The organism is Paenibacillus sp. Leaf72 (assembly GCF_001422685.1).
GTDB lineage: Bacteria > Bacillota > Bacilli > Paenibacillales > Paenibacillaceae > Pristimantibacillus.
The window spans coordinates 1-57,671 of record NZ_LMLV01000011.1 but is presented as its reverse complement, the minus strand read 5'-3'; the positions used below and the strand labels follow the sequence as shown (position 1 = coordinate 57,671).

Here is a 57,671-nt window from a genome sequence, read left to right as displayed (position 1 = left end):
ATGCCTGCGCAAAGCGGAGATTGGAGCGATCCCGCCGAATGGGGCAATCCGCCAGTTCCAGAGGAGTGGTATGAGACGATTTATCGGGAGCTTCCGGCTTTCGATCCGGCTTTGTCGCCAACGCGGGGAATGGGGCGTATTGCCGAGTTGTTTCGCACGTTTCCGGCTACGGTGCGTTCAGCGCATCCGCAGGTTTCTTTTTGCGCCAATGGCAAGTATGCGGAGCTTATTACATCCGAGCATATGCTAAGTCCGCAATTTGGCATGGCGTCACCACTTGGGAAGCTGTACGGCTTGGGCGCCAAGGTGCTGATGCTGGGGACGGGGTATGAATCCTGCACAAGCTTTCATCTGGCTGAAGCGATGAGTGAGCGTCTTCCGACGAAACAGCTGGGAACCGCTATTTATGAAGGGGACGAGCGAGTGTGGAAATGGTTTACGGATTTCGCCTATGATTCGGCAGATTTTGCACAGATTGGGCAGTGCTACGACTATGAAGGCTCCGTGCAAAAAGGCGCGGTAGGCAGCGCCGAGTGCCGGCTTTTTGATCTGAAAGAGGCAGTTGATTTTGCCAAGCAGTGGCTGATGATCCATCGTTCGATGGAGTGAAAAAAGGTTATGCCGATACAGGTGCGAATCGGAAGCTCCCATAAAAACCCTAGGGGATTCGCACCTCAAAATTTGTCGAATCATGACGGAAATGAAGGGCTTTGGGAAAAGTCAATACTTTGTTTAGACTTTGTTCGTATGGATGATCTTGAAAATATATACAATTGATGCCATGATGGAATCAATTGTTTGTATTTTCGCTGTCGCACTCCGTATGGAGTGCGTGGATTGAAACCAGCCTGAGAGCTATTCGATGCGGTCGCTAGTCAAGTCGCACTCCGTATGGAGTGCGTGGATTGAAACTGCCCATAGCGCTAGACCGATAATGATAGAACCGTCGCACTCCGTATGGAGTGCGTGGATTGAAACTGGAGAGCAATAAGGATGTCCGTAAGTTGTTGATGTCGCACTCCGTATGGAGTGCGTGGATTGAAACCAGCAAGGTATACATAGACGTTGCAATCTTGCCACGTCGCACTCCGTATGGAGTGCGTGGATTGAAACATGACATATGGATACATTGAGTTTACGTCAACATGTCGCACTCCGTATGGAGTGCGTGGATTGAAACTATCGAGAGGTAGCCGACCGCCCTTAAGCCTAATCGTCGCACTCCGTATGGAGTGCGTGGATTGAAACTTATAGCCGTCTTTGCTGCGGACGCTGTACATGTTGTCGCACTCCGTATGGAGTGCGTGGATTGAAACGCCTTGTCTGCATTTGTAGACGTGATGCCAAGATCAAGTCGCACTCCGTATGGAGTGCGTGGATTGAAACGACAAAATAAAGCCAAAAATAAATGCGCTACGCGTCGCACTACGTACGGAGTGCGTGGATTGAAACTGGGAGTGGCAGTAATGCTGGCAATAATCGCAGCCGTCGCACTCCGTATGGAGTGCGTGGATTGAAACCTGCGGGTGGATGGGATCGAGACGGACGCTCAGGTCGCACTCCGTATGGAGTGCGTGGATTGAAACTTTCTTGGCGGCGGTCAGACTGCTAAAGAGGTTAGTCGCACTCCGTATGGAGTGCGTGGATTGAAACCGGCAGGCGGCGGCCCTGACATCGTCGAGGAGCATGTCGCTCTCCGTATGGAGTGCGTGGATTGAAACGTCTTGCGACTCAGGTCAAGCTCTTGCCAAAGAACGGTCGGACTCCGTACGGAGTCCGTGGATTGAAACTTCTTTGCCAAACCCCTATACCTGTTAACGACAGTCGCACTCCGTACGGAGTGCGTGGATTGAAACTGAATCGATGCTGCGGACTTGGGCAGATAGTTCGCGTCGCACTCCGTACGGAGTGCGTGGATTGAAACAGTCTGCCAGTAACGGAAAATCCGTTATCGCGGCGGTCGCACTCCGTATGGAGTGTGTGGATTGAAACGTGCTATATCCCGGATCGCCTTCGTACAATGGCGCGTCGCACTCTGTACGGAGCGCGTGGATTGAAACGACACAGCCCAGCCAAGCACCGGGTCGTTTTCGTGTTGCACTCCGTACGGAGTGCGTGGATAGAAACTCTGTAGGAGCTATAGGGGTTATCCCTACAGCCCGTCGCAATCCTTACAGAGTGCGCAATTTTAAACCATAACAATCACAAGTAACCAAGGAGGACCCCTATGAAATTTTGCACAAGAGAATGGTATGAACTCATGCAGATTGCTTCATTTCTTATTTTTCCGGAAACGGAGGAGCAGTGGGAGGAGGAGCTGGCCTACTATCGTTCAGAAGGTGTAGACTACTTGGGGATGCAGCGAGACTCGTTGGAGGAGAAAAAAGAACATCTATTAAAATACCTTCCTGAACCGTTCCATCCTTACATTCACGACGGAACGTTGAATACGATTTACCCGCCTCCTGAATTGAAGGAAATGGCGAAGGAGTGGAAGCAGGAGTATGATGATCGCATGCGTAAATTGGCCGAGACCTATAACAGCTATTATAAATCGATTAAAAACGAGCTTCCGCCCAATGCGGTCAAGCTATTCGAAAATACGCTTCACGATGCCAAAGTCATCACCTACGATCGGCCCGATGAAACAACGTTCATTCTAAACTTGGACTGTCGCGGCTGTTATCATTATTTTACGGATATTAAAATCACATTTCACGGCGTCAAGCAGCTGGAGCTTCCTGATCTCCCTGAAAATACATGGTGGCTCTATGATGAAATGTATACGATTGACGGGGGTTTCGAGCTTAGAGTCCTATTTGATTCATTGGATGCGCTTATTATTTCCGCCGCCGATGTGGAGATTGAAATATTAGGAGAGCGGCAAAGCTGATTTGCAAGAAGATGTATGTATTCCGGCACTCTACAAGGATAGTGAGCATATAAGTTCCTTGAGAATGCCGGAATAGCCGGGTAAAGGGTTATTTTATGGAGTGCTTCATCGATAAAGGGTTTGCTGCAGAATTGTGGTCACAAATTCGGTTTTTCCGTCACAGTAGCTGTCAATGTCATGGCGATGCTGATCAGCCAGCTTATCCTTTAACGATCCATATTCCCTCCGGGCTGCTTCATTGGAGCGGAGATAGTCACGAAAAGCAATATGTTCCAGATAACCTTTGCCGTCTTTGGGACATACATAAAGATGGTATTTCATAAAATTGTCCGGAAACGTCCGTTTGAAAGCTTCCCGCCCTTTAATTCCTAAATTGCCTTGATGCTCGAAGCCCTCTTTGGCCAGACGCTCCACAATGGCTTGCAGCACGCTGTAATCTTCCACCACCACATCAAGATCAATGATCGGTTTCGCCGGCAGTCCTTCCACAGAGGTGCTTCCTACATGCTCAATGCCTAAAATTAGATCGCCAATATATCCTTCAATCATGTTCTTGATTTGCTGGAACTGCTCCTTCCACATTGGGTCGTAAGGAACAACTTCAACCACTTTTGTTCTTTCCGCCATTAGGAACGGACACCCCTTTACAACATAATATTTGCCTTCCAACATTATACACTATCATGTTTAGCGTGCTTTGATCATTTTAGGAACCGTATAAACATAAAGGAGTAACGCATATGAAAACGATATATCTAGTCCGTCATTGCCAAGCAGAAGGCCAAGAGCCTGACGCTCCATTAACAGCAGTTGGAATAGAGCAAGCGCAGCAATTGGCTGCTTTCTTAGCAAACAAGCAGATAGAAGGAATCATTTCGAGCCCTTTTGAGCGGGCTTACCGCACCATTTCTCCATTAGCTGATGCCGCTGCCCTGCCTATAAAGCTGGATGAGCGGTTAACCGAGCGAGTTTTATTAGGTCAAAATCATCCAGACTGGCGCGAAATGCTTCGTCAAACCTATGAGGACATGGATTTATGCTACGAGGGTGGGGAATCCAGCCGTACCGCTACAAATCGGGCCGTTCAAGTCGTTACCGAGGTGCTGAATAGCAGCTGGAAAAATGCCGTAATCGTCTCACACGGCAACCTCATTTCGCTGCTTCTCAAGCATCTGGATCAGGCAGTCGGATTTGAGGAATGGGAAGCCTTATCCAATCCCGACGTGTACGAGCTTTCCTTCACCGATGCGGCTTCCAGCTTCAAGCGAATTTGGATGCCTTGACAACGCATAGCTTTAAAAGCCAAAAATCCCCTGAGCACATACAAGCGCCCAAGGGATTTTCTTGTTAAAGCGGATGACAGGAGCTTTGCTAAGTGCAGCGTGCAGCTGCCCTTATTTATTCGTGTAAAAGCTTACGGTTCCCGTGCTCTCATCCGCGCTGACGAACAAGCTGCGTCCTTGTACGCGGTGAATGCCTTCCGGCGATTCTCCAGCCGTTGGCATCAAGCCGAGGTAGACAGGGCTGGCAGCATTAGCGACATCGAAAAATAAAATTGCATCTGCGCGTTCCGACGCTACTGCGGCAAGGGCTGTTCCGTCGACTGTCGCGACGGTCAGATTTTCGACCTCACTGCCTTTGTTCGGGCTGCGGTCATCGGGATACAAGCCGACTTTAGCTGTCGCCTCGTCAATCAGGTTCGCGCTGTCGTATACCCGCTTGCCCTCCAAATCCCATACCGCGATGTTGCGGCCGCCGGCCTTCACGCCGTCTTTAAATTCATTTTTGCCCAAGTCGCCTTCATTGGCGGTCAGCACGTATTTGCCATCTGGCGAAAACGCAATGCCATCCGGCTCATAACGGGCGGTCAAATCCTGCGTAAACCGCACATTCCCATCGTCCTCTAAATCGGCTTTGTGCTGCGTCGTACCGAGCGAGAAAATCCGAAGGAGCTTTTTCGTTTTTAAATCGACAATCGCGATGGCGTTGTTTTCCTGCATCGTAACCGCTGCGGTTGCGCTATCCGAGCTGATTGCCACATATTCCGGCTGCGGATCATGCGGATAAATCGCTCCCTCTACATCGTCCAAAGGAGTAGCAATATCCACAACCTCGCCCTTCAGCGGGTCGCCGCCTGCAAAAGTAACAATCATTATGCTGCCAGGGCGCTTCGCATTTTTAAAATCGATTTCATCCGCAGCTTTATCAATCTCCTCATCCTCAATCGCGATCACGGCATTCAGCCCGTCCGGCGAAAGCGCGATGGAATCAGGGCCGATGCCAAGCTCATATGTTTTTACGGTTTTGTAGGTAGCCAAATCGACTACGGCAAGCAGCCCTTTGTTCGCTTTGTTCACATCATCGCCCGTACGGATGACTGCCAATCCATAGCTGCCGTCCTTGGATACGGTGACGCTGGTCACTTCCGCATCTGCGGAAAGGTCATGGAAGCTGACGGTTTTCAGCACGCTCACTTTGTTAATGTCCGCGATGTCCAGCACAGAAATGCTGCCATTGTCCGCTTCAGTAACGAGCAGGCGCTTGCCGTCTGGCGTAGAAGCGGCGATTTCGGCTTTTTCGCTTGGCATTTGGAAGGAGGAGGCAAGCTCAAAGCCGGTTTTATTTTGCTGCTGAACGAGCTGCGCCTTCAGGCTGTCCAGCGCTTTTTTGGAAACATAGGTTGTGCTTTTCGTTAAAAGAGAAGGGCTTCCAATTTCAGTTGCGGCACCGTTAATCGTTGCGGAAGAAGAGCCGATCGGGAACGATGCTTTTAAACCGCTTACCGTAATTTCAGCGCTGCGGCTAGCGGCGTCCCATGTTACTTCGCCTTGCATATTTTCGATCGCTTGGCGCAGCTTCACATAATCGCCAGCGGGCGCATCAGCAGCGAGAGCGGCAGGGGCGAAAGCGCCCGTCCCGGCAGCGAGCATCGTCGCGACTGACATCATTTGAACAAGTTGCTTAACCGTTTTCATAAGCTTACAAATCCCCTTTATCCTTTTTTTAAGATCGTATGTAGAATCGTTCTAAGTATATAAATAGATTGTTAAAGGCAGATCAAGGGACGGAGCTAGTTTTGTAAAAACAGCGAAAAAGCAGCTTCCAAATAAGGGAAGCAACGATATAATAGAATCAATTAAGGGCGTAAAGCGAGGCGAGCTGCACGATGGTAAAAGGGCTTCTAAATAAGCAAAAAATAAGAGGCTGGAAGCGCAGAGTCCGGCAAATAGAGAAGTGGAAGCAGCGCTATATGCGGCTGGATATGGAGTATCTCGCCCATCATCAAAGGAATTATGTGAAGCTTTGGATCGACCCTTTCTATAGGCTCGTTCGCCGTAATCCGCCTGTCTGGTTTTCACGGCTGCTGCTGGCAGCGCTAATGGATATTTATGAGGCGTGGCATCAGCAATTAAAGCAGCGCAACGAACCCTTTTATTTAAAAATATGGCTGTATGATCCGGGTTTCATATCCTCGCAGGTGGTTACGGCGATTGGCGAGCAGCTGCATTATTATGATCACACATTTGAGCAGAATACGATGATGCAGGCTACAGCAAACGAACGTCTCGCTAAGCTTCCGCTGCTGTACAAAATCAAAGGCGTGCAGCATTTTGCCTGGCAGCTCCATATAGATGCCGAGTTTCATTATGAGTCCGAGCTAGACGATGATCTGGCATCAGGATTTCGAACGGTGCGGGAAGTTAAGCGTATCAAGAGCAGAGCTTATAATGTGGAGAAGCAGCAATGGGGTGGACAACCAGATACGTTATATAAGCTGCAAGCTGGTGACGTATGGGTAGGAGAAAGGCGGGTATGGACAGGCGATGAATCCGAAGGATAATCAAGAGAAACATCAAGAAGACCAACTAGAAGACCATCAAGAGCAACAGGCGAACGAGGCAATTCTATTAGCTGCCGAGCAGTTCGTCAGGCAGACGCTGGAGCGAGAGTACACGGGACACGATTGGCAGCATATTCGCCGTGTGACGCAGACGGCGAAGGCCATTGCCCGCGAGGAGCAGGCGAATTTGTTCATATGCGAGCTGGCGGCGCTGCTGCATGATATCGCGGATGTTAAGCTGAACACTAGCGAAGCCGCAGGCTTGCAGAAGGTGCGGAGCTGGCTGGAGCACCATAACGTCCATCCACAGGACTCCGCACATGTAATGGAAATCATTTCGACGATGTCCTTCAAGGGCGGCGGAGGCAAGGCGATGAGCACGCTGGAGGGCGAGATTGTGCAGGACGCCGACCGGCTCGATGCGATTGGCGCCATTGGCATTGCGCGAACGTTTGCTTATGCGGGCGCGAAGGGCCATCTGCTGCATGATCCGAATGTGCGGCCCCGCACGGAAATGACGGAGGCGGAATACCGGAGTGGCGAAGCGACGGCGGTGCACCATTTTTACGAGAAGCTGCTTAAGCTTAAGGATTTAATGAACACGGCCTACGGGAAAAAGCTTGCCGAAACGCGGCATCAGTTCATGCTAGCCTACTTGGAGCAGTTTTATGCCGAATGGGATAGCCGATGCTAACCATAAGTTGACATTACAAATTCATATATGGTATATAAAAATTAGGATTAGCACTCAGGCGTGAAGAGTGCTAAACTAGACTTAGCCTTACGCAGCCTAATAATGATGATTATTGAAGGGAGATTTATTCGTGGCCAAGAAACAGTTTAAAGCGGAATCGAAGAGATTGCTGGAAATGATGATTAACTCCATCTATACGCAGAAGGAAATCTTTTTGCGCGAGCTGATCTCCAATGCTAGTGATGCAATTGATAAAATCTACTACAAAGCATTATCCGATGATCAATTGGTATTCAATCAGGCGGATTATTATATTAAAGTAACGGCGGATCAAGAGGCGCGCACGCTGACGATTGCCGATACAGGTATCGGAATGACCAAGGAGGACCTGGAGAACAATCTCGGCATTATTGCGAAGAGCGGCTCGCTGGCCTTCAAGAACGAAAATGAAGCAAAGGACGGCCATAACATTATCGGCCAGTTCGGCGTTGGTTTTTATGCGGCGTTTATGGTGGCGGACGTTGTAACGGTAACGAGCCGTGCCCTCGGCAGCGAGGAAGCGTTCAAATGGAAATCTGAAGGTGCAGACGGCTACACGATTGTGCCGGCTACGAAGGATACCGTCGGAACTGAAATCGTGCTGAAAATCAAAGACAATGCGGAAGAAGTCAGCTACGACGAGTTTTTGGAGCAATATCGCCTGCGTGCAATTATTAAGAAATATTCCGATTTCATTCGTTATCCGATCAAGATGGATGTTGTCGGACAACGTCCGAAGGAAGACAGCGAAGGCGAATTCGAAGAGTATTCTGAAGAGCAGACGATTAACAGCATGGTGCCGATCTGGCGCAAAAATAAAAACGAGTTGACGCAGGAAGACTACGACAACTTCTATATGGAGAAGCGTTATGGCTTCGACAAGCCGCTTAAGCATATCCACATCAGTGCAGACGGCGCGGTTGTATACAACGCGATTCTCTACATTCCAGAGCATACGCCGTTCGATTATTACACGAAGGAATTTGAGAAAGGCCTTGAGCTGTACTCCAATGGCGTACTCATTATGGACAAGTGCTCCGATCTGCTGCCGGATTATTTTGGCTTCGTGAAAGGGATGGTTGACTCGGAGGATTTGTCGCTGAACATTTCCCGCGAGCTGCTCCAGCATGACCGCCAGCTGAGCCTCATTGCCAAAAACATCAAAAACAAAATTAAAAGCCAGCTTGTGAGCCTGCTCAAAGACGAGCGCGACAGCTATGAGAAGTTCTACAAAGCTTTCGGCAGACAGCTGAAATTTGGCGTCTACAACGATTACGGCGCCAACAAGGATACGCTGCAGGACTTGCTGCTGTTCAGCTCCTCCAAGGAGAAAAAGCTCGTATCGCTCGATGAGTACGTAGAGCGCATGCCGGAAGATCAGAAGTACATTTATTATGCTTCGGGCGCATCCATTGATCGCATTGAGAAGCTGCCGCAAACGGAAATGGTATTGGACAAAGGGTACGAAATTTTGTACTTCACGGATGATATCGACGAATTTGCGATTAAAGTGATTTTGAAATACAAGGATAAAGAATTTAAATCCGTATCCAGCGGCGATCTTGGCATTGAAGCGGATCCGAGCGAGGAAACGACAGAGGCGGAAGCGACTGACAACAAGGATCTGTTTGAGAAAATGCAAACGATTCTCGAAGGCAAAGTATCCGGTGTTCGCGCTTCGAAGCGCTTGAAATCGCATCCGGTATGTTTGACCTCGGAGGGCGAAGTGTCCATTGAGATGGAGAAAATTCTTCAAGCGATGCCGGACAGCCAAAATGTGAAAGCGGACAAGGTGCTCGAAATCAACGTCAACCACGAGATTTTGCAGTCGCTCAAAACCGCTTTCGCCAGCGATGAAGAGAAGCTCGGCCTGTACACGAACCTGCTGTACAACCAAGCGCTGCTCATTGAAGGTTTGCCAATTCAAGACCCGGTTGAATTTACGAACGCAATGTGCAAAATCATGGTGTAACAGCCATAAGCATGCTTAAGAGGGCTTTCCCTAGAGTAGCGTTAAGCTGCTTTAGAGAAGGCCCTCTTTTTTATAGATGCGTTCTGTATATTTGGTGATGGCTTCATCGTAGTCGGGATATGCATACCCAAAGCTTGCTGCCACGGTTTTAGAGTATTTTCTAAACAGCTCATAGCAGGTGAATAGAGACTGCCGCATGTTGGGGTAGCTATTTTCAGCATAAGTAGAAAGCAGCGCTTCCCAATCCTCTTCTGAAAGGTAACGGTTAATAAATTTAAAGTTTTTCCCCACGCTAAAGGAATAGCCTTGCTCTATGCCAATTTGCCAAGCCATCATTCGCAGTAAATTAGGACGGGCAATTTCGCTTAAATGATCAATCGCGAATAGAATTTCTTCCCTCGCCAGGCCTTTTACAACGTAAGTAGAAACCATCCAAAATTCATTGCAGCAATCGTCAAATTCTTTTGCGGTTGGCGGCTTCGTCCAATATTGACGGTCAGTTGGGAGCACTTCATTTTGCACAAGCGACTGTTTATCAAGCAGCACTTCAACTAAACCGTCGCTGTTCGTAAAATAATCTTCTATCTCGTCGATTGGAATTAGCGTCAGGTCGAGCTTATGCCCATCTTCAAAAATAATGAGATAGGAAAACCAATTGCCTAATTCGGGCGGGAATAGCTCCATATCCTCAGGCTTCTGCATCATAATCCGTTTTCCGAAGCTGTTCAGCCAATCCTCATTTTCCTTGAAAGCCTCCATATCGGTCACAAAATAGGAAACATCAAAATCCTGAAATAGATCAGGGACGATGTTTTTGTTGGTGCGTGAGCCTTCGAGCGTTGCAAGTACAATTCTCGAATCATTGGCAGCAAAATCGATAAGCAGCTTCATCATTTCCTGTTCGCTTCTCAATGGTAGAATACTCCCTTCTAAATTTGTCGTTCCATTTGTTATATAATTTTTATAAAGAAAATTCTATTTTCATTATAGCTTACAGCTGCTTAGGCTACAGCCTGCCAAAAAAGGAATCAGCTGCAATCACAATAGAACCGTTGCCTATTCTCAAGTATTCCGTTATAGTTAAACTAATTTCATACGAAATGCGGGTGCTGGATAAAGTCTGGCTGAGATAGGGAACTTGTTTTCCTGACCGTTAATCTGATCCAGGTAATGCTGGCGTAGAGAACATAACGAAACGTAGCCATTCGTGTATTCTCGAATGGTTTTTTTGTATTTCTCCGCAGAAAAACGCGGTTTTGTCTAGGGCGGTGTTTTGGACGAGCTGCGAGCATTGCTTTCCTTCAGGAAAGGGGAGAAAGTAGATGACAGAAGCGTGGATTGAAGCATTGCAGCAGCAGGTGGATGAGCGCCAGGATGAGCTGTTCGCACTGTTAGCCGAGCTGGTGGCGTATCCAACCGTCAGCCCTCCGGCACGCAATACGCTGGAAGCCCAGCAGTTTTTGGAGAAGCAGCTGCAAGCGAGCGGTTTTGCAACTGAGCTGTGGGAGGTTTACCCGGGCGATCCAAACGTGACAGCGGTAAAACGGGGCACCGATAGCAAGCGTTATCGCAGCCTGCTGCTCAATGGGCATATGGATGTTGCCGAGGTGGGCGACAGCGGCGGCTGGAAGCATGATCCGTTCAAGCTGTTGCTGGAGGATGGACGCGCCTATGGGCGTGGAACCGCCGATATGAAAGGCGGGCTTGCGGCATTGCTGTTTGCAAGCAAGCTGCTGACCGAAGCGGGTGTGGAGCTGAAGGGGGATTTGCTGTTCCAAGCCGTTATTGGCGAGGAAGCGGGTGAGGCAGGTACTCGCGCTTGTATGGAGCGCGGCTGCGAAGCGGATTTCGCCATCGTCGCCGATACGAGCGGGCTGGCGATTCAAGGACAGGGCGGCGTTATAACCGGCTGGGTTACCTTGCAAAGCCCGGAGACGTTCCATGATGGCATGCGTTCGCGCATGATCCATGCCGGAGGCGGCGTTCAAGGAGCCAGCACGATTGAGAAAATGGCAAAGCTGATTGCCGGGCTTCAAGATTTGGAGCGCCACTGGGCCGTGAGCAAATCTTATGAAGGTTTTCCTCCCGGCTCCAATACGATTAATCCTGCGGTCATTGAAGGCGGGCGCCATGCCGCTTTTATCGCGGACCGCTGTTCGCTTTGGATTACGGTTCATTTTTACCCGAATGAAGATTATGAAACGATAGCGTCCGAGATTGAAGAGCATTTGCTTGGCGTGGCGCAGGGCGATCCGTGGATGCGCCACAATCCGCCAACCTTCCGCTGGGGAGGGCGCTCGATGATAGAGGAGCGCGGCGAAATTTTCCCTTCGCAGGAGCTGAACCGGCAGTGGTCGGGGCTCAAGGTGCTGGAGCAAAGCCATCAGCAAGTGCTTGGCGTACTGCCTGCGGTTGGCATGAGTCCAAGCGTAACCGATGCGGGTTGGATCGGCAGGGAAGGCATCCCGACGGTCATTTATGGTCCAGGGCAGCTGGAGCATGCCCATGCGGTAGACGAGAGTATCGACATCAACGAGCTCATTTATTATACAAAAGTAATACTCGGCTTCATCGTCGACTGGTGCAACCGCCCGAAAGCGGAAGCGGAGAGCAGCGTGTAGTGAGTAGAGAGTAGTGAGTAATGAGTAGCGTGCAGTGAGTAGAGAGTAGTGAGTAGTGAGTAGTGAGTAGTGAGCAGCGAGTAGCGTGTAGCGTGTAGTGAGTAGCGTGCAGTATGCAGCATTTAGTGTGTAGTGTTCATTATGTAGGTTGTAGTTGTCGAGCGGACAGAGAAGCCGTTAATTTGTGAAAAACAACGATTTTGCCTTGCTCGCGGACTCAGATGCAGTTATTGGCTGCAAAAAGCCTATATAGTCCCCGTTTTTCATGGAATAGCGGATTTCCTGTCCGCGAACAAGAATAAAGTGGCCAAATCGCTGAAATAGCGGATCTCCTGTCCGCGGAGACGTCAAAATCGGCTAAATCGACCAAATCGCGGATATAGCGGAACGTCAGTCCTCGAACATAAGTCGGATTAATGAGAGTAATGTTAAAGTAGCAGTTTTTATTGTAGTCAATGTATTTGAATAAACGAGATGAGCATATAAGAGAGAGCGAATCACTCTCTGTTAAATAAAAAGCCGGATGAAAAAGGACTTCGCTGCGTGAAAGGTTTGAGCTGGAGAAGCGCAGCGATCGGAGGCCAAGCTTTTACGCAGCGCAGCATCCTTATTCATCCGGCGCCCGGAGGACATGATGAGCAAATTTAGCGATAGATTATATCAGGCAAGCCGCGAAGTATGGCAGAAAAGCCACGAGCATCCGTTTCTCGTGGAAATGCGGGAAGGAACGCTGGATCCGCAGCGCTTCATCTATTATCTCAAGCAGGATTACGTCTATTTAATCGACTATGCAAAGCTGTTCGCCTACGGCAGTATAAAAGCTGGCGATATGGCAACAATGGTCAAATTCGCCGGGCTGTATCATTCCACGCTGCATGTGGAAATGGAGCTGCACCGCCAGTATGCCGACCGTTTTGGCGTGACGCGCGAGCAGCTTGAGGGCACGCAGCCTGCGCCAAGCAATATCGCGTATACAAAATATATGCTTGACGTGGCGGCGAATGGCTCGCTCGCAGAGGTTGTAGCGGCGCTGCTGCCGTGCATGTGGAGCTACCGCGAAATTGGCGTAACCTTCGCCGAATATCCGGGCGCATTGGAGCATCCGCTTTATAAGGAGTGGATTCTCATGTACAGCTCGGAGGAGTTCGGCGAGCTGACGAACTGGTGCATTGGCCTAATGGACCAATTGGCAGCAGGGCTTCCAGAGCGGGAGCTTGCGAAGCTGGAGGAGCATTTTGTTATAACATCGAAGATGGAATATTTATTTTGGGATATGGCATATCGCGGGGAGGAGTGGCCAGTGTGAGCATATTGAAACGTCAGCCGGGAGAGCAGGGGCTTAAAAAGGCGGCGGGGGCAAGCGAGACAGAAGCAGAAGCATTAGAAGCAGCAGTAGCAGACGCAGCAGATGCAGAAGCAGAAGCAGCAACAGCAACAGCAACAGCAACAGCAACAGCAGTGAGAACGACCGCTTCTGCACATAGCGAAAGCAACGAGCCAGCGGGCCTTAGCGTCAGCGGACTGACGTATGCTTTTCCCGGCGGGCCGCCGCTGATTGAAGGGCTTGACCTGCATATTAAGCAGGGCGAGTTCGTCAGCGTGCTTGCGGCGAGCGGAATGGGCAAGACGACGCTGTTTCGGCTGCTGGCCGGACTGCTGGAGCCGCAAGCCGGCACGATTACGATTGGCGGCGTGAATCGCCAGCAGCAGGCGGCGAAGATCGGCTATATGCCGCAGAAGGATTGCCTTATGCCGTGGCGGACGGTGCTGGATAATGCCGCGCTCGGCATGGAGCTGGCGGGGACGCCGAAGAAGGAAGCGCGCCAGCGGGTGCGGGAGCTGCTGCCGGATTTCGGCCTCGCCGGAACCGAGGCGAAGTATCCGCATGAGCTGTCGGGCGGCATGCGCCAGCGGGTATCGTTTCTTCGTTCGCTGCTGGGCGGCGGCGAGCTCTTTTTGCTCGATGAGCCGTTCAGCGCCCTTGATGCGATGACGAGAGTCAGCATGCAGGAATGGCTGCTGCAAATATGGGAGCAGCACCGCAAAACGATTGTTTTTATTACCCATGACATAGATGAAGCGCTCCTTCTGTCGGACCGGGTGCTGGTGGCGGCGAAGGCGCCGGTTGCCGAGCTGGTGGAATATCCGGTGGCACTGCCGCGTCCACGTACCTACGAGACGATGCTGAGCGAGCCATTTGTGGCGTTAAAACGCCAGCTGCTCGGGCATTTCGGGCATGCGCACACAGCGGCCAGCTTAGAGGGGGGAAGCCGATGAAGCGCTTTTTCAAAAAGCATATGCCAGTTGTGCTGTTCATCCTCCTGATTGCCGTTTTGTGGGAAGTCGGAACGCGAATATTCCAAATTCCCCATTATATTATCCCGCGGCTGTCTGATGTGCTCGTCTCCATAGCGGAGAACAGCGGGCTGCTGGCGCGGCATTTCGCCATCACGTTAGGCGAGGCGCTGCTTGGGCTGGCGATTTCAATCGTGCTGGGAACGTTGTCGGCGATCTGGATCGACAGCTCATCTCTGGCACGCAAAACGCTATATCCGCTCGTTGTCGCCTCGCAGACGATTCCGATTATTGCGCTGTCGCCGATTATGGTCATGTGGTTTGGCTATGAAATAGGCAGCAAAATCGCCGTTGTCATGCTGTTCACCTTTTTCCCCATTGCGATGAATACGGTGGACGGCTTCCGCTCAGCGGACCCGGATATCGGGGAACTGCTGCGGACGATGGGAGCAGGCAAGCGCGAGCTGTTTCTCAAGTGGAAAATCCCTTCGGCGCTGCCGGAGTTTTTCACGGGGTTGAAAATGGCAGCGGCGATCAGCGTCGGCGGCGCCACGCTTGGCGAATGGCTGGGCGGCGAAGCGGGGCTGGGCATGTACACGAAGCGGGCGGCGAATATGCTGCGCGGCGAAAGTGTTTTTTCCGGCGTGCTGCTGCTGTCAGCAATGGGCATTATGTTATTTTTAGCCGTATTGGCGCTTGAGCGAATCTGTCTATCCTATCGGAAAGAATCGAAGGTAGGCCGGTAAGGGGGCCCCAAGGCGGAGTGCCGCTCAAGCTTTATGGCCTTTTATATACTATAATAGAACAAGAAAGAGGTAAGTTGTCTATGCGTAAGGAGAATGAAGGGAATCGTATTTTTACGAAAAATAAAGCTTCCAAATGGAAACGCAGCTCATGGGTCGCAGCATGTTTGGCTTTGACGCTAGCCATTATGGCGGGCTGCTCCTCGGATAATAAAAACACGGCAAATGGCGAGGAAGGTGTGCAGGAGCTGACGGTGCTGCTCGACTGGTATCCGAATGCGGTGCACACGTTCTTGTATGCGGCGGAGGAGCAAGGTTATTTCAAGGAAGCCGGCCTTAATGTGAAGCTCCAGGTGCCAGCCGATACGAATGATGCGCTTAAGCTGGTCGCAACAGGCAAGGCGGATCTGGCGATCAGTTATCAAATGCAGGTAGCCGTTGCCCGCGCAGAGGAAATTCCGATTGTATCGGTTGCCTCGCTTGTGCGCCACCCGCTGAACCAGCTGTTCGTGCTGGAATCGTCCGGCGTGAAGACGCCTAAGGATTTGGTCGGCAAAAAAATCGGCTATCCGTCCATACCGCTCGATGAAGCATATGTGAACACGATGGTGAAAACCGACGGCGGAGATCCGTCAGCACTGAACTATATCGATGTAGGCTGGGACCTGATTCCGGCCATGACGACGAAGAAGGTTGACGCGATAATCGGTGGTTATGTGAACCACGAGAAGCTGCTGCTGGAGAAGGAAGGCGAGAAGCTGATCGCGCTGAATCCTGCCGATTATGGCGTGCCGGATTATTACGAGCTTGTGATGACAGCGAGCGAGGATGGCGTTGCCAGCAAAAGCGAAGTGTTCAAGAAGTTTATCGACGCTGCGGCTAAAGGGCAGGAATATACGGCTAGCCATCCGGATGAGGCGCTTCAGGTGCTGCTCGACAAGCAAAGCGCGGATTATCCGCTCGATGCCGAGATCGAGAAGCAGAGCCTGCAGGTATTGCTGCCGCTCATGGATGCGGGCTCCGAAGCTTTCGGCAGCCAGACGGCGGAGTCGTGGAGCAATGTCATTTCATGGCTGCAGGAGCATGGCCAGCTTACGAAAGAGATCAAGGCGGAGGATGCATTCCGCAACCTATAATGGTGGAGGGAATACGGCGTATGGACGAACGCTATTCAAGACAGATGTTGTTTACGCCAATTGGTGAAGCAGGGCAGCGCAAGCTAAGCGAAAGCGCTGTGCTTATTATAGGAATGGGAGCGCTCGGCACCGTTCTGGCCAATCATATGGTCAGAGCGGGGGTCGGGCTCGTCCGTTTCGTTGATCGTGATTATGTGGAACGCAGCAATCTCCAGCGCCAAATGCTTTACGACGAAGAGGATGTTGAGAATGGCTATCCGAAGGCGGTTGCCGCCGAGAAGAAGCTGCGCAAAATCAATTCCGATGTCAAAATCGAAGCGATTGTCGCTGACGTCACCGTTCAAAATATCGACGCGCTGCTGGCGGATATCGACCTTGTGCTTGATGGGACGGATAATTTTCAGACGCGCTTTCTGCTCAACGATGCTTGCTTTCGCAGCGGCATTCCGTTTACCTATGGCGGGGCGGTCAGCTCGCGGGGCATGAGTGCCATTCTCGTGCCGGGCGCTACGCCGTGTCTGCGCTGCTTTATCCAATCAGCGGACGCGGGCGGACAAACCTGCGATATGATCGGCGTTATTTCGCCAGTAGTGGATATTGTCGCTTCCTACCAAGCGGTAGAGGCGCTTAAATATTTGGTCGGAGCTGCGGATAAAAGAAGAAACAGCCTAATGACCTTCGATTTATGGCAAAATCACGCATTCGAGATGAAGCTGGGCGAGCCTGCCAAGCAGTGCCCTTGCTGCCAGCTGAAGCAGTATCCAGCTTTGCAGGTGGCAGAGCAGGATGCGGCAGTCTCGCTATGTGGACGCAGCACCGTGCAAATTTCTGGCGGCGCCCCGCTTCATTTGGAGCAGTGGCGGCAAAGGCTGGAACCGATTGCTGTGGAGCTTACGCATAACGCTTATTTGCTGAAAGCCGAGCTGCCGGAAGGCGAGCGGCTCGTGCTGTTCCCCGATGGGCGTGTGCTTGTGCAGGGAACGGAAGATATGGTCCGTGCCAAAACCTTATATGCCCGTTATATCGGAAACTAAGGAGCTGCGAGGAAATTAGTACCCGCTTTTGTCAATAAATTAGCGGTACTTTATTTCGTCGCAGTCTCCAACAGCGAAGGGAATGTGTGAATATGAAGGATTTTCGTTTATATGCGATTACAGGCGAGGAATTTCATCCGGGCCGCGATTTGATCGAGGTAATGGAGGAAGCGATTTACGGCGGCGTTGATATTATTCAGCTGCGCGACAAGTCGGGCGACAAGCCGGCGATTTTTGAAAAAGCACGGGCGCTCCGCGAGCTGACCCGCAAGCATGGCGTAACCTTTATCGTCAATGACTACATTGATATTGCACTGGAAGTGGATGCGGACGGCATTCATTTGGGCCAGGGCGATGTGCCGCTCGTGGAAGCACGCAAGCTCGTGGGCGATAAAATCATCGGCATTTCGACGCATGCTATTGAAGAGGCGCTGCTTGCCGAGGAGCAAGGCGCCGATTACATCGGTGTGGGCCCTGTGTTTCCGACGAAGACAAAGGTTGACGTTGTAGATCCGGTAACGGTTGATTATGTGCGCGAGGTAGCGGATAAGGTAAAAATACCATTTGTCGCCATCGGCGGCATCAAGCTGCGCAATGTGGATGAGGTTATTGCAGCGGGAGCTACGCGCATTTGTGCGGTTAGCGAAATTGTTGGCAGCAGCGATATTTCCGGCACCTGCCGTTCTTTTCTGGACAAGCTGGATAAATGGGGAGAGTCGTAATGGAACTAGTCATTAACGGTGTGAAGCAGGAGCTGGCAGCGAAGACGATAGAAGAGGTCATTGCCCATTTTGAACTGACGGGCAAGCCGGTTGTCGTTGAAGCGGATGGAGCGGTGCTGACACAGGAGCAATGGGCAGCAACCGAAGTTAGTGAAGGCATGAAAATCGAGCTTGTACATTTTGTAGGGGGAGGCTGAAGCGAATGAAGCCGGATGTATGGCATATTGGCAACCGTGAACTAACGTCCCGATTTTTTATCGGCACCGGGCTTTTTCCAAGCCCTTATGTACAGAGGGAAGCGATTGAGGCATCAGGCGCAGAGGTGCTGACGTTCGCGATTCGCCGGATTAATTTGGAGGCGACCGAGGACGATTCGATTCTTCAGCATTTGCAAGGTCAATCGTATCAATATTTGCCGAATACTTCAGGAGCAAGCACGGCGGAGGAAGCGGTGCGGATCGCGCGTCTTGCACGCGCTTCGGGACTCAGCGACTGGATCAAGGTCGAGATTAGCGCCAATGAGCGCACGCTGCTGCCTGATCCGATTGAAACGCTGAAGGCGACGGAAATTCTCGTAAAAGAGGGCTTCACCGTCCTTCCGTATACATCGGATGATCCGGTCATTTGCAAGCGGCTGGAGGAAGCGGGCGCTGCGGCTGTTATGCCGGGAGCGGCTCCGATTGGGACGGGCCTTGGCATTTTGAACCCTTATAATTTGGGCCTTATTGTAGAGGAAGCGAAGGTTCCAATTATTGTCGATGCCGGGCTTGGCTCAGTCAGTGATGTGACCCAGGCGATGGAGCTTGGCGTGGCGGGCGTGCTGATGAATACACCGGTTGCGAAGGCAAAAGATCCAGCAGGCATGGCGCGGGCGATGAGGCTCGGCATCGAAGCTGGCCGTCTGGCTTATTTGTCAGGCCGCATTTCGAAGAAGCGTTACGCTTCGGCAAGCAGCGGTTATGAGGAGTTTAAGCTGAAATAACAGGATCATTCAACAAGGAAAGCTGGTTAGGACATGGGAGAACGGATTGTAATCATGGGCGGCGGCATTATTGGCTTATCCTGTGCGTTCGAGCTGCGAAGCCGCGGTCATCAGGTGACGGTGCTGGAAATTGGCAGCTGCGGGGGACAGGCGTCCGGAGCGGCTGCGGGGATGCTGGCTCCTTTTTCGGAAAATGTTGAGGGGCCGGATGACTTTTTTCGCTTATGCGCACAGAGCTTGCGGCTTTATCCTTCGTTTACAGATCGCGTGAAGCAGGTTTCCGACCTGCCTTTCGAATATACCGAATCCGGGAGCATGTATATTGCTTACCATGATGCGGATATTTTGGCGCTTGAAGGCAGGCTGCGCTGGCAGCGGGAGCATGGTTCGTCGGGCAGCCTGCTGGAAGGTGGCGACGTGTTTCAGCTGGAGCCGAAGCTGTCAGGCAAGGTGCGGGCGGCGCTGTATACGCCGGAGGAAAGCCATCTGTACGCGCCGCATTATGTCAAAGCGCTGGAGCATGCCTGCCGCTTGATGGATGTTCACATTCATGAGCATTTGGAGCAGGTTGCGATCAAGGATTGGCAGAGCTCGGTTGTGCTGGAGGCAACAGACGGACGTTCTTTTGAAGGGGATCGGCTCGTTGTATGCTCGGGAGCTTGGGCGCAGCAGCTGGAAGCCGCATTTGGCCTTCGCATTCCGGTCTATCCGATTCGCGGACAAATTTGTGCTTATGAGACGGTGGAGAAGCCCGTTCACCATATGGTGTTTTGCAATCAGGGCTATCTCGTGGCGAAGGAAAATAATACGCTCGTATGCGGCGCCTCCGAGGATGTAGCCGGGTTCGAGACGAGCGTGACGGAGAAGGGCATTGAGCGCCTGCGAAAATGGAACAAGCAAGCTTTCCCGTTTCTCGAAACGTGGACGCCGTTCCACAAATGGGCGGGACTTCGCCCTTCCACGCAGGATGGCTTCCCGCTGCTTGGCGCGCTGGCACAATCTGGCCGCGTCGTGATGGCGGTAGGGCATTACCGCAATGGGATTTTGCTCAGCCCCGTTACAGCGCAGCTTGCGGCTGATAGCGTAGAAGGCAAGAAGATGCCGGACTTCATGCAGGCGTTTGCTCCTGAGCGGTTCAGTTAGACAGAGCAAGGCACAGCGAACTGGGGATGGAAGTGGAACTCTGCGAAAACGAGAATCGGTGGGCAAGCGTATGATCTAAAATATAAGCATTTATAAGTTTCATACTTATCATTAGGCTTATATTTCTCGGAGTGAAACGCGCCGCGCCGCCGAAGGGCGGCGTCAGCCGTTTCACCTTGGTTCGGCATTTGATGAAGAAAGGGGCAAAAACACATCATGAGCGTACATGGGAATGGACAGGCGCCACGCAGTGTCCCAACGGCATTGACGATAGCGGGCTCGGACAGCGGCGGCGGCGCAGGCATTCAAGCGGACCTGAAAACGTTTCAAGAGCTAGGCGTATTCGGCATGTCCGCGGTTACCGCGATTACGGCGCAAAATACGCTTGGCGTACAGGGCGTATTTCCGCTTAGCGTGGAGGCTGTCGTGCAGCAAATGCATTCGGTCGGCTCGGATATTGGCGTCGATGCGCTGAAGACGGGCATGCTGTTCAATAGCGAGATTATTACGGCTGTTGCGGCAACGATTGCCGAGCTTGGCTGGAAAAATGTCGTCGTAGACCCGGTCATGATCGCCAAAGGCGGAGCCTCGCTGCTGCAAGAGGAAGCCATCCGGGCGATGACGGACAAGCTGCTGCCCGTAACGACGGTCATTACGCCGAACATACCGGAAGCGGAGAAGCTGACGGGCATTGCGATCGTAACGGCGGACGATAAGCGGGAAGCGGCGAAACGGCTCGCTGGATATGGAGCAGGCTACGTCATTATTAAGGGCGGCCACGATACGGGCGAGGAAGCGATCGATCTGCTGTATGACGGCAGCGGCTTTACCGAGCTGGCAGGCAGACGAGTGGCGACGGCCCGAACGCATGGCACAGGCTGTACCTTTTCGGCGGCACTTGCGGCAGGGCTTGCAGAGGGGCTTGATATGGAAGCCGCAATGCGCCAAGCGAAAGCGTTTATTCAAGCGGCCATCGAGGACGGCATACAAATTGGCGGCGGGCATGGTCCGACCAACCACTGGGCGTACCAGCGCAGCAAGCGAGCATTGCAAGCTCCACTATAGTAGAAAAAGCTATGCGGCTTCCGGTTATGTTCTAACCGAAGGTTGCATAGCTTTTTTTGAAATATTAGATTTCATAAGTTTCACACTTATGGGCTAAGTCCAGCCCCAGAAAAAACCTTCACGGTCCCAGGCTGCTTTGCCGCCATGGCCTTTTTTAAACGCTTTTTTAACTTCCTTGTCGATCGACGTATTTCCCTGCTCGTTCACATAAATGAACTGCTCTCCAAAATGGGCTGTAATATGGGCAACGGCCTTCTCCTGATGAAGAATGCCAGCAAACTTCAGCTCTCCAAGCATCCAATCGGCTACATCCTGTGCGGTATGACTCAACGTATCTCTTCCTCTCTCATTCGCAGCTCTCGCCCACTATTATAATCAACCGCCGCGCATATGCCAAATTTACAGCAGGCTTACTCCAAAAGCGTCCACATAAACGGCAGTGCCCGTCACTTCGATGAGTGGTTCATCCTGCTGTTTAGTGACTGTTACCAGGACACGTCCATCCCGGCCTATTTCATGGCCTTGTTCAATGCATAGCTCAAGCGATTGTAGCGGTTTCTCAGCCAAATGCGCTGCATAATAAGCTCCCATTACGCCAGATGCTGTACCTGTAACGGGATCTTCAATCGTGCCGGAATACGGCGATGAAAAATGACGGGCGTGCATATGAGCGTGTGGATCATAGGTTTCCAGGCAAAAAGGGTGCAGAGAAGCACGCGGCATCTCCTGCAAAATTTCGGGGAACCGCTTATTATTTGGCTTCATACGGCGGAATGCTTCGAGACTTTTGATAGGAATTAACAGTGTCCATGTCCCCGTGCTTCCGTAAACAGTGGGAAGCTCTATCTCAATGTCGGCTTCCTCAATGCCCAAGGCATATGCCAATTGTGCATAGGAACCGTTAAAAGCCCGGAACTGCGGAGCCGCCTGCGTCATTGTGATTTGAAGCTGCCCCTGCTCATTCGTATGCAGCCGAACAGGGAGCACGCCTGCTTTTGTCTCAATCAGAAGCTCCGTTTTATCGCCTAACAGCCCCTTTGTTTGCAGCGCATAGATCGTTGCCATCGTGGCATGGCCGCAAAGATTAATTTCGTGGCCGGGTGTAAAATAACGGATTCGAATATCCGCTACATTCGATGGCAGCGGGAAAGCAGTCTCATTAAAGCCAACTTGCCCGGCGATGGCTAGCATTTCTTTTTCCGTCAGATCATTGCCTGTTAAAACGACACCCGCCGGGTTTCCTTTCCCCGGAATAGGGCTAAAGGCATCGTAATGATAGACGTTAATAGATGGCATATGTTTACTCCTTTATGAAGTCTCTTTCTCATCTATCTTTCGTGTTAGAGGCTGAACCTTCTATTCGACAAAGTTTCCCAATTTCCTTTCTTGTAGGAAGTAAGCGTCTATGAATACGATAGCAAGGCAAGGCATGAAAATCAGATGTCATAGGTTAACGCTTTATCCCATTGATTCCTTGTTTGATGGAGGCCTTCCATCGACATTTGTCGAAATGAGGGCGGAATCCCATCGTCGCGCGACTTTTCCTCAAATTTTACTAAACAAATCACCGTCTATAGCCGATATTTCTATTCATGAATAGCAATTAAATAAATAGGCGGGTGGGTCTCATGTTTTTCAAATTGTTAAGTCCTTTTACAGCTCTCATGTCCAAATTGAAGTATGCACAGAAGTTTGTGGTCGTCAGTGCTCTGTTTATGATCCCGCTGGTCTTGCTGCTTGTTCTATGGGTTAACGAGCAGCAAGGAAACATTGAGTATATTAAAAAAGAACATGACGGCGTCACTTATATTAGAGAAATGATGCCGCTTATGCTTCAGGTGCAGCAGCACCGTGGACTATCCTCGGGCTTGCTGAATGGCAATACGGATGCGAAGGCAGAGGTAGATGCTAAATCGCAGGAAATTGCTGGCTTGATCCAAACGATAGACCCGGAGCTGCAAGCGTCTGGCATGGCGGGGGTGCAGGAGCTGTGGGAAGCATGGAAGCAGCAGTGGACAAAATTAAATGCAAGCAGCGCTGCGATGTCGGCTTCCGACAGTTTTGAAAGCCACTCTACGCTCGTCTCAGATTTAACCAATATTATGATTAAACTTGCAGATGAATCGGGACTTTCGCTTGATACGCAGATGGATTCTTATTATTTGGGTTCTATGTTCGTACAGCAGATTCCTGCGTTAATGGAGCATGCGGCGATTATTCGCGGCAAAGGCAATGGGGTGCTTACGAGCAAAAAAATGACGGATAACGAAGAAATTAAGCTTCGTTTGGAAGCGGAAATGATCAATTATTCTTTGACGAATATGAATAAGTCGCTGAGCAGCGCTTTAGGCTGGAATGAGGCATTGGTGCCATCCCTAGAGAAAAGTGGCGCGACGACCGCAACATCGCTCAAAAGCTTTGTAGCGCTTCTTAATACAGGTGTCCTTAACGGCTCCAACTTGAACATGAATGGATCGGAGTTTTTCAAGTCTGGAACGGCGACGATTGGTGTATTAAACGACTTTTATGTACAGGTGAATACAGAGCTTGAGCAGGTGCTCCAGCAGCGTATTGATGAGCTGACAGCCACTAGAAATATGCTGCTCGGCTTGACGGCTCTGTCCCTGCTGCTCGTTGCTATTTTCTACATGGCTTTCTACCGGAATGTAATGGTAACGGTGGCAGCGCTCCGAAATCGTGCGGATGCGATGGCGAAAGGCGACTTTTCCAAAGAATTGCATTTGGAAACGCGGGATGAGCTGCTTCAGGTCGGCCATTCCTTTAATGACATGATTCGCTCCTTGAATGTGCTGCTGCGGAGAAACCAGATTGTGTCTGAGCAGGCAGCGGCTTCGTCGGAGGAGCTCACAGCCATTTCACATGAATCGACGCTTGCGATGAAGCAAATTGCCGAGTCCATTCAGGGCGTATCCGAAGGAACGGACGTACAGCGCGTATCGGCGGATGAAACGTCGAAAGCGATGAATGAAATGGCGGTTGGCATAACACGGATTGCCGAAGCGGCTTCAGAAGTGGCGGATGCTGCGGTCAAGGTGACGGGCAACGCTCAAGTAGGCGAAGAACAGCTTGGACAAACGGTGCGCCAAATGAACAGCATTCAAGCGTCGGCTGTCCGTTCAGGCGAGGTTGTTACAAAGCTGGATGAGCATTCGGTGCAAATTGGCCAAATCGTGCAAGCCGTTATGGCGATTGCCAAGCAAACACAGCTATTGTCGCTGAATGCGAACATTGAAGCGGCAAGGGCTGGCGAGCACGGACGGGGTTTTAGCGTCGTAGCCTCCGAAGTAGGCAAGCTGGCTGAGCAGACGAGCGAGTCGGTGCAGACGATATCTGAGCTGATCAGAGATATTCGGGCGCTCGTAAGCGAGAATGTGAAGGCGATGAGCGAGATGAAATCGGAGACAGCTTCGGGTCTGGCCTCCATTGAGCAGGCCAATACGACAATTGGCGATATTTTGTTTGAAGTCCGCTCGATGAGCGATCAAATTCAGGAAGTGTCGGCAGCTGCCGAGGAAATCTCCGCAGGCATGGAAGAGGTAACGGCATCGGTTGGCGAGGTAGCGAACATCTCGAATAAAACGTCGGATGAGGCCGAGACGATGGCCGCAGCTACGGAGGAGCAGCTTGCGTCGATGGAGGAAATTCAAGCATCAGCCGAAGCGCTGCGCGATATGGCCCAGCAGCTCCAGGACGATCTCAGTCATTTCGTGCTGAGCAGCGAGGACACGGAGCAAGCGAAGGCTGTATAGCACGGAAATATGGATAATGCTCGGGCTGTGCAAGCAGCCTGTAGATTATCCTTTTTTTGTATTCAGATCGAGTCGGATGGTAGAATGAAAGAAGGGCTGAAAAGAACATAAAGGAGAGCAAGCAATGAGATTTTTGAAAAAAACATTGATTTATATTTTGGTCGCTATCATTCTTATTTTTTTATTGAGAATGCTTGAGGTTAGTACTCCGGTATCGATCATCATTATATTTTTGACGTATGTGGCCTTAACGCTGGGCCCCTTATTTTATACCATTTTAGGGACAAGAAACCTGATGAAGATCGAGAGGTTTCTGCTCGCGAACCGCAAAATACCTAGCTACTATATCAATTATACGGTAGCCAATCGTCTGGATGACGAGTTTGAAGAGAACATAGCGAAGCTGCTCAAGCAGTACAAGCAAAAGAATAAACAGGCATTGTTCAAGACGCTTCAGGCTCACTATAATAAGGATATTCAGAGCGTCTTGCACGAAATCGAATTTATACAGCCAATCGAGTATAGGTATTATTATCAGGCTTATTATTACATCGAGAGAAGAGAGTTTACGGAGGCTCATGACTATATAAATCGCATTTCCAAGGATTGGATGAAGCAATCACTGCTGTCTTACATGGAGTATAAACAGGGCAATCGGCCAAGGGCAATCGAACTGGCGGAGGAAGCGATGCAGGCCGCTCGGGGAATCCAGCTATATGTGATGGTGAAAACATTCGAACGCGAGTACCCGGAGCTAAGGCAGCAGATGGTGAAGTAACTGGTTGGTGAATTAACGTTTGCTGTTGTGGCCTCGCGGGGCACTCTGGTCAGGACGTATAGAGCCATATAGAGCCGTATAGAGTGCGAAGGGAAAAGATGTAGAACGGACCGCCGCTAAAGCAGCAGCGATGTCCGTTCTTTTTCTTTATTTTTGGGAAAAAATGAGGTCGCTGCATTATAGATTTTTATGATCGTCTAATAGATTATTTCTGGGCTGATGCCGATTGACGATTAGCTGGGGGTAACCTATACTTGCCTAAATACAAGTAAACAACTGTGAATAATGAGTATAACGATATTGTATAGCTGATTACAAGGTGAAACGGCTGTCGCATTCCTTTGGCGGCGCGGCGCGTTTCAATCCGAGAAATATAGAGAAGGGATGGAACAATCCTATCCTTTCCTATATTTAAAACAAGGGGGTTTGCGAACAAATGGTACAGGTGAAAGCACCAAATCAATACGTAAACGAGCCGAATGCTTGGGCGGATGGCGGGTCAAAAATTGCAGAAATCGGCAACAAGCTTTTTATTATCGGTGGGGAAAAAGCACTAGAGGCCGCGGCGCCGCTGCTGGCCAGCCTGAATACAGTCGATGTCACCTATCAGGTGCACCGTTTTTCCGGGCAGGTGACGACGGAGCAGATTGCAGCTTACTCGGAGCTGGCGTCGAGCCAGGATATCAACGTGCTGGTAGGAATCGGCGGCGGACGGGTGCTGGATTTGACGAAGGCGGTGGCGGAACGGATTCATGTGCCGAGCGTGACGGTGCCGACGATTGCGGCAACCTGCGCGGCATGGTCAGCGCTGACCGTATTGTACGACGAGGAGGGCCGCTCGGCAGGCTATTTGCCGCTTAAGCGGTCGCCGCAGCTGGTGCTAGCCGACACATCGGTGCTTGCTGCTGCACCTAAACGCTACCTCGCATCGGGCATAGGCGATACGTATGTGAAATGGAACGAGACGGTCGTCAATGTGAAAAAGGTTCCGGCCGACCTTGATGTACGGCTTGGCGTCAAAACGTCGGAGCTGGCGGTCGAGGTGCTCGACCGCTATGCGCAGCAGGCGTATGCGAATGCAGGCGACGGCATAGCGTCGCCCGCATTCCATGAGGTTAGTCACGCCATTGTCTGGCTGGCCGGGCAGGTGAACACCGTATCGGCAGGAGGCGCACGCGGCGCTTTGGCCCATGCCATTCACGACAGCCTGACGCAGTTTGCGCAAACGCATGGCTCGCTGCATGGCGAGAAGGTTGCGTTTGGGCTCGTTGCCCACACGCTGCTGCAAGGGCAAACGGCCGAAGAGACGGAGCGGCTTGCAGCGAAGCTTGCTGCGCTTGGTCTGCCTGTTACGCTGGCGCAGCTGGGATTTGAAGAAAAAGCGGATCAAATCGCGTATGACATTGCCCATAAAGTGCCGCTCGCTGGAGCGAAAGCTGCTGAGCTGCCATTCGCCGTTCATCCAGCGGCAATCGCGGAGGCGATTATCGCAGCGGATCAGCTCGGGCAGCGGATTAGAAGCAAAGCAGCCATTTCTTAACAATAAAGGTACGCGATAAACGATAAGGGGAAACATTCCACACGAGATCTAGAGAGGCGGAAACAACCGTGAAAAACAGAAAGAGACAATGGCTAGGCTTAAGCATCGCAATCATCGTGGCGAGTCTGCTCGCAGCTTGCGGCAATACAGGGGGAACGTCGAATACAGGTGCAGCAGCGAGCCCGGCTGCTTCATCTGAAAGCAGCAGCCCAGCAGCGGAAGCTGGGCCAGATTTGAGCAAAGTCACGCTGAACATCGGCCAAACGGGCTGGGAAAATCTAAAGATCGGCTTCAAGGAAGCCGGACTTGATAACACGCCTTACAAAATTGAATTCAGCGTGTTCCAAGGCGGCAATTTGCAGCTGGAGGCAATGGCAGGCGGACATTTGGATGTCGCTTTGACGAGCGAAATCCCGCCACTGTTCGCAGCACAGGCGGCAAACGGCGGCAATTTCAAAATTATTGCGATTCAAAAAGGAAGCACGCTCCAGCAGGAGCTGCTGATTCCCAAAGGCTCGACGGTGAAATCCGTAGCCGATTTGAAGGGCAAGAAGGTTGCTTACGTCAGCAGCACAACCGCACATTATTTTCTGCTGAAGATGCTTGAAGAAGCAGGGCTTAGCTGGACGGACATTGAGCCTGTAGCATTGTCGACCTCTGATGGTCTCAGCGCATTGATCGGCGGCAGCGTCGATGCATTGGCGAGCTATGGCAACGCGGTCATTTCGGGTCGCCAAAATGGCGCTACGACTCTGGCGTCTGCCCAGAACATTTTATCCGGCAACTTCCCGATTGAAGCGACTCCGGCAGCGATTGAAGATCCGGGCAAGCGTGCAGCGATTGCGGACTTCCTGAATCGGCTTAACCAGTACAATGAGTGGATTCGTGCGAACCAAGAGAAGTGGGCAGGCATCGTAGCTGAAAATACGAAGCAGCCTGTCGAGCAGGCGCTTCAAACGCTGAAGGATGGCGAAGCCCAGCAGCCGACGAAGATTTTGCCGCCATCGGAGGAAGCGATTGCTTCCCAGCAGGACATTGCCGATACGCTGCAAAAGGTCGATTTGCTTAAAAATCCGGTTGATGTGAAGACGATTTGGAGCGACGCTTTTGCCGACGCACTGAAATAATTTTAGCCTGAAAGGAGAGAGCTACATTTTGCGGAAACCATCTTACAGCTTCTGGACTTCCTCCTTCACGCCGTGGCTGCTGCCGATTCTGCTGCTCATCGCTTGGCATGTGCTGACGGTTACGGGTATTATTGCCGCTAACGTTTTGCCGCAGCCGCTGCAAGTGATTGAGGAGCTGATCACTTCCATCAAGAGCGGCCAGCTGGCTGAAAATATTGCGATCAGCGCCCGTCGTGCCATCCTCGGCTTCCTTATTGGCGGGGGCATCGGCTTCCTGCTAGGACTTATTAACGGTTTTTCTTCCAGAGCGGAAATCGTCATGGACTCGTCTATTCAAATGCTGCGCAATGTGCCGCATTTGGCACTCATTCCGCTCGTTATTATTTGGTTCGGCATTGGAGAAGAGGTGAAGCTGCTGTTGGTGGCGCTGGGCGTCTTTTTCCCGATCTACCTCAACACCTTTCACGGCATCCGCTCGATTGACCGCGGGCTGATTGAGATGGCGAAGGTGTATGGGCTGCGGGGCTTCGATTTGTATAAAGAAGTGATTTTGCCAGGAGCGCTGCCTTCTGTGCTGGTCGGCGTCCGGTATTCGCTTGGCATTATGTGGCTGACGCTCATCGTTGCGGAGACGGTAGCGGCAAATTCCGGCATCGGCTACATGGCGATGAATGCTCGTGAATTTATGCAGCTCGATGTGACGGTGCTGAGCATTATCATTTATGCGCTGCTTGGCAAGCTGTCCGACAGCATTGCGAAAATACTCGAGAGGCGGCTGCTCCAGTGGAATCCGAATTACAGCCGTGCGAAAGCATAGGAGGGGATGACATGACCGATAGCCGCAAAGGGGCGCAGCTCCAGCTGAGCCGGGTACGCAAGGAGTTTGCAGGCAAGGAAGTGCTAAGAGGCGTTGATCTGAAAATAGACCGTGGCGAATTTGTCGCCATCGTCGGCCGCAGCGGCTGTGGTAAAAGCACGCTGCTGCGGCTGATCGCCGGGCTGGATTTGCCGACAGAAGGCACGCTGCTGCTCGGCAGCGGCGAACAGCAAAGCGGCGGGACAGATATTCGCGTGCTGTTTCAAGAAGCGCGCCTGCTGCCCTGGAAGAGCGTGCTGGATAATGTGCGGATCGGCACGCCGGGCAAGGATAGGGCGAAGGCAGCGGAGGCGCTGGCGCAGGTCGGGCTTGCGGACCGCGCAGGGGAATGGCCGCATGTGCTATCCGGCGGGCAGAAGCAGCGGGTGGCGCTGGCCCGGGGGCTTGCAAGCAAGCCGCGCCTGCTGCTGCTGGATGAGCCGCTTGGCGCGCTCGATGCGCTGACGCGCATTGAAATGCAGCAGCTGATTGAGCGGCTGTGGCTGGAGCAGGGCTTCACGGTCGTTCTCGTTACGCATGATGTGAGCGAAGCTGTTGCGCTGGCAGACCGGGTTATTTTGATTGAGGAGGGCGTTATCTCGCTCGATAAGCGGATTACGCTTGACCGTCCTCGCAACCGGGACAGCGGATTTATTTATTTTGAAAACCTTATTCTAAACAAGGTGCTGGGCAAAGAGGAAATACCGCTGCAAAAGAAGGTCAGCTATACGATATAAACAGCGGTCAACGGACTGTTGCATTTGAGGACAAAGGCGTAGTTTATGCAAACTAAGCCTTTTTTTTATATTCTTTTCAATAATGGAGCAGCTGATATATGCTGCTTGGGGTCATTTTGCTCGCTTTTTTAGCAGCAGGTACTAAGATAAGATGGTACTATTTTTTCCAGCGAAAACAGGTAAGATAAGGCTATCAAACAAATAACCGCACGGTTATACGGGAGGACGCCTATTATGGAAAATCAGATGCCTGTTCGCAAATCAATGAACTTTTACCGCCGCCGGAATACACCGACTTATACGTTTATGGCTTGGGGAGCTTTTGTGCTCGCATTCGCCTTTGAATTTATCGGCATTTATACGCTGAACCAGCCGCTTTCGGTTCAAGGCTACTACGCCGTAACGGGAATACTGCTTATCATTACCTCGTTTACGCTCCAGAAGCTAGCCCGCGACAATGATGAGGATAAATTTCTGAAGGAGCAAAACCCTTCCTATCGCAACCGCAATACGCCAGCCTTTACGTTCATGGCCTGGATCGGTTTTATCATTGCTGTGCTGTCGCAATATATCGGCTTGTACACTTTAGAGGAACCCTTCTATGTAAAAGGCTACTACGCTATCGCCGGAGCTTTCCTGATTATAGCCTGCCTCGTGCTTCAGAAAACCGTTCGCGATAACGAAGAGGATAAAGTGCATTTGAGCCCGGAAGAGGAGTAAGCAAGGGCGGAGTAGGCGGAGGCGGGGAACAGTTGCATTTCGCCTATCCCATAGTTTAGCGGCTCTCAAAGCGTCTCTCGCTTGGAGAGCCGCTTTTTTTTCACGCGCGCAGCCAGAGAGAGAATGATTATCCTTCATGTTATCCATAAAATGTCCATTTGTATGTATTGGTAAATGGGCATATAATTATATTAATTATAAAAAGATAATTATTATAATTAAATTGAAGGAGATGGCTACCATGAAAATAGGCGAGTTTCATCATCTTGAGCATGTGAAGGAGCAATCAGCTTCCAAGAAGACGCTGTGGATTACGCTGATGCTCACTTTGTTTTTCACAATTGTTGAAGTCGTTGGCGGGCTCGTATCCGGCTCTCTTGCCCTGTTGTCGGACTCGGCTCATATGGTTTCAGACGTCCTTGCATTGGGGCTGAGCATGCTCGCCATCTATATGGCGACGAGACGTCCGACGAAGCAGTATACGTACGGCTTTCTGCGTTTCGAGATCATTGCTTCATTTTTGAACGGATTGGCGCTCATTGTCATCGCGCTTTTCATTCTCGTAGAAGGGATAAAGCGGATCATTCATCCTGAGCCGGTTGATCTTGGCCTTATGCTCGGCATCGCCATCATTGGATTAATCGTAAACATCGTGCTTACGCTGGTGCTGAGCCGAAGTATGAAGACAGAGAACAATCTGAATGTGAAAAGCGCGCTGTGGCATTTCATTGGCGATTTGCTTAGTTCGGTTGGCATTATCGTGTCAGCGATACTCATTCGATTGACGGGGTTGTCGATTTTAGATCCGATTATCAGTATCGTCATTGGCGGCATTATTGCATTTGGCGGATACAAGATCATCCGAGAGGCGTATGTGATTCTAATGGAAGCTGTGCCGGAGCAATTTAATCTAGAGGATATTCGCCGTGATCTTAGAGGGGTGGAAGGCGTTGAGGATGTGCACGAGATGCATCTTTGGGCGGTGTCGACCGACCATTATTCCCTTACAGCACATGTGTTGGCGCGAAGCAACATTCAACCGTATTGTATAACGCTCGCAATGAATGAGCTGTTAAAAAACCGCTATGGCATTGTCCATTCCACGATTCAGGTTGAGCATGCCGCTATTCACGATCATGGGGAGTACGGCAAATTAGTTAGTGGCGGTGCGTTCTAGGGCGGGTATGCATACATAAGCAAGCCAGATCGTGTATGCAAACGTGAGCAGGCTAGATCGTGTATGCAAACGTGAGCAAGCTAGATCGTGTATGCAAACGTAAGCAAGCTAGATCGTGTATGCAAACGTAAGCAAGCTAGATCGTGTATGCAAACGTGAGCAAGCTAGATCGTGTATGCAAACGTAAGCAAGCTAGATCGTGTATGCAAACGTGAGTAAGCTAGATCGTGTATGCAAACGTGAGCAAGCTAGATCGTGTATGCAAACGTAAGCAAGCTAGATCGTGTATGCAATCGTAAGCAAGCTAGATCGTGTATGCAAACGTGAGCAAGCCAGATCGTGTATGCAAACGTGAGCAGGCTAGATCGTGATCAAATTTAGCTTTAAACGTATGTAGGGCCTCTGCTAGTGTATATACTCTGAACAAAGATAGATTTGGCGGACACAGCAGCCGCTATTTCAACAGAATCATGGGCAAGGCACAGGCTGCGGACTCAGGAGCCGCTATTGTGCTGTAAATGACCATTTTGGCAGGATAATGAGGATGATAACGACTTTCCTGTCCGCTTACGGCCTGAAACCGGGCAAAAATCCAGAATAGCGGAACCTCAGTCCGCCAAAAAAAGGGTCAGCGGTCTCAAGCTGTTGTGTGGTCTAAGCAATAGGGGTCTCAGCAACAATCGTATGCTTCGGTTCTCAAGTCTTAGACTGGAGTCGTCAGATGAGATTGGCAGCAGTGCTCCAGCATCGAATAAGCTTTGGGCAAGAAGTGGCAGGCCCACACAGGTTTGAATACACACTCTAGTTCATCGAAAGAAAAATGCACTTCCCAGAGTAAATATTGGAAAATCCCATCTAAGCGGGCACAGATCCTATTGGATAAGTCCATGTTAGCGGGAGCTGATCCAATACAAGGCTGGGAGGTGCACTTTTGTTCTTAACCGTTAATGATTTCTCCGCCGTTGACGTGCATCACTTGCCCGGTGACATAGCTGGAATCATCCGAAGCAAGATAGACGTAGGCTGCTGCAAGCTCGGCAGGCTGGCCGGGGCGTTTCATCGGCGTATCACCGCCGAATGTAGCCACCTTCTGAGCGTCGAAGGTGGAGGGAATAAGCGGCGTCCAGATAGGACCAGGAGCGACGCCATTGACCCGAATGCCTTGGCCCGCCAAATTGGCAGACAGGGCGCGGGTGAACGAGACGATCGCGCCTTTGGTGGCTGAGTAATCGATCAGCGTTTCATTGCCGCGATAGGCAGTAACCGATGTCGTATTAATGATGGATGCGCCTTGCTTCAAATGGGCGAGCGCCGCTTTCGTCAAATAAAACATGGCGAAAACGTTAGTGCGGAACGTCGCGGTAAGCTGCTCCGCCGTAATATCCTCAAGGCGCTGCTGAACATGCTGCTCAGCGGCATTATTGACGATAATATCAAGCTTGCCGAATTCCTTGACCGTTTGCTCTACCGCTTGCTTGCAGAAGGCTTCATCTCCAATATCGCCGGAAATTAGCAGGCAGCGTCTGCCGAGCTGTTCGACCTCCTGCTTCACCACGTTTGCGTCCTTGTCCTCTTCCAAATAGATGATGCTGACATCGCAGCCCTCCATTGCAAAGGCAATCGCTGCGGCGCGGCCGATGCCGCTGTCACCGCCGGTAATAATGGCTGCTTTGCCAAGCAGCTTGCCAGCAGCTTTATAAGTTTCGGATTTATAGACAGGCTGCGGATGCATAACGGATTCCAATCCAGGCTGCTGATCCTGATGCTGGGGCGGCAGCGTCTGCTTAGGCGTTTGTGTTGTAGATGTACTCATCCTAAAACCTCCTTGTAGTGGCGCGGCATGCGCCTGTAACAAAACGTTCTTATTGTGGAATAAATGAGCAGAGGTTATACATGATTTCTTTCATTTCACAGCATGCTGGCGATACCAGTCATTTGCTTCCCGAAGCACCTCTGTTCCGCCCGCCTTCATAAACTCCTGGACGAAACGGTCAAAGTCCTCCAAGGGCTTCTCGCCAGTAATAAAGGCGACATAAGCTTTATTTTTTAACTTGATTAACTCAGCTCCATTGTCGATTAAAGAGGGAGTCGCAACTTCCAAAGCATTGTAGATGCCATCCTGATCGAGTCCTAAGGTGGAGGCCCATTGCTCTCTTCGTTCTTTAGGGATCAAGGGTACCGTCATACCCAAATTGGCGCCGATTGAATTTTGATAGTTGAACATGGTGTCAAAGGGAGGCAGCACAATAACATCTTCCTTCGATTCTCCAGCCCATGTCCAGTGTGTGCCTTTGATCCCGTATTTCATCGAGGTATATTCATCGAGATCGGGATTGGCGCTCACATCGTCCAGAATTTGCAGGATTGTCTCCATCTTCCCCGGCTCTTTGGCCGCGTCAGCCCCGATAGCGGTAAAGCTCATCAGCATATCATAGGCTTTGGAGCCTCGTTTTCCTTCTGGTCCACGAAAGGGTTGTCCGAACACAATTCGTGCCTGCGGATTGCCCGCTGTTAATTCCTTCACGTTAAACGTAGCTTCTACCGGGATCTCTTCGCCATTCGTGCTACCCTGATCCTTCATTACCCAATAATCTCCATTTTGAATCCAATGATAGTAATTCCCCATGGAGGTCATGCCGATTTTTCCATTGATAAAGGCATGGGACAGATGCTTGTAGCCGCCTTTATTTTCCCCGGTAACAAACTCCGGGTCGATTACGCCATCAGCGTACCATTTGCGAAGATAATGGAGAGCTTGCTTCATTTCCGGCTCCAATGCGCCGATAACGAGCTTTTCATTTTTCACCCCGAAGTAGAGCTGGTCTGCGAAAACGATTTGCCCGAATGCGCCGAAAACAACATTCATTCCTTCCCTGGACAAGCCGTACGTATCTTTCATGCCGTTGCCATCGGGATCTTCATTTGCGAAGGCATAGATGACCTTCTCAAAATCGGATAGCGTCTCAGGCACAGGCAGGCCCAGCTTATCCAGCCAATCCTTTCGATATACAACAGGTATACGGTAGATGTTTGTGGGATTGATGACAAGAATACCGTAATAGTTTCCGCCGATTTTTCCAGCATTTTGATAAGCGGGCGCCTTTTCTTTAATAGCTTTCATAATGTTGGGGGCGTATTGCTTTAGCATCTCCTCCGGAATTTCGGCCAGCAAGCCTTGCTGTTGATATTTCAGGAGGTCCTGCGGCTGTCTGATCCGGAACAAATCGGGAATTTCCCCCTGTGCCAGCTTCATATCTAGTAAAGCTTCGTATTTTTTGTTTTCTAAATCCCAGATATCCAGATTAACGTTGAACTTATTTTCCACGAGGCGAACCATCTCGGCATCGTCTGGAACAGGCAAATTCAGATGCATCGTCCAGGAAATGTTGTACTGCGGGGTGTCAGAAGAAATGGAAGGCTGCACTTGTTGTGCGGCAGACAGCTGCACAGAGCTCGTTTCGCATCCGCTAACGATGCTTAGACAGACAACTGCGATAAGGGCGGTGATACGTCGTAATTGCTTCTTATTCATGATGAGCCCTTCCTTGAATCATAGTCCTGGCGTGCAGTGCCATGCAGTGTTAGGCTAAAGCGGCTACGCTTGTTTAACGGTTTGGCGCAAATAATTGCCCGGTGTACACCCGTACTTTTCCTTGAATTTCTTAATAAAATAAGCCGCGGTTCCGTAGCCGACCGTACTCGCGATTTGCTCGATTGACATATTATTGTTCTCGATCAATGCTCGGGCGTTTTCCATTCGCAGGCTGGTGACATAGTCGGTATAGGTGATGCCGTTCTCATCCTTAAAGAGCTTGCTCAAATATTTGGGGCTAATAAACACCTGAGCAGCCACCTTCTCAAGAGACAGATCATCCGACAGATGGCTGCGCACGTATTGCTTGGCAGCCTCGACGCTAGAGATGGCTCTGTCGTTATTCCGTTTCTCTATTTGCACTAGGAATGCGGTTATTGATTCAACCAGCCAATTCCGAAAATAATAAATGTTGTGAATCTCTTGATACTGATGATATACATCCATATTGCCTTGATCAGGGTATTTGTAACGGACGCTCTTCACATAATCGGAGTATACGAATACGGTATTTGCCAAAATAAAGTGGCAGTAATCGGCAGCGTACATGCCTTCCTGCATCGTTTTGACCAGCTGATCGACCGCCGTTACGATTTCATCGGATTGCCTAGCGTGCAATTTTTCTTTGAACCTCATAAGCATAGCTTGCGGAATTTCTTCAACACAGCTCTCCCGATCCAGAAGAGCGCGATCATTCAGAATCGACAGGTCTGGCAGTAAATAACCATATTTCATTAGGGTCTGAGCTTCGCTGTAGCTCTTGTGGACATCCATAATGTCCTGCACCCAGCATCCATGAGATATTTGAGATTCCAGCTGGAACTGCTGCTTGTTTTCCGTTAATAGAAGCTGGCAGAGCTGTTCCAAAAGCGCGTCACATTGTTTTTTAGCGAAAACAACAACTACAATCGTCTTGTCCGGCAGCTCCTCGGCAATGATGTGCCCTTCTGGCAGAGAAGCGCCCTGCAGCTGGGTAATCATCCGGTACGTCGCATATTGTTGATCTCGGGAGCTTAACCCGGCAAAAGCTTGATCTGAATTTACAATCATGCAGCAGTAATGGCTGTATGGCTGATTGATGCCTAAAAAGGGAAGCTCCTCGGCCAATTTCTCTGGGGTATAGCGGTTATGGAGCAGGTTCAGCAAAACATTGTGCCTAATAACCGAGCTATTGGCTTCAAGGGTATCCTCTAGGCTGCTGACCTTGTCGTTCAGCCTGATGAAGGCTGTGTCAATTAGCTTGAATTCATTGGCTGCATGGTCAGGCGTATGCCCAGACAAATCCTTTATTTTTCCCACTAATCGCTTGATCGGGCTGTAATTCGCTCTGGCAAAAATCCCGGATAATACGATTCCTAGCAAAAGGGCCATGACACAGATGCCCAGCACCAGCTTTTGTACAAAAATCAACTTTTGATAGAAGAAGCTGGCAGGCAGGGCGCTATATATTTTCCAACCGGTCGATGGCAGTGTTTGGTAGGAAACGGCATAGGCTTCATCCTGAATCGTATCGTTAAAGCTCCCGGCCTCCGCCTTGGACAGCAAGGTCTCGGTAAAGCTGGAGCTGTAAGCACTGTGCAAATCTGGGCTTCTGCTAGCTGAGCCCGATATCAGGCTTCCAGAACGCTCCAAAATAAACGTGCTTTCATATTGTGTAGGCATCATATTCCGAATAACCTCGCTAATCGCGCTTTCCTTCATGTCAATCGCAATGATAAGGTCGTTATTTTTGCCGGAGGCTTGGAATGGATAGCTGTGTGCGTAAGTAATTAAAGTTGCGCCTTTGCTATCGGGCAGACTGGAGTAAATATCCTGCGGAATCAACCGGGCAGGTGTCCAGAGATGGTTTTGCTTAGTGCCGCGCATCCCGTTCATCCAGTCGGCAAAAAATACGGCGCCGCTGCCTTGATCAGCATTAAACTTAAGCCCATAGTTCGACGAAAGCATTATATTTTGTTTAGGATAATACAGATGAACGGCATACACGATGTCCGAGCTGCCAGCGACTTCTGTCTTGAGCAGCTCCTGCAGGTCAATCGCCTTGCTAAGATTGCTTTTATAGGAAGAGTCGGCAAATAAACGGATATCTACGGTTTTGTCGAGAGATAAATTCAAATAAATTTGCTGAACTCGCTGGAGCACCGTGGCTTCAATCGTTTGGGCTGTATTTTCTAAAATCAGCTGGTTTTTGGTGCGCAGCTCCGCTTCGTAGCTTTTTGAGAAGTAGATATAGAAGACGGAGCAAAGCAGCAAAACGATGACAAGCACGATCGCTATATATGAAATGGCTAGATTCGCAAATACGGAGTTCCATTTTTTCACCGCTTACTCCCCCCCTCACCGCCTAGATTATACACCACAGGGTGGACGGACTTATACCCATTAATCAAATCTTAACATTAGGAGCAAAGGCGGTTGAAAATGGAAAAGCAATAAAAGAAAGGAGGAAGGAAAGTGGAAGGAAATGAGGAAGGAAAGGGCGGATGGCGAGGATAGAATACGATTTTTATACATTTCAGAAATTGTTATATTGAGCAGCGGCAAGGCCCAATGTTACGCTCGAAATCGGTTCGGAAAACAAAAAACGAAACGATAGGAGTAGACTCAACTTGAAAATGAAATCTACAAGAAAGTATCTATCTGCTGCTTTGGGCCTGTTACTGCTTTCCAATTCCGTAGTGGGGAATGCTGCAACCGCAGCATCAAATGGAGCTTCCATTGGAGCTTCCATTGAACTGCCGCCAGCTCCGGCATGGGGACATTTTGTAGACAACTACAAAAACAGCATTTCTGCTAACCAATCGGTATATTCCAATCCAGTCATCCGCGTACTGTCAGGGTTTCAGGATCTCTGGGAGCCAGGAACATCCTGGGACAATGGCACGAAGCTGAACAGCAGCGTGTTGGACTACAACATTCAATATGTAGCAAACATAGCTGCTACGCGTACGGCGGAAGATGAACAATTGGCGTATCTCGTTGACCGGAGAAATCAATCGTATGGAGCGACTGAAGGTCTTGGTGCTCTGGCTGATGTGTATCGCGACAAAACGGGAACATTCACGACGATTACAAGCATTCCAGATGATGCCACATCGGTCAAATACAACGACGGCAACGGCTCCAATAAAGCGGGCGATTCGGGTTCCGAGCTTGGCAAAATGGTAGACTTGATCGGGACGCTGCGAGGCAATTACGCATCCAGCAACCCGGCTAAAAACTTCTACAGCTATATGCGTCCCTACCGCTGGGCTAATGATACTTCTATGATCGTGCCTACGCTGGTTCCTGCAATCAGCACAACGCCGGCTACGGATGGCGGTTTCCCAAGCGGTCATACGAATGCTTCGTATCTTGCATCTTATGCACTGGCCTATGCTGTGCCTGAGCGGTTCCAGGAGCTGCTGACCCGTGCTTCGGAAATGGGGAACAGCCGGATTATAGCGGGCATGCATTCTCCGCTTGATGTCATAGGCGGACGCGTGATGGCAACAGCGCTGGCAGCAGCTACCTTGTCTGACCCGGACAATGCGGCACTTAAGCAGGATGCTTATGATCAGGCGCATGCTCTTCTATTGACCGAAACGGGTACAGCGGAAGATCGTTTCACTGACTATGAGAAAAATAAAGCGCAATTCACCCAGCGTTTGACCTACGGCTTCGATCAGATCCAATCCACAACAGAACCAATGGTTGTGCCTAAAGGAGCTGAAGTGCTGCTGGAAACGCGCCAGCCTTATTTGACGGGCGAGCAGCGCCGTGCTGTTTTGGCGACGACGGGCATTGCTTCCGGCTATCCGGTACTGGATGATCCGGAAGGCTGGGGACGTCTGAATCTCTTCGCCGCAGCAGACGGCTATGGCGCTTTTGACAGCGACGTAACCGTAACGATGGATGCCAGCAAAGGCGGCTTCCATGCAGCGGACAGCTGGAAGAACAACATTGCTGGAACAGGCAAGCTGACGAAGGAAGGCACTGGCGACTTGAAGCTGCTCGGTGCAAATACGTATTCCGGGGGTACCCAGATTAACGCGGGTACGCTGGAAAGCGGCTCGGCAACAGCTCTGGGCAGCGGCGATGTCGTGAATAACGGCGGTACGCTAGTAGAGAAGGCAGCCGGAAAAATGACGATTGGCGGAAGCTTCACGCAAGCTGCGAATGGTACGCTTGAGCTTAACGTCGACAGCGCAAGCGATGTGCTGGAAATCAAGGGTGCGGTAAATGCGAACGGAAAATTGCAGGTGAATTTTCAAAGCAGCTATGTGCCGTCCGTTGGTTCTGTGACTCTTATGAGCTATGGCACTGGTCAACAAAATGGTCAATTTGCCGCCGTTGAGATTAGCGGGGTACCGAGCCAGTACAATACTCAGGTTGTTTATCAGGCCAATCAAGTGGTGCTGGAAATTACGAATAAGTCGAATTCGGGAGGCTCAACAGGCTCGGGTAATTCGAATCCGTCGACTCCTTCGCCGACACCTACTCCAACGCCTACACCATCCTTCCCTGTAGATCCGAACTCCATTGGTGTAACGGTGACAGCAAAGGCTGACGCTAATGGAAATGCAGAGGCTGTCATTGACGACGCACAGATTAAAACCGTGACGGAGCAGGCTCAGGCAATAGAAGCGGGCTCAAGAATTGTGACGCTTACCGTTGAAGCGGCGGACAACGCTAAAGCAGTTGGCATCACGCTATCCAAAGCTGCTGTTACTAATCTGTCTAACGGCAAAGTAGATCAAGTTGTCGTGGTGACGCCATTCGGTACTCTTACCATCCTTTCGACTACGCTGAATGCGATAGAGAAGGCAGCAGGCAGCAATATTCGGTTCGAGGTAGCGAAAAGCGGTGCAGATACGCTTACACCGGAAGCGAAACGGTTAGTTGGAACAAGACCTGTATTGGATGTTTCGATTGAATCCGGCGCCTCCAGCCTGTCTACCTTTGGCGGCGGCAGCATTCAGATCGATATTCCGTATACGCCTGCACAGGGCGAGGATACAAACGCTATTGTTGCTTATTATATCGACAATAATGGGAAGCCGAATGTTCTAAACCATTCAAGCTACAGCAATGGCAAGGTTACTTTCATAACGAACCATCTCAGCCATTATGCTGTAGGCTACAATAAGATCAGCTTTAGCGACAGCAGCAGTCATTGGGGAGCTTCATTTATTTCCTATCTGGCTGCGCGGGATATGATTTCCGGCAGCGGCAGCAACCAGTTCGCGCCGAATAAAAGCATCACGAGAGCGGAATTTGCTAAAATACTGGCTGGTGTTGCAGGCGCACATGTGTCTGGATATACGGTTTCTGCATTTGGGGATGTCAAAGCTGGAGACTGGTACTTGCCTTATGTGTCCTGGGCAGCAGAGCATAAAATAGTTGAAGGTTCAAGCAGCAATGAATTTAAACCAAATGTATCGATTAGCCGCGAGGAAATGGCTGTCATGTTGAAGCGATTTACCGATCAGGCTGACTTCACGCTGCCTAAGACGGCCAGCGCAGTCACCTTTGCTGATCAAAGCAGCATTAGCTCGTGGGCAGCAGATGCCGTTGCTTCGTTGCAGCAAGCAGAAATCATCTCGGGCAAGGGCGCCAATGCTTTTGATCCGAAAGGCGGCGCAACAAGAGCCGAAGCGGCGAAAATGCTAGCCGTGCTTCATCAAAATATAAATAAACAATAATATAGCGGCAAAATGATAGTCAGAGTGCGCAGAGAGCCCGGAAATAGGGTTCTCTGTTTTTTATCTAACAAAATGATTGACGATATCATTTGAGCTTAAGATAGTGAAGGCACAAGGGAATGTCTTCTAATGATAGGGAAAGACGGTTATTTAATGGAAAAACTCTGTTTTTTTCCTAGTGCCTGAAAATAGGAATCTATATACTAAAAAGGGATTTACTGCGCTAAGCAGGTGTCGAGCAAAGGAGGCTAGCTAGTTTAACCTGTGTTTTGTAAGCGTAACCAATTGATCTTCAAATCGAAAGGATGCGATTGATTTATGTTCAGCAACCACTCCAACTGGCTTAAAAAGACGGCCGCCACGTTAACGGGGCTTACGCTGCTTTGCGGCAGCGCCGCAGGCGCAACTGCTGCGGGAACGACGGCTTCGGGACAAGCAGGGACGGCCTTGGGCAAAGTACAGCTGGAATATTTGGATAGAGGACTTGTAGCTGTCGCTTCTTCAGGAAGCGTATTTCTCAGCTGGCGGCTGCTAGGAAATGAAGTAACTGGCTATTCCGCGGGCGGGATGACCGGCGCGAATTTCAACGTCTACCGGGATGGCGCGCTTATTGCGACGGTGACGGACAGCACGAACTATTCGGACCCGCAGGGCAGCACATCATCGCGTTACCAGGTGGCGGCTGTAGTGGATGGGGAAGAGCTGGCACGAAGCAGCGAAGCTAAGCCGTGGGGCGATGGCTATTACGATTTGCCGCTTAATAAACCGGCAGATGGGGTTACGCCTGTGGGCGAAGCTTTCACCTATTCGGCTGGCGATATGAGCGTCGGCGATGTGGATGGAGACGGGCAATACGAATATATCGTGAAATGGGACCCTTCCAATTCCAAGGATGTATCGCAGAAGGGCTACACCGGCGAGGTCATTATTGACGCCTATGAGCTGGATGGAACGCAGCTTTACCGCATAGAGCTGGGGCCGAACATTCGCGCTGGTGCGCATTATACCGAATTTATGGTGTATGATTTTGACGGCGACGGCAAGGCGGAAATGATGTTCAAAACGGCTCCAGGTACCAAAATAACGAAATACGATGGCAGCGGCGGCATCGCTTCTGAAAAATATATTTCGATGCCTCAGGAGGATATTGCAGCAGGGTACAGCCATGATGATGATTACCGCGTGAGCAAGCAGGGCTATTATGAGCATGTCGTAAATATGTTCATGGACTGGGACAAGCATGAGGAAGTCGTAAACGGCAATTGGCCGGCAACGCTGGAAGAAAGCTTCGGTATTGCGCCTAAGTATGCATATCCCCTGTCCCGCGAGGATGCGGAAGAGCTGACGGATTATTTTATGGACGTGTATGCGCCGGCGCGCAGCGGCAACAATAAGCTGCGTGATTTTGAAGGCTTTATTTTGAGCGGGCCGGAATATTTGACCGTGTTTGAGGGTGCGACAGGCAAGGAGCTGGAGACGATCCCCTACAAGCCGGGCCGTCATGACGATGGCCTTATGTGGGGCGACTATGCGATGGCGCGGATTGAGCCGGGCAACCGTGTAGACCGTTTCCTTGCAGGCGTCGCTTATTTGGATGGCACGAAGCCTTATGCGGTGTTTGCCCGCGGCTACTACACGCGCTCGACGCTCGTTTCCTATGAATGGGATGGCAAGCATTTGCGCGAGCACTGGTTTGTCGATAGCGGCTGGGTGCCGATGACGAATCCGTTTAATGACGGGCCGCATGGCAGACCGGGACTGAATCCGGCTTTTGCAACGCTTACGACGCAGGGTGCGCATTCGCTGAGCACGGCGGATGTGGATGGCGACGGCAAGCAGGAAATTATTTATGGCTCCTCGACGATTGACCATGACGGTACGCTGCTATACAGCTCGGGCGATATTTTGCCTCCGGGCAGCGCAAATCCGGGGACGTATGCAGGTCTTGGCCATGGCGATGCGCTGCATGTCGCAGATATTGACCCTGACCGCCCGGGCTTGGAAATTTTCATGGTGCATGAGGGCGGAACGTATGCCCCTTATGGCTACTCGCTGCGCGATGCTAAGACAGGCGAAGTCATTTATGGCGGCTACACCGGCAAGGATACCGGTCGCGGCATGGTTGGCGACATCGATCCGGATCACAGAGGGCTGGAGACATGGGCCGTCGGCACATGGACAGCAAGCGGAACGCAGATTAGCACAACCTCTCCTGGAACGAATATGAACATTAAATGGGCGGGCAATATGACGACGCAAATTGTGAATGGCTCCTTGGAAGTTACACCGACGATTGATGATTGGAAACGCGGCAGATTGCTGACGGCTGCGGGAACCCGCACAAACAATCATACGAAGGGAACGCCTTCGCTCGTAGCCGATATTTTCGGAGACTGGCGGGAAGAAATGCTGGTGCGCACCGTGGACAGCTCGGCTATCCGTATCTATATGAGCACAGAGCTGACAGACCGCAAGCTTTATACGCTGATGCATGATTCGCAGTACCGTACAGGCGTAGCTTGGCAAAACACGACGTATAACCAACCGACTTATACGAGCTTCTATTTTGCCTCGGATACGAATTTTGCGAATGTGCCGATTCCAAATTACTGGACGCCGGTTGTGGATGACCGCAGCTCGGTCGGCGCTTCCTTAATCGGGCCAAACGCAATGGCAAAGGGACAAACGTTCGATGTTGTATATGCGCTGCAAAATGTGCCAAGAGGCATTGCGAAGCAAAACATCCGAATTGAATTCGATCCGACTGTATTGGAGCTTGTAAGAACGCCGGAATCGCTGGATACTGGCAGATTCGTCATTAACGAGCATTTAGAGGCTGCTGGCATTATCAGCTTGAATGGCAGCCATGTTGGAGACGGTCTTAACAATCCGCTCGGCAATCTGTTCAAGCTGACCTTCCGCATTAAAGCGGACGCGCCAGCTGATGTGACCGCGCTTGCGGTGACCAAGCTGATTGGCACGGACGGAGCAGGCGTGAATACACAGCTTGCCGGCGATGTGCTGAATATTAAAGTTCACTAACACAAAAGATAGGCCATTTCTGCGGCCGTTTATTGGAGCAACCTTCAAGGCCGCGAGTTCATGCGGCTTTGGAGGTTTTTTCGGTATTTAAGGGGTGTTTTTTGACCAGTAGATTAGAAAATCGTTTATAGTAGAGAGATAGAGTTGACAACGTGTTCATTGGTTCAGGTTTGCGGGTAATGATCATTAGAGTGTGGGGGCGAATCATATGCGAAAATTAGTATTTTTTCTAGGCGGGGCGGGAGCGGGCAAGACGACGCTGGCCAAGGCGCTGGCACGGCGCAAGGGCGCTGCGATTTTTGATATGGATACGCTGCTGCGTCCGGCGGCCGAGGCGATTATGACGGCGTCGGGACTTGATCCGAAGGACCGTGATTCGGAGCTGTATAAGGTGCGCTGCCGCGATCTCGGCTACCGGATTACGATGGATGCAGCTTTGGAAAATGTAGCGATTGGCACGGACGCGCTCGTCATCGGCCCCTTCACGAAGGAAACTGCTGATCCGCTTTGGATTGAGCAGGAGCTGTCGGCCATCGGTGCAAGCCTGCGTGATGTAGCTGTGCGGGTCGTACTCGTTTCCCTGCGGGATCAGGAGCTGCATCGCAGCCGGATACAGGAACGGGGCCTAGCGCTTGATGAGTGGAAGCTTGGCAATTGGGAAGCGTTCAGCCGCTCGCTGGGACCGCGCAAGCTGAATTGGCCGATTCCAGCCACTTCGGTGCTTGATTTTGATAATTCAGGCGAGCTGAATGAGGAGAAACTGCTGCTGCTGGATCGCTTCGTATATGGTGATGACATCGTAGAAGGGGAGTGAGGCTGCATGTCCTTATATTTCAGAGACAAATTCTTCAGTTCCGGCAGTACAGGCATTATGAATGAGACGGGGCAGTCTGCGGGATGGGTTAATCTGAAAAGTGCGTTTAGCACTTCGCTGGAAGTTTATGATGCCAATGATACGAAAATGTGCGAGGCGAAATTTCGTTTTTTCTCAATGAAATGGGAAGTCAGCGACAGCTACGGCGCTCCGCTAGGTGTGCTGCGCCCAAGGATGAGCTTCATGAATAAGCGGTTCGAGTATGATGCGGGCGAGCGCGGCTTTTATTTAATTGAGTCGCCAGCGTTTTCCAAAGAGTATGTGATTATGAACCGCCGTGAGGAGACGATTGCGAGCTTCGCGCAGACGAGCGGCTGGATGCAATCCGGCGCTTATTGCTTGTGGAACGAAACCCGCCAGCTCGGAGATTATGAGCTGATTGCAGTTATTATGGGCGTGAATGAAATTAGGAAGCGGCAGAGCAGTAGTTAGCATTTACATGAATAGGCCGCGATGCCTTAAGAATAGTTCTAAGCAAGCATGTGTGATTTCGGCACATGCTTCTTTGGCGTTGTCCACGTGTAGTAGGAACGGGCAATATTTTCACTATAAAAGTGCTCGGGAAAAGCATGTTTCGTAATACTTCTGCCATGTTCATAAACGCTTGCTTCAAGGAAAATGAAGGAAGTAGTCAGGGGGGATAACATGTTTTTAACGATAAAAGCACGGGGTGAGCATGCAGATAAGCTTTCTTTCTTACTCTCCAAGCACCCGGATCATTTATATGAACGCAAGGAAAAAGAGGCGCGCGTGTGTCTCGTTTATACGATAAGCTCGCCAGAAGAAACCGAGGTACTGCTGTTTGCCGAGCCTGATCCAATCGATTTGTATAAAGGCAGCCCAGAGCACTATGATATTACGCATTATATTAATGACCGTGAATTTGTGGTCAGCAGCTTGTTCTGTACCTACATGCGATCCGCGTTGGGTACGGCTTTGAACGGCAAGCCGAAGGAGGATTATGCCCAGTGGGTACAGCATGCATTCCAGCTTGAGCTGTCCTTCGGGCCACTCGCCTCGAATTTGCCTGACCGGACAATTGAAGAGCTGTTCGGGGCGCTTGACTATGAGGTCGAAATTGAAAGGGCGGACATCGCTTATCCGTTTCAATTGAAAAGCCGCAGCTCGGCGCGGACTATTCGGCTCTCTGGCAAGCAGACGCTTCAGCTCGCCTTGCGCCAGCTGTTCATTATGCTGCCGATGCTGGACGACTATAAGCATTATTTTATTGGCGAGGAGGAGGCGGATAAGCTGCATCGGTATGGCGAAGGCTGGCTGGCAGCGCATCCGCAGCGCGAGCTTATTATTCGGCGCACGCTGCGTTTCAGCCCGCTGATTATGAAGTTTAATCGCGAGCTTGTACAAAAAACGGAACAGCGGCCGGAGGCTCAGCAGATACGGCTCAGCGCGTCTTCCCTAGCGGAAAAAGAAGAGGAGCCGCCGCGCAAAACAAGGCTGAACGAACTCCGTTATGAAGCGATAGCCAAGGTGGTGGAGTCGCTGCCTCAGCATGGGTCTATCGTAGATATGGGCTCTGGGGAAGGGAAACTTGCAGCAAGACTTGGAGGAGTGAAAGGCGTGAAGTCAATTGTGGCGGTAGAGCCTTCGGGCAAATCGCAAATTCGCGCCTTAGAACGTTTTGCAAAGCTTGAGGGCAAGCAGGGGACGATCGTTCCGCAGGCTGTTATTGGCTCGCTTTTTTATTATGATGAATGGTTGTGTGGCAAAGATGTGTTTGTATTATGCGAGGTTATTGAGCATATTGATGCCTTTCGGATTGATCAGGCTATCGAAATGATTGCATCGCGCTACAAGCCGCAGAGCTGGATCGTTACGACGCCGAATAAGGAATATAACACGCTGTATGAGCTGGACGATTATGAAATGAGGCATAACGATCATCGCTTCGAATGGACGCGGGAGCAATTCCGTGTGTGGTGTGAAAAATGGGGCGAGCCATTCGGCTATTCGGTCCATATATGCGGAGTCGGCGATGCGGATAGACAGTACGGACAGCCCACACAGATGGCTGTATTTACGAAGGTAGAGGGGGCTCAGCGGTCATGAGCGAACAGGGTAAAAGGGTGATTCGGCTCCCTCATGCCGGTATTGTATTGCTGGTTGGCCCATCGAACAGCGGCAAGACGACGCTGCTTCAGACGCTGATTGCAGCGGGTAAGGTCAAGCAGACGGAGGTTGTGTCTTCAGATCAGTTCCGAATGCTTGTTGGCGATGTGGAGTTTATGGATTGGACCAGCCGCAGCAAGCTGGAATCCGATATTATTTACAAGCAGTATCAGCATATTTCGGCAAAAGCGTTCGAAGCGATGGAGGGTATCATTGCGATGCGCTGCCGCTTGGATAAATTAACGCTGATCGATGCCACGCATTTATATGAGGAAGACCGCAAACGTTATGTGGAGCTTGCGCGGAAGCAGCACGTTCCAGTCGTTGCGCTTGTGCTGGATACCCCAGAGGAGGAACTGCTGCGCAGGGATAGCGAGCGCGAGTTTCCTAGGGGCAAGCAGCGGGTGAAGAAGCAAGCGCATTTGTTCAAGCGGTCGCTGCGCAGCTTGAAGCTGGAAGGGTTTGATGCCAGTTATGTCATAAAAGCAGCACAGCTTATAAATATTGCATTCGAGCGCAAGGCTAACCCGCTCGTTCATGAGGTCGGACAAGGAATTGATATTATCGGCGACGTTCATGGCTGTTTTCAGGAGCAGCTAGAGCTGCTGGGCAAGCTTGGTTATGCACCTGACGAGGCCGGGCTTTTCCGTCATCCGGAAGGCAGGATACCTGTATCGGTCGGCGATGTGATGAGCCGTGGGCCGGAATCATTAGCAGCGATGGAATGGTGGCGCAAGCATGTTGAAGCGGGACTTGCCTATATGACGGACAGCAATCATGGCTGGAAGCTGGCTAGATTTTTGGATGGCAGGCAGGTCGAGCTTAGCCATGGTGATGAGAAAACCGCAGCGGAGCTTGTGGAATATGAGCGGGAGCATGGTGAAGAAGCGGCGAATATGCTCAAGGAGCGGCTTCGAGTATTTTTGCTGCAAGCGCCCCCTCAGCTCGTCTTTTGCTGCGATGGCGTGAGACAGCTCGTTGTGGTGCATGCGGGCATTCGTGACAGCTATATTGGCAAACAGTCCGCTAAAATTCAGGACTACTGCCGATATGGGGAGTCCGATGGTACCGATGCCCAGGGCAAACCGCTGCGCAAGGAATGGTACAACGAACATGAATCCGGCGAGCTCATCGTCTGGGGACATGATCCGCGAGTCGAGCCGACGATAACGAACCAAACGATTAATATTGATCAAGGCGTCGTATTTGGCGGACATTTGACCGCATATCGTTACCCGGAGAAGCAGTTCGTACAAGTAAAGGCGCGTGAAAATTATGCCGGGGAAGCTCGCAATCCTTTGCTAGAGGGTCAATTGAATCGGTTCAAGCAGCCGAATTTGCGAAAATATATTGAGGGCTACTCGGTGCTGACATCCTCTTATGGAGATGTAGCGGTTCGGGGCGAATTCGTTAAAGCTGCGATTGATACGGTATCGCACTTTACGGTGCCGCTGGAGGAATTGGTGTATATTCCGCCAACGATGAGCCCGCCGCCAATGACGGCTGAGGATGAGCGGTTTTTGGAGCATCCGGTCGAAGCTTTCGCCTACTATCGTTCACAAGGCGTAGAGAAAATGATCATGGAGAAAAAACATATGGGCAGCAGAGCCATCGTGCTGCTGTTTCGAAATGAAGCCGCAGCAGTACCGTATGTCGGCCGTGAGACGCTGGGCGTCATTTATACGAGAACGGGCAGAGCATTTTTCCAGTCTATGCTTCAGGAACAAGTACTGCGGCAGCTGAATGGCGATTTGACGAAGGCGGAGTATTTTGACCGTTACGGTACGGATTTAGTGCTGCTGGATACAGAAATTGTACCGTGGAATTTAAAGGCGCGGGAACTGATTGCTTCGCAATATGCCCATGTGGCGGAAGCTTCGCTGATGGACAGACGAGCCAAGCTCGCCAAGCTGCGGGAGGCGAAAGATGCAGGCAAAGCCGTGCAGCACTGGATCGATGAGCTGGAAATCAAGCTGGACAACGCCGAGACGTTCGACCAGGCGTTCCAGCAGTATTGCTGGGATACGAACGGGCTGGAAGGCATCCGAATTGCGCCTTTCCATACGCTGGCGCACAGTACAGCAAGCTTCCAAAGCGAACAGCACAGCTGGCATATGGAGCATGCACGAGAGCTCGCCGCTTGCTCGGAGCTGTTCATGGAAACAGAATACAAGGTTGTGACCGATGAAACCAGCGAGCTTGCGGCGATTCGGTGGTGGGAGGAAATGACGGAGCAAGGGCATGAAGGAGCTGTTATTAAGCCGGAGTATTTTGTCGCCAGACATAAGGGAAGGCTGATCCAGCCGGCCATTAAAGTAAGAGGCAGAAAGTATTTGCATATTATTTATGGGATGGATTATTTGCTGCCCGAAAACTTGCAAAGGCTGAAGCAGCGCAAAACAAGCAAAAAGGAGCGTTATGCGCTCAAGGAATTTGCGCTGGGGCTGGAGTCGGTTGAACGGTTTATTCGCAAGGAATCGGTGGATCGAATTCATGAATGTGTGCTTGCCGCTTTATCCATGGAGTCGGATTCGGTAGATCCGCGGCTTTAAGGGAAGAAGCGAGGATGGTTAAAAAAGCGGGAGCTGCTCTTGAAAAGAAGCAGCTCCCGCTTTTTTGCGCTCTATTCTTTTAGCAGACCGTAACCGTCTTCCAATAATACTCGTCCAAAAATGCCGTCAAGCTTGTAGGAGCTTGACCAGTCAGCTCTTGAACCGTTGTTGACGTCTGATCATACTCCCCTCTGGCCGAGGCGGTATCGAAGGAAGCTAATGCTCGCGCTACAGCATTCGGAACGCCAAACGATTCATACATGCCAACGAGCTGTGCGGTCTCGATTGGAATATAGACAATGTCTTTCTTAGCGATGTCACTCAATATTTGAGCGATATCATAACCGGATAGCGCTTCTGGCCCAGTTACATTCCGTGTGTGCTTGTCCGTGTTTGAGGAAGCGAGTGCAGCTGCGGCTGTATGTGCACAATCCTTGCGTGTCACATAAGCGATTTTGCCTTCGCCGATAGCAGCAGCTTATTGGCCTGTAGCGACCGTATGCGTCAAGGATTGAAGCAGATTCTCGGCGTACAGATTGCTGCGAAGAATCGTATAAGACAGGCCGCTGTTCTTAATAGCCTCTTCCGTGCTGTAGTGGTCTCCCGCCGTTAAATTTGCTGTACCGGGCTCAGGGTTGAAAAACGATGTATAGACAATATGTTTTACTCCTGCATTAACCGCAGCTTGTATGGCATTTGAATGCTGCGTGATTCGCTGACCTAGCACTTCAAGCGCATCCGTACTTACCAAAAGCAGACGCTGCACCCCGGCAAAAGCATCGGCCAGCGTCTCAGGCTGGTCGAAGTCCGCATGCCGTACGCTAACACCGTGGTCGGCAAGACCCGAAAGTTTTTCTGGGGTGCGGGTAGCTGCTATAATCGGCCCATCATAGTTTTCGAGCAGCCATTGAATGGCCAATCTCCCTAAATTTCCGCCTGCGCCTGTAACCAATATCGTTTCTTTTGTTGCGTTCATTTTGGTTTCCTCCTTTTCAATACGGCAACCTCATGCCTTTCTATACTATACAAAAACGTTACTGACACTAGACTGTCAGTAACGTTTCAACATTTTTTCGATTTCTTTTTTCATACGGAGTTTGAAAGCTTCGGGCTCAAGGATTTTAACATCTGCGCCCCAGCCAAGGAGCCAGGACAGCAGATCTTCCGGTTGTCGAACGCGAAAGGTGACGTAGTATCCATCGGCGTTCAATCGGGCATTCTCCATATAATAGTTGTTTGCTATTTTCACTTTATCCGCGATGCTCGCATTAAAAAGCACATGGACGCTGACGTTGCGGTCATCCTTCGGCTGATAGTCGTGCAGGTGAAAGCTGTTAGGGAGCTGGAACGTATCATCCATAGTGGCAAGCTCTTTTATTCGCGATACCCGAAAATGGCGAATGTCATTCCGCAAGTCGCAATGGGCAACTAACAGCCAGCCATTTTGTTCATCAAGGACGAGCCCGTAAGGGGCAACCGTTCGCAGCATTTCATATTTTTCATTCGCTTGTGCCGCTCGTTTGTGGTATTCAAAGCGGATTTTCTTGCCTTCAAGCATGGCGGTACGGATGGCTGCCACGTAAGCCTTCTCCCGTTCGCCTATTTCTGGTTCATTTTCTTTGTGAAGAAGAAGGATATTATCGCGTACCCGATCCGCTTCGTCGCGGATGGGCTCCGTTAATACAGCTTCGATTTTCCCGCGTGAAGAACGGGCGCTCCTGCTGTAGACAGGATCAAAACGCTGTTCTACAAATTCGGCTCCAATCAAAAGCGCTGCTGCTTCTTCTACAGTAAAACTCACTGGCGGCAAAAAATAGCCATTCATTAAGGAATAACCTAATCCAGTCGCACCGATGATGGGCACACCGGATTCACTTAACACTTGAACATCCCGATAAATCGTTCTAGGACTAACTTCCAGCATCTCTGCCAGTTCCTCAGCCTTCAGCACCTTGTTTCGCTGCAGCTCTAGAACGATCGATAACAAGCGTTCTGTTTTATTCAATTTGCAGCGGCTCCCTTTATTTAATTTTTTTGAGCAGCCGCACTAGTTCATCATATCTGTTGTGGTTTCGAAATACCGGATAAGGCTCACTTCGGTAGCTGTAATTTTGAAGTTTCCCTGCCAGATTTCAACTCCCCCTCTTATAGAAGATTCAACGGATTCTCTAATATAGCTGCTGTATTTGCCGTTCTTAGAGCCTCTGAATCCTGGACTATTATAGATAAAACAAGTGAACAGTATAGCTCTATCATTTTCTTCTAAGCTGGCTTCAAGCTGGCCAATATGCTTAAGGAAGCGTTCGAAGGAATTGAATTCACTTCCTTTTGCGGTCGTGATATGTTCTTTTTTCTCAACCTGTAAAGTTGTAAGCGGGGTCTTGACCTCGATGTAAGTATTCCCTACAAGAAAATCAAGCTTGGAATTGCCAAGCTTTTGTTCCCGTTTCACGCTATCACTGCTGACCATAGCAGAGAGCTGGCCATTTTTCAGAAAATGTTCCACATAGCGGTTTGCCGCATTTTGATTAATCCCGATCCAAGATTTATTTGGCTCAGACAGCAAATCGAGTGAAATGGCCTCTACGGTGTAGAGGGTTTTTCTGGTCAAGTCTTTGCTCTTGGAAAGCAGGCAGGGAATATCGCGGAATACGATGCTGCCTATGCGTCCTGTAGTAGGACAGTGGCAATCATAAATGACGCCGTCGATCGCCACTTCCATAATAAATCGATTTCTTCTTCGAAGAATCAAGCCTTCAATAAGCGGTGTTTCAAAAATAAAAGCGTCGTTGTTCATGTCCATTTTGAAAGTGTGAGCCTCCCTTTCGTAACTATACGTTGAATATACAAGAACGCTACTGACAACAGATTGTCAGTAGCGTTCTTGTATAAACATATGGGAAGGAATAGCCTAAAAATCATTCAAAGGGTTGACAAATGATTTAATAATGTCATAATGATAATATCAATTAGAAAATTAAATCGTAACAGGAAGTGAAGCACTTGATCGAAAATGAATCCAATTATTCGCCGGATCATTACCGAACGCCGGACGGAGCGCCGACGGACATCGTGATCTTTACGATTGTTTCAACCCAGCGCAGCAAGGTTAAGAAAGCTTTGCCGCATCATGAGCTGCAGGTGCTGCTCATCAAGCGTAACATTTGGCCTTTCGAAGGGCAATGGGCGCTGCCGGGCGGTTTTACACTGGAAACGGAAACGGTGCAGGAATGTGCCAGACGTGAGCTTTTGGAAGAGACTCAGGTTAGCGAGGTTCATCTCGAATATTTTAACGTATATAGTGCGCCTGGACGTGATCCGCGGGGCTGGATGATTTCACATGCATTTCTTGCACTCGTGGGTGAGCAGCAGCTTGCGAATCGGCAGGCGGCGGTCGATGCCTCGGAGGTGCAGCTGTTTCCGGTAGAGGAGGCGCTGAAGCTGCCGCTTGCCTTTGACCACCGCATCTTAATTCAAGATGCGCTGATTCAAATTCAACGGAAGATGCTGACGACGACGATAGCGAAAGCTTTTTTACCGGATGAATTCACGATTGCCGAGCTGTATCAGGTCATACAAGCGGTCGTGCCGGATTTTGCAGAACAAAACTTTATTCGGAAAATCACCTCGACGCAAAGCCGCAGCGGCATTATTGAGAAAGTCGTGGACGCGGCCGGGGCGTTAAAGTTCTCCAATCAGTATTCGCAGCGCCCGGCTCAGCTATACCGGTTTACGGGGCTAGAGCCGCAGCTGTCGATTTACGGATAAAAGATAGAGTAGAGATTGTAGAACGATTTGAGCGTATCAAAGCGTACCGGAGCGGAACGGCAGATTTAGAAGGTAACTACGAAGCAGCGAGGAGAGTGAGCAGGATGATCAAGCTGAATGGCGTGGAGCTTGTGTTCAAAACGTTCCCCAACGGGGAAACGCTTGTCGATGGTGATGCGATTACGGCATTGATAGCCGAGCAGAATACGCTTGCTTTTAAATATGACAATGACAGCGACTTGATTAAGCTGATGTTCGTGAAGCAATATTTAGACAACCGGAAGGTGCAGGCGGGCTTGACGATTGCTTATATGCCCTACAGCCGGATGGACCGGATTGAGGGAACCTCTGTTTTTACCTTGAAATACGTAAGCGGCCTGATCAACTCCTTGGCATTTGAGCATGTGACGGTGCTGGAGCCGCATTCCGATGTGACGCTAGCGCTGCTGAACAATTGCTCGGCACGGTATCCGACGATTGAGCTGCTGGACCTTGTCGTTGAGGCAACGGGCTTTGACCGTGCGTCCGATTATTTATTTTTCCCGGATGCGGGGGCGCAGAAGCGCTACAGCAAAGTTCGCGGCTATAACGAGCTGGTCGGCTTTAAGGCGCGGAATTTTCAGACGGGCGAAATAGAACGGCTTGATGTAGTTGGACAGGTGGCAAGCGTTGGCTTTAAGGCGATTATCGTCGATGATCTTTGCTCCTACGGGGGAACGTTTATGCGCAGTGCGGAGAAGCTTAAAGGCTTGGGCGCGGCGGAAATTTATTTGCTTGTAGGGCACTGCGAGCCATCGATTCATAAGGGCAAGCTGCTCGAATCGCCGCTCGTCGATAAAGTGTTTACGACCAATACGATGCTGAATGAAGCGGGACATGAGAAAATAAAACTTTTTGAATGGGGAGAGGTTTAAAATGACGACGAAGACAGCTTACCCTGCGACACTGCTATGCGATTTTTATAAAATCAGCCACAAAAACCAGTATCCAAAAGGGACGGAACTCGTCTACTCGACTTGGACCGCCCGTACAAGCCGGCTGGAAGGCGTGGAGGAAGTGGTCGCCTTTGGTTTTCAAGCCTTCATTAAGGAATATTTGATCGACTATTTCAATGAGCATTTTTTCGCAAGAACGAAGGAAGAGGTTGTGGAGGAGTATCGCAGAGTGCTGAAATTTGCGCTGGGCGATGCTGATCCAGATGCTTCGCACATCGCTGCGCTGCATGAGCTCGGCTACTTGCCGATTCGCGTTAAGGCAATTGAGGAAGGCTTGATCGTTCCGGTTAAAGTGCCGATGCTGACGATTGAAAATACGCACCCTGACTTTTTCTGGGTAACCAATTATTTGGAGACGCTCATGTCGTGCCAGCTTTGGATGCCGACGACGAGTGCGACGATAGCTTTCGAGTACCGCAAAATATTGGAGCAATACGCTTTGCAGACGAACGGCGATACGTCGGGCGTGCCTTTTCAGGGGCATGATTTTTCGATGCGGGGCATGAGCTCGCTGGAAGCGGCGAAAGGCAGCGGCGCCGGGCATTTGCTGTCGTTCACAGGAACGGATACGGTTCCGGCGATTTTGTATTTGGAGCAATTTTATGGCGCGAATATGGAAAAAGAGCTGGTAGGCACCTCGATTCCAGCGACCGAGCACAGCGTGATGTGCGCCCATGGCACCGATGAAATGGCATCGTACCGCTATTTGATCAATGAGGTGTATCCGAATGGCTTCGTCTCGATCGTCTCGGATACATGGGATTTGTGGAGCGTGCTTGATGTGGTGGTCAGAGGGCTTAAAGAGGATATTCTAGCCCGTGACGGCAAGGTTGTCATTCGCCCGGACAGTGGAGATCCGGTCAAAATCATTTGCGGCGATCCCGATTCGCAGCATCCATTTGAGCGCAAAGGCGTTATTGAAATTTTGTGGGATATTTTCGGCGGCACAGTGACGGAGAAGGGCTTTAAGCAGCTCGACAGCCACATTGGCGCAATTTATGGAGATGCGATTACGATCAGCCGCTGCCGCGAAATTTGCGAGAAGCTGGCGGCGAAGGGCTTTGCTTCCACAAATATGGTGTTCGGTATCGGCTCGTTCACGTACCAGTACAATACGAGAGATACGTTCGGCTTTGCGCTGAAATCGACGTTTACGATTATTAACGGCGAAGAGCGCAAAATTTTCAAAGACCCGGCAACCGATATCGGCAAAGTGAAAAAATCGCAAACCGGACTCGTGCTCGTAACCGAGCAGGACGGCGTGCTGACGCTCACTGACGATTTAAGCGTGCAGCAATATGAGGCAAGGAAGCACGAAGACGCGCTGAAGACGATTTTTGAAAATGGCAAGCTGGTGCGTGAGCAGGGGCTGGCGGAAATACGCGCGAATTTGCTGGGGAAGCTGTAGTATGCCTCGCCAATGAGTGAATGAAACGGAATGAAACGGAATGAAACTTATCATTCGAGGGCTTGAGTTCAAATATGAAATGATACAAATATGAAACGATGCAAATGTTATTGGAAATGCGAGCAGACCGCCCGAAGGGGGCGGTCTGCTCATTTGGATATGGATTAGAGGTAAGGAGATCACCTTAACAAACCATTTCTCTCTATTCGAGCTATAGGGCAGCTTAATAATCCAGGAGGCGCCCATTATCATGCCATTGACCGTACATTTTATTTTCTTTCGTGTTGGCTATAAATTTGTCTAATCTGCTTTCAAATAAGGATGGCTGATTTTTATAGCTTTGTATCGTATCGATTCGAACTCTTTGATAAAGAGCTGGAAATGCGCTGAAATTTTCATATCCTTGCGGGTCTTCTTTCAGCCTTTGATCTATAACGCGATCTATTTTAAAGGAATGGGGCTCCATATCAGGAAGCACCTTTCTTCCTTCGTCGCTCATTAATCCCAGCTTTTCGAGGCGGCGGACGCGTTCTTTATTCAATTCAGTCCATGAGCTTTTTTTGCTTCTAGGAGATAGTCTCTGCGCCAGCTGGGATTCAGAAATTTTCTTTTTTACCCCATCAATCCATCCAAAGCACAAACATTCCTCGACTGCATCCAAATACAGCAACGAATCCGGGTTTGGCGCCATGCTTACGACTACCCAACAAAATTTTTCGGTCTGTCCGTTTTCCTGCAGCCAAATTCTCAAAGCTTCTCGCGATGTTATTGCCAATAAATTTTCAATTTCCATAGACAAAGTAAGTTCTCCTTTCTAGGTATGGAGAGTCATTATTATCATTATAATGCCTGTGACCCTAGTCGATGTTGAAGTAATAAGCAAGACGATGTAAGGATACTGGTCTCCATACTAGAAAAGGCGATTTATTTTTCGCAGAAATTATTTCATAGCTACAATAATTACACTAATAATCAAACCTGAAAGTAAAAAATAGCTTCCGCTAATTAGTCCGTATAACAGCGGGCGAGGCATATTTGGGTTGATCGCCGTATTGACGGTCGTTGAAGCCAACAATCCAACACCAACAATGCCGCCAAAGATTAGCGCATTAACCAAGGATTCGATATCGAAAGCATAGATCAAAATGGCCATGGTAACTGTAGTTGCTAAACCACAGACAAATGGTCCCGCGATAAAAAGGGGAGCTGGTTTTTCAGTGGGTGTTCCTTCTTTTCCTAATGCTCGAGCATAAGCCTTCCCAAAAATAATAGTAAACCAAACGCCTCCCAAAATAGAGGTTGCTAATGCAGCTAGCAGAACGGCAATCCAATTAATCTCCTGTAAGACATTGAACATGATTATTTCTCCTATTCGAAAAATCGTTTTTTTTGTATAAGGGTGCGTGTTTGTAAAAGTAAGCGAGCCAGCTGCTGATCGATTGTAGCTTCTCGCGTATTCCTGCTACTGGCGGGAATGCTTCTCCACATGAATGTAAACCTACAGGACATACCGCAAGGCAGCTTCAAGCTTCGGGCTTCGGAATTTTCCGTATCAGGGGCTTGATCCCTGCACAAAGATAGATTTGGCGGACACAGCAGACGCTATTTTAAAATAACAATGGGTAAGGCACAAGTGGCGGACTCAGTGTAGCTAGAATAAAAAGTGGACACAGCGTTAAGGAACGCCTAATAATAGACGTAACGAAAAAGAAGAGGTGTCCGCGAGTGGGAGAACAACGGCAAC

48 protein-coding genes, 1 pseudogene and 1 CRISPR repeat array (1 of these 50 running past the window's edge) are annotated in these 57,671 nt (G+C 50.4%); of the genes and pseudogenes, 35 read left to right on the top strand and 14 right to left on the bottom strand.

The window, feature by feature from the left end; genetic code table 11:
- Together ASF12_RS14715 and ASF12_RS14710 are read left to right on the top strand one after the other, a co-directional pair.
- Positions 1-609, top strand: partial view of an aminoglycoside N(3)-acetyltransferase gene (locus ASF12_RS14715; protein ID WP_056035947.1) — the 3' portion only. It extends 204 nt beyond the left edge of the window; 609 of the gene's 813 nt are visible here — the last part of the coding sequence; its start codon lies off the left edge, out of view; the stop codon is at positions 607-609.
- Between the two features lie 202 nt (positions 610-811).
- A CRISPR array of direct repeats spans positions 812-2,127; the repeat unit is 33 nt; unit sequence GTCGCACTCCGTATGGAGTGCGTGGATTGAAAC.
- 100 nt (positions 2,128-2,227) lie between these two features.
- A complete protein-coding gene (locus ASF12_RS14710) occupies positions 2,228-2,893 on the top strand; it encodes a DUF4085 family protein (protein ID WP_056035944.1) in 666 nt (221 codons plus the stop codon).
- Between the two features lie 105 nt (positions 2,894-2,998).
- Here the strand turns inward: ASF12_RS14710 and ASF12_RS14705 are convergent, their stop codons facing one another.
- Positions 2,999-3,520: a GrpB family protein gene (locus tag ASF12_RS14705; protein ID WP_056035942.1), complete on the bottom strand. Its 522-nt coding sequence runs from the start codon at positions 3,518-3,520 to the stop codon at positions 2,999-3,001.
- A 113-nt stretch (positions 3,521-3,633) separates the two neighbouring features.
- On the opposite strand from ASF12_RS14705, the gene ASF12_RS14700 reads away from it, so the two are divergent.
- Positions 3,634-4,176 carry a histidine phosphatase family protein gene (locus tag ASF12_RS14700; RefSeq protein ID WP_056035939.1) on the top strand — a complete coding sequence of 181 codons (543 nt, stop codon included), beginning with the start codon at positions 3,634-3,636 and terminating at the stop codon, positions 4,174-4,176.
- Between the two features lie 111 nt (positions 4,177-4,287).
- Here the strand turns inward: ASF12_RS14700 and ASF12_RS14695 are convergent, their stop codons facing one another.
- On the bottom strand, positions 4,288-5,868 hold the full coding sequence (locus ASF12_RS14695) for a stalk domain-containing protein (protein ID WP_056035937.1): 1,581 nt from the start codon (positions 5,866-5,868) through the stop codon (positions 4,288-4,290).
- Positions 5,869-6,059: 191 nt separating this feature from the next.
- Between ASF12_RS14695 and ASF12_RS14690 the strand changes: the two genes are divergently transcribed.
- The 3 genes from ASF12_RS14690 (at position 6,060) to htpG (ending at position 9,439) form a co-directional block, all read left to right on the top strand.
- Positions 6,060-6,734, top strand: coding sequence for a hypothetical protein (locus tag ASF12_RS14690; RefSeq protein ID WP_056035934.1), 675 nt, complete (start codon positions 6,060-6,062; stop codon positions 6,732-6,734).
- Complete coding sequence (locus ASF12_RS14685) at positions 6,718-7,428, top strand: HD domain-containing protein (protein ID WP_081418823.1); 711 nt, start codon at positions 6,718-6,720, stop codon at positions 7,426-7,428. The genes ASF12_RS14690 and ASF12_RS14685 overlap by 17 nt, the downstream gene beginning before the upstream one ends.
- A 130-nt stretch (positions 7,429-7,558) precedes the next feature.
- A complete protein-coding gene (htpG, locus tag ASF12_RS14680; protein ID WP_056035932.1) occupies positions 7,559-9,439 on the top strand; it encodes a molecular chaperone HtpG in 1,881 nt (626 codons plus the stop codon).
- A gap of 51 nt (positions 9,440-9,490) precedes the next feature.
- Here the strand turns inward: htpG and ant(6) are convergent, their stop codons facing one another.
- Complete coding sequence (gene ant(6), locus ASF12_RS14675; protein WP_056035930.1) at positions 9,491-10,351, bottom strand: aminoglycoside 6-adenylyltransferase; 861 nt, start codon at positions 10,349-10,351, stop codon at positions 9,491-9,493.
- Between the two features lie 410 nt (positions 10,352-10,761).
- Here ant(6) and ASF12_RS14670 point away from each other — a divergent pair, with 410 nt between their 5' ends.
- The 11 genes from ASF12_RS14670 to thiD all read left to right on the top strand — a co-directional run bounded on the left by ASF12_RS14670 (position 10,762) and on the right by thiD (position 21,180).
- Positions 10,762-12,060: an acetylornithine deacetylase gene (locus ASF12_RS14670; protein WP_056035927.1), complete on the top strand. Its 1,299-nt coding sequence runs from the start codon at positions 10,762-10,764 to the stop codon at positions 12,058-12,060.
- Between the two features lie 634 nt (positions 12,061-12,694).
- Positions 12,695-13,366 carry a thiaminase II gene (gene tenA, locus ASF12_RS14665; RefSeq protein ID WP_056035925.1) on the top strand — a complete coding sequence of 224 codons (672 nt, stop codon included), beginning with the start codon at positions 12,695-12,697 and terminating at the stop codon, positions 13,364-13,366.
- A complete protein-coding gene (locus ASF12_RS14660) occupies positions 13,363-14,337 on the top strand; it encodes an ABC transporter ATP-binding protein (protein ID WP_235533166.1) in 975 nt (324 codons plus the stop codon). Before tenA ends, ASF12_RS14660 begins: the two co-directional genes overlap by 4 nt.
- Positions 14,334-15,101 carry an ABC transporter permease gene (locus ASF12_RS14655; RefSeq protein WP_056035922.1) on the top strand — a complete coding sequence of 256 codons (768 nt, stop codon included), beginning with the start codon at positions 14,334-14,336 and terminating at the stop codon, positions 15,099-15,101. Before ASF12_RS14660 ends, ASF12_RS14655 begins: the two co-directional genes overlap by 4 nt.
- An 80-nt stretch (positions 15,102-15,181) precedes the next feature.
- Positions 15,182-16,234, top strand: coding sequence for an ABC transporter substrate-binding protein (locus ASF12_RS14650; RefSeq protein ID WP_081418821.1), 1,053 nt, complete (start codon positions 15,182-15,184; stop codon positions 16,232-16,234).
- Between the two features lie 20 nt (positions 16,235-16,254).
- Positions 16,255-17,268, top strand: coding sequence for a ThiF family adenylyltransferase (locus ASF12_RS14645; protein WP_056035920.1), 1,014 nt, complete (start codon positions 16,255-16,257; stop codon positions 17,266-17,268).
- 92 nt (positions 17,269-17,360) lie between these two features.
- On the top strand, positions 17,361-17,990 hold the full coding sequence (gene thiE, locus ASF12_RS14640) for a thiamine phosphate synthase (RefSeq protein WP_056035917.1): 630 nt from the start codon (positions 17,361-17,363) through the stop codon (positions 17,988-17,990).
- Positions 17,990-18,187: a sulfur carrier protein ThiS gene (gene thiS, locus ASF12_RS14635; protein ID WP_056035914.1), complete on the top strand. Its 198-nt coding sequence runs from the start codon at positions 17,990-17,992 to the stop codon at positions 18,185-18,187. Before thiE ends, thiS begins: the two co-directional genes overlap by 1 nt.
- Positions 18,188-18,192: 5 nt before the next feature.
- Entirely contained in the window at positions 18,193-18,972 is a 780-nt protein-coding gene (locus tag ASF12_RS14630; protein ID WP_056035911.1) for a thiazole synthase, read from the top strand.
- Between the two features lie 33 nt (positions 18,973-19,005).
- Positions 19,006-20,115, top strand: coding sequence for a glycine oxidase ThiO (thiO, locus tag ASF12_RS14625; RefSeq protein WP_056035908.1), 1,110 nt, complete (start codon positions 19,006-19,008; stop codon positions 20,113-20,115).
- Positions 20,116-20,331: 216 nt separating this feature from the next.
- On the top strand, positions 20,332-21,180 hold the full coding sequence (gene thiD, locus ASF12_RS14620) for a bifunctional hydroxymethylpyrimidine kinase/phosphomethylpyrimidine kinase (protein WP_056035905.1): 849 nt from the start codon (positions 20,332-20,334) through the stop codon (positions 21,178-21,180).
- Between the two features lie 93 nt (positions 21,181-21,273).
- On the opposite strand, the gene ASF12_RS14615 is transcribed toward thiD, so the two are convergent.
- Both ASF12_RS14615 and ASF12_RS14610 read right to left on the bottom strand, forming a co-directional pair.
- Positions 21,274-21,510: a DUF6953 family protein gene (locus tag ASF12_RS14615; protein ID WP_172455375.1), complete on the bottom strand. Its 237-nt coding sequence runs from the start codon at positions 21,508-21,510 to the stop codon at positions 21,274-21,276.
- Positions 21,511-21,579: 69 nt separating this feature from the next.
- Positions 21,580-22,476 carry a PhzF family phenazine biosynthesis protein gene (locus ASF12_RS14610; RefSeq protein ID WP_056035902.1) on the bottom strand — a complete coding sequence of 299 codons (897 nt, stop codon included), beginning with the start codon at positions 22,474-22,476 and terminating at the stop codon, positions 21,580-21,582.
- A 332-nt stretch (positions 22,477-22,808) separates the two neighbouring features.
- Here ASF12_RS14610 and ASF12_RS14605 point away from each other — a divergent pair, with 332 nt between their 5' ends.
- From ASF12_RS14605 to ASF12_RS14565, 9 genes and pseudogenes are all read left to right on the top strand, one after another.
- Entirely contained in the window at positions 22,809-24,950 is a 2,142-nt protein-coding gene (locus tag ASF12_RS14605) for a methyl-accepting chemotaxis protein (protein ID WP_056035899.1), read from the top strand.
- A 124-nt stretch (positions 24,951-25,074) separates the two neighbouring features.
- Positions 25,075-25,728 (top strand): hypothetical protein, encoded by a 654-nt coding sequence (locus ASF12_RS14600; protein ID WP_056035896.1) that lies wholly within the window; start codon positions 25,075-25,077, stop codon positions 25,726-25,728.
- A 436-nt stretch (positions 25,729-26,164) separates the two neighbouring features.
- The gene (locus ASF12_RS14595; protein WP_056035893.1) at positions 26,165-27,268 is read left to right on the top strand and encodes an iron-containing alcohol dehydrogenase family protein; all 1,104 of its coding nucleotides are present in this window, start codon (positions 26,165-26,167) and stop codon (positions 27,266-27,268) included.
- A 68-nt stretch (positions 27,269-27,336) separates the two neighbouring features.
- Positions 27,337-28,395 (top strand): ABC transporter substrate-binding protein, encoded by a 1,059-nt coding sequence (locus ASF12_RS14590; protein WP_235533165.1) that lies wholly within the window; start codon positions 27,337-27,339, stop codon positions 28,393-28,395.
- A gap of 28 nt (positions 28,396-28,423) precedes the next feature.
- Positions 28,424-29,212 carry an ABC transporter permease subunit gene (locus tag ASF12_RS14585; RefSeq protein WP_056035890.1) on the top strand — a complete coding sequence of 263 codons (789 nt, stop codon included), beginning with the start codon at positions 28,424-28,426 and terminating at the stop codon, positions 29,210-29,212.
- 11 nt (positions 29,213-29,223) lie between these two features.
- Positions 29,224-29,988, top strand: a complete 765-nt coding sequence (locus ASF12_RS14580) for an ATP-binding cassette domain-containing protein (protein WP_056035889.1) — start codon at positions 29,224-29,226, stop codon at positions 29,986-29,988.
- A gap of 234 nt (positions 29,989-30,222) precedes the next feature.
- Positions 30,223-30,432 (top strand): annotated as a pseudogene (locus ASF12_RS36160) (YiaA/YiaB family inner membrane protein); the annotation flags it as partial.
- Between the two features lie 84 nt (positions 30,433-30,516).
- The gene (locus tag ASF12_RS35660; RefSeq protein WP_056035971.1) at positions 30,517-30,708 is read left to right on the top strand and encodes a YiaA/YiaB family inner membrane protein; all 192 of its coding nucleotides are present in this window, start codon (positions 30,517-30,519) and stop codon (positions 30,706-30,708) included.
- Positions 30,709-30,949: 241 nt separating this feature from the next.
- The gene (locus ASF12_RS14565) at positions 30,950-31,885 is read left to right on the top strand and encodes a cation diffusion facilitator family transporter (RefSeq protein WP_155973179.1); all 936 of its coding nucleotides are present in this window, start codon (positions 30,950-30,952) and stop codon (positions 31,883-31,885) included.
- Between the two features lie 937 nt (positions 31,886-32,822).
- Here the strand turns inward: ASF12_RS14565 and ASF12_RS14560 are convergent.
- The 3 genes from ASF12_RS14560 to ASF12_RS14550 all read right to left on the bottom strand — a co-directional run bounded on the left by ASF12_RS14560 (position 32,823) and on the right by ASF12_RS14550 (position 37,799).
- On the bottom strand, positions 32,823-33,698 hold the full coding sequence (locus tag ASF12_RS14560) for an SDR family oxidoreductase (RefSeq protein ID WP_056035887.1): 876 nt from the start codon (positions 33,696-33,698) through the stop codon (positions 32,823-32,825).
- Between the two features lie 90 nt (positions 33,699-33,788).
- Positions 33,789-35,417 (bottom strand): extracellular solute-binding protein, encoded by a 1,629-nt coding sequence (locus ASF12_RS14555; RefSeq protein ID WP_056035882.1) that lies wholly within the window; start codon positions 35,415-35,417, stop codon positions 33,789-33,791.
- Between the two features lie 63 nt (positions 35,418-35,480).
- Positions 35,481-37,799 carry a helix-turn-helix domain-containing protein gene (locus ASF12_RS14550; protein ID WP_056035879.1) on the bottom strand — a complete coding sequence of 773 codons (2,319 nt, stop codon included), beginning with the start codon at positions 37,797-37,799 and terminating at the stop codon, positions 35,481-35,483.
- A 293-nt stretch (positions 37,800-38,092) separates the two neighbouring features.
- Here ASF12_RS14550 and ASF12_RS14545 point away from each other — a divergent pair, with 293 nt between their 5' ends.
- The 6 genes from ASF12_RS14545 to ASF12_RS14520 all read left to right on the top strand — a co-directional run bounded on the left by ASF12_RS14545 (position 38,093) and on the right by ASF12_RS14520 (position 49,756).
- Positions 38,093-41,161: an S-layer homology domain-containing protein gene (locus ASF12_RS14545; protein WP_056035964.1), complete on the top strand. Its 3,069-nt coding sequence runs from the start codon at positions 38,093-38,095 to the stop codon at positions 41,159-41,161.
- A gap of 318 nt (positions 41,162-41,479) precedes the next feature.
- Positions 41,480-44,203, top strand: a complete 2,724-nt coding sequence (locus ASF12_RS14540) for a rhamnogalacturonan lyase family protein (RefSeq protein WP_155973176.1) — start codon at positions 41,480-41,482, stop codon at positions 44,201-44,203.
- 208 nt (positions 44,204-44,411) lie between these two features.
- Positions 44,412-45,017 (top strand): AAA family ATPase, encoded by a 606-nt coding sequence (locus ASF12_RS14535; protein ID WP_056035876.1) that lies wholly within the window; start codon positions 44,412-44,414, stop codon positions 45,015-45,017.
- A gap of 6 nt (positions 45,018-45,023) precedes the next feature.
- Positions 45,024-45,509, top strand: coding sequence for a hypothetical protein (locus ASF12_RS14530; RefSeq protein ID WP_056035871.1), 486 nt, complete (start codon positions 45,024-45,026; stop codon positions 45,507-45,509).
- A gap of 213 nt (positions 45,510-45,722) precedes the next feature.
- Entirely contained in the window at positions 45,723-47,144 is a 1,422-nt protein-coding gene (locus tag ASF12_RS14525; RefSeq protein ID WP_056035868.1) for a 3' terminal RNA ribose 2'-O-methyltransferase Hen1, read from the top strand.
- On the top strand, positions 47,141-49,756 hold the full coding sequence (locus ASF12_RS14520; protein ID WP_056035867.1) for a polynucleotide kinase-phosphatase: 2,616 nt from the start codon (positions 47,141-47,143) through the stop codon (positions 49,754-49,756). The genes ASF12_RS14525 and ASF12_RS14520 overlap by 4 nt, the downstream gene beginning before the upstream one ends.
- 79 nt (positions 49,757-49,835) lie before the next feature.
- On the opposite strand, the gene ASF12_RS35210 is transcribed toward ASF12_RS14520, so the two are convergent.
- The 4 genes from ASF12_RS35210 to ASF12_RS14505 all read right to left on the bottom strand — a co-directional run bounded on the left by ASF12_RS35210 (position 49,836) and on the right by ASF12_RS14505 (position 52,559).
- Positions 49,836-50,201, bottom strand: a complete 366-nt coding sequence (locus ASF12_RS35210) for a hypothetical protein (protein WP_200931623.1) — start codon at positions 50,199-50,201, stop codon at positions 49,836-49,838.
- A gap of 33 nt (positions 50,202-50,234) precedes the next feature.
- Positions 50,235-50,732, bottom strand: a complete 498-nt coding sequence (locus ASF12_RS35205) for an NmrA family NAD(P)-binding protein (protein WP_200931622.1) — start codon at positions 50,730-50,732, stop codon at positions 50,235-50,237.
- A gap of 75 nt (positions 50,733-50,807) precedes the next feature.
- Positions 50,808-51,761, bottom strand: coding sequence for a helix-turn-helix transcriptional regulator (locus tag ASF12_RS14510; protein ID WP_056035864.1), 954 nt, complete (start codon positions 51,759-51,761; stop codon positions 50,808-50,810).
- 42 nt (positions 51,762-51,803) lie between these two features.
- Positions 51,804-52,559, bottom strand: a complete 756-nt coding sequence (locus ASF12_RS14505; protein WP_235533164.1) for a DNA/RNA nuclease SfsA — start codon at positions 52,557-52,559, stop codon at positions 51,804-51,806.
- Positions 52,560-52,759: 200 nt separating this feature from the next.
- On the opposite strand from ASF12_RS14505, the gene ASF12_RS14500 reads away from it, so the two are divergent.
- The 3 genes from ASF12_RS14500 (at position 52,760) to ASF12_RS14490 (ending at position 55,927) form a co-directional block, all read left to right on the top strand.
- Positions 52,760-53,524, top strand: coding sequence for an NUDIX domain-containing protein (locus ASF12_RS14500; protein WP_056035860.1), 765 nt, complete (start codon positions 52,760-52,762; stop codon positions 53,522-53,524).
- Positions 53,525-53,628: 104 nt separating this feature from the next.
- Positions 53,629-54,438, top strand: a complete 810-nt coding sequence (locus ASF12_RS14495) for a ribose-phosphate pyrophosphokinase (protein WP_056035856.1) — start codon at positions 53,629-53,631, stop codon at positions 54,436-54,438.
- A gap of 1 nt (position 54,439) precedes the next feature.
- Positions 54,440-55,927 (top strand): nicotinate phosphoribosyltransferase, encoded by a 1,488-nt coding sequence (locus ASF12_RS14490; protein ID WP_056035853.1) that lies wholly within the window; start codon positions 54,440-54,442, stop codon positions 55,925-55,927.
- Positions 55,928-56,150: 223 nt separating this feature from the next.
- Here the strand turns inward: ASF12_RS14490 and ASF12_RS14485 are convergent, their stop codons facing one another.
- Together ASF12_RS14485 and ASF12_RS14480 are read right to left on the bottom strand one after the other, a co-directional pair.
- Entirely contained in the window at positions 56,151-56,720 is a 570-nt protein-coding gene (locus ASF12_RS14485; protein WP_056035852.1) for a YdeI/OmpD-associated family protein, read from the bottom strand.
- Positions 56,721-56,867: 147 nt separating this feature from the next.
- Positions 56,868-57,284 (bottom strand): DUF1761 domain-containing protein, encoded by a 417-nt coding sequence (locus ASF12_RS14480; protein ID WP_056035850.1) that lies wholly within the window; start codon positions 57,282-57,284, stop codon positions 56,868-56,870.
- Between the last annotated feature and the right edge of the window lie 387 nt (positions 57,285-57,671).

Coding starts and splice junctions, on each gene's coding strand:
- ASF12_RS14605 (WP_056035899.1), top strand. CDS start 22,809: ATGTTTTTCAAATTGTTAAGTCCTTTTACAGCTCTCATGTCCAAATTG.
- ASF12_RS35205 (WP_200931622.1), bottom strand. CDS start 50,732: ATGAACGCAACAAAAGAAACGATATTGGTTACAGGCGCAGGCGGAAAT.
- ASF12_RS14650 (WP_081418821.1), top strand. CDS start 15,182: ATGCGTAAGGAGAATGAAGGGAATCGTATTTTTACGAAAAATAAAGCT.
- ASF12_RS14530 (WP_056035871.1), top strand. CDS start 45,024: ATGTCCTTATATTTCAGAGACAAATTCTTCAGTTCCGGCAGTACAGGC.
- ASF12_RS14560 (WP_056035887.1), bottom strand. CDS start 33,698: ATGAGTACATCTACAACACAAACGCCTAAGCAGACGCTGCCGCCCCAG.
- ASF12_RS14495 (WP_056035856.1), top strand. CDS start 53,629: ATGATCAAGCTGAATGGCGTGGAGCTTGTGTTCAAAACGTTCCCCAAC.
- ASF12_RS14545 (WP_056035964.1), top strand. CDS start 38,093: ATGAAATCTACAAGAAAGTATCTATCTGCTGCTTTGGGCCTGTTACTG.
- ASF12_RS14485 (WP_056035852.1), bottom strand. CDS start 56,720: ATGGAAATTGAAAATTTATTGGCAATAACATCGCGAGAAGCTTTGAGA.
- ASF12_RS14630 (WP_056035911.1), top strand. CDS start 18,193: ATGAAGCCGGATGTATGGCATATTGGCAACCGTGAACTAACGTCCCGA.
- ASF12_RS14705 (WP_056035942.1), bottom strand. CDS start 3,520: ATGGCGGAAAGAACAAAAGTGGTTGAAGTTGTTCCTTACGACCCAATG.
- ASF12_RS14645 (WP_056035920.1), top strand. CDS start 16,255: ATGGACGAACGCTATTCAAGACAGATGTTGTTTACGCCAATTGGTGAA.
- thiD (WP_056035905.1), top strand. CDS start 20,332: ATGAGCGTACATGGGAATGGACAGGCGCCACGCAGTGTCCCAACGGCA.
- ASF12_RS14540 (WP_155973176.1), top strand. CDS start 41,480: ATGTTCAGCAACCACTCCAACTGGCTTAAAAAGACGGCCGCCACGTTA.
- ASF12_RS14610 (WP_056035902.1), bottom strand. CDS start 22,476: ATGCCATCTATTAACGTCTATCATTACGATGCCTTTAGCCCTATTCCG.
- ASF12_RS14670 (WP_056035927.1), top strand. CDS start 10,762: ATGACAGAAGCGTGGATTGAAGCATTGCAGCAGCAGGTGGATGAGCGC.
- ASF12_RS14690 (WP_056035934.1), top strand. CDS start 6,060: ATGGTAAAAGGGCTTCTAAATAAGCAAAAAATAAGAGGCTGGAAGCGC.
- thiE (WP_056035917.1), top strand. CDS start 17,361: ATGAAGGATTTTCGTTTATATGCGATTACAGGCGAGGAATTTCATCCG.
- ASF12_RS14710 (WP_056035944.1), top strand. CDS start 2,228: ATGAAATTTTGCACAAGAGAATGGTATGAACTCATGCAGATTGCTTCA.
- ASF12_RS35660 (WP_056035971.1), top strand. CDS start 30,517: ATGGCCTGGATCGGTTTTATCATTGCTGTGCTGTCGCAATATATCGGC.
- ASF12_RS14600 (WP_056035896.1), top strand. CDS start 25,075: ATGAGATTTTTGAAAAAAACATTGATTTATATTTTGGTCGCTATCATT.
- ASF12_RS14595 (WP_056035893.1), top strand. CDS start 26,165: ATGGTACAGGTGAAAGCACCAAATCAATACGTAAACGAGCCGAATGCT.
- ASF12_RS14505 (WP_235533164.1), bottom strand. CDS start 52,559: ATGGACATGAACAACGACGCTTTTATTTTTGAAACACCGCTTATTGAA.
- ASF12_RS14700 (WP_056035939.1), top strand. CDS start 3,634: ATGAAAACGATATATCTAGTCCGTCATTGCCAAGCAGAAGGCCAAGAG.
- thiS (WP_056035914.1), top strand. CDS start 17,990: ATGGAACTAGTCATTAACGGTGTGAAGCAGGAGCTGGCAGCGAAGACG.
- ASF12_RS14525 (WP_056035868.1), top strand. CDS start 45,723: ATGTTTTTAACGATAAAAGCACGGGGTGAGCATGCAGATAAGCTTTCT.
- ASF12_RS14685 (WP_081418823.1), top strand. CDS start 6,718: ATGAATCCGAAGGATAATCAAGAGAAACATCAAGAAGACCAACTAGAA.
- ASF12_RS14655 (WP_056035922.1), top strand. CDS start 14,334: ATGAAGCGCTTTTTCAAAAAGCATATGCCAGTTGTGCTGTTCATCCTC.
- ASF12_RS14565 (WP_155973179.1), top strand. CDS start 30,950: ATGAAAATAGGCGAGTTTCATCATCTTGAGCATGTGAAGGAGCAATCA.
- tenA (WP_056035925.1), top strand. CDS start 12,695: ATGAGCAAATTTAGCGATAGATTATATCAGGCAAGCCGCGAAGTATGG.
- ASF12_RS14490 (WP_056035853.1), top strand. CDS start 54,440: ATGACGACGAAGACAGCTTACCCTGCGACACTGCTATGCGATTTTTAT.
- ASF12_RS14535 (WP_056035876.1), top strand. CDS start 44,412: ATGCGAAAATTAGTATTTTTTCTAGGCGGGGCGGGAGCGGGCAAGACG.
- ASF12_RS14695 (WP_056035937.1), bottom strand. CDS start 5,868: ATGAAAACGGTTAAGCAACTTGTTCAAATGATGTCAGTCGCGACGATG.
- ASF12_RS14480 (WP_056035850.1), bottom strand. CDS start 57,284: ATGTTCAATGTCTTACAGGAGATTAATTGGATTGCCGTTCTGCTAGCT.
- ASF12_RS14580 (WP_056035889.1), top strand. CDS start 29,224: ATGACCGATAGCCGCAAAGGGGCGCAGCTCCAGCTGAGCCGGGTACGC.
- ASF12_RS14555 (WP_056035882.1), bottom strand. CDS start 35,417: ATGAATAAGAAGCAATTACGACGTATCACCGCCCTTATCGCAGTTGTC.
- thiO (WP_056035908.1), top strand. CDS start 19,006: ATGGGAGAACGGATTGTAATCATGGGCGGCGGCATTATTGGCTTATCC.
- ASF12_RS14520 (WP_056035867.1), top strand. CDS start 47,141: ATGAGCGAACAGGGTAAAAGGGTGATTCGGCTCCCTCATGCCGGTATT.